We start from the raw sequence: 57,671 nt of genomic DNA, 5'->3' as shown, positions 1-57,671 counted from the left end.
AGTTACTTTTCCGGGACGGAACAAAACATCCGACGGGAGTTTTAGAACAATCTTTCCGTCCTCAAATTTGGCGCTCATTATCCCCTCAACCCCTTTAGTGGTCTGGAGATACTTAACGTCTTCATAAACTTTCCGCTGAGCTTTAATAATCTGCCTGCGAGTAACAACCTGATTGAGAATCGCTCCGGCTTCCTCGCGCGCAACTTTGCTTGTAGCTACTCTATCGAGCTTTCCTTTAATAGCTTTAGTCACAGACTGAAATGTCAGATCAAATTTTTTGGCGTCAATCTCAGACATAGAATAAAGCAGAATGAAAAAGACAAGCAGAAGCATGCATAAATCAGCAAAAGTGGTTATCCACTCATTGGAATCATCTTCATCTTCTTCAATGTCATCCGGCAGAATAGAAGAATTAAATTCTTTACCCATGACTTACTCTCCCGTTCTATCTTTAGGAGCCAGAAAAGAGGACAATTTTTCATAAACAAGTCTAGGATTATTATTTTCAAGGATAGATTTAGCTCCTTCAAAAATAATTTCCAGATGTAATTGTTCCTGAAGAGTTCGGGCTCTAAGTTTGGCACCGATAGGGATAAAGAGTACGGTTGCTAGAGCCGAACCGTAAAAAGTAGTCAAAATAGCAACGGCCATCGCAGGGCCGATAGATTTCGGATCTTCAAGGTTTGAAAGCATCTGCACAAGCCCGATAAGTGTTCCAAGCATACCGAAAGCAGGAGCAAGCCCCGCAAGACGCTTATATACATCGTGTGCAATTTTGTGACGCCTTTTCATGGCGGATATTTCGATTTGAAGAGTCGTGCGGATAAGTTCAGGATCAGCATTATCAGCAATAAGCTGACATGACTTCCTTAAAACCACATTTTCTGTCTGAACATTCTCAAGAGCAATGAGTCCTTCACGTCTGCTGATTTCAGCAACCTTAACCATAATGTTGACGACTTCATTGACCTTAACTTTTCTTGAAGAAAAGGCCTTGAATCCGGCAATTACGGCTTGGATAACTTCCTCGAAAGGAAAAGCAACGCAAATAGAAGCAAGAGTGCCACCGATAACAATCATCATACCGGGAAGATTGATAAAAACATCAACAGCCCCGCCCATGAAAATTGCACCGATAACAAGAGAAAGCCCGACAAGCATCCCGATTAAAGTGGAAAAATCCATAGAATCCCATTCTCTTTTAAGTTAGTAGTGATCAGGCCGACACGATAAACATGCCCTGCATGCGTCCCTGTAAATCAACCCTAAAACTACGAGTTTGAAACTATGACCTCCCCCGACCTAACAACTTCTATTACCAGTCATATACTAGAAAAGATAGATAATTTTCAAGTTGGAACCATCGGAATAATTCTCGGTTCAGGACTTGGCGAAGCAATCACAAAATTAGACGACGCAATTGAAATTCCATATTCGGAAATCCCCGGCCTTCCACAATCAACGGTAAAAGGCCATAGCGGGCGCTTAATATATGGTTTTATGAACAAAAAACCCGTTCTAGTTTTCAGCGGCAGATTTCATCTTTATGAAGGTTACACTGCGGCTGAAGCCTGCCTGAGTATCCGCATAATGGGCACCCTCGGAATTAAAAAAGTATTTTTAACCAATGCCGCCGGAGCTATCAACCCCCAATTTGATGCCGGCGACCTGATGCTTATCACTGACCACATTAACTTTACAGGACAATCTCCGCTCACAGGACATAACTATGAAGAATGGGGCTTAAGATTCCCGGATATGAGCAAAGTTTATTGCGAAGAACTTCGTAACACAGCTCTTGAAGCGGCAAAGGCTGTATCCGTCCGCCTTGAACGGGGTGTATATATTCAGCTTTCAGGACCGAACCTTGAAACTCCGGCAGAAACCCGCATGTTCAAGCTTTTGGGAGGTGACGCTGTCGGCATGTCTACAGCAATTGAAGCCGTCACAGCCGTCCATATGGGAATGAAAGTAATGGGTATAGCCTGCCTGACCAATAAGAATCTACCTGACTGTATGGCTGAAACAACGCACGAAGGTGTGATCGAACAGGCTTCAAAATCCTCTGCGGCCATGTCTGCACTTATCCGTGAAATTATTTCCCGTATTAATTAAATAGGATACCTGCGGAGTCATTAACTCGACCTTTTGATACATTTTTTGCCATCTTTCAGAATAAATATTTATTTAATACTCTGGCATAACGCATCTTTTACTGCGTGGCATTACCGTTGCATCAAATTAAGCGGCAGATTACTCACGCAATATTTATATGTCTGAAAACGGAGAGTTTTTCATGATGGGCAAAAAATTTATCATAATTCTGGCAGCGGTTATACTGATGTCCGCTTCTTCTTGTGCAAAACAGCAGCAGGATACTATGAATTATCTAGGGAAAAGGCCCACGACCGGTCCCTTTTTCGCAGAGGACGGAACTCCTTTAATAGAGATTAACTACCGCGCAGGAGACAAGATAGCCTCCCAGCTTGAAGAAATACTTCCTCCCGGATCACCTATTACTGTCATGGTCTTTCGTCTGCGGGGCAGTACCTTACAGACAGATTTTGCACAGATTTCAACGGAACAGGTGGCATCACGCATTGCTCAGAAAGGATATGCCATTGTTGCCGACAGTTCACGCTTTTCAATGGCAGCAGTAGATGAAGATACAGCGCCTCCTGAAAAATGTATTCTTGCCGGATCTTACACTGTAGGCCCTGAAATTATTTATATGACTGCGGCTATTTCAACCGTTGATGACGGTGAGATTCTCGGCTCGTGGGACTGGACTGTTCCACTCAATGCCAAGACAAGATCGCTTCTTCCTATTAAAGATGACGGATCCATAGCCCCTCTGGTCAACACTTCCGGACCACTGACAAACTCGGCAGGTTCTCAAAATAACTTCCAGCCGAGCTATGCTCCGCAGCAAAGCAACATTCTTCCGGGATTCGAACAAAATATCCTCGAATAGCTTTCAAAACATACAACAAAAGAAAGCCCTTCACTGTTAATCAGCGAAGGGCTTTCTACTTTTTAAAACTATTCAGAAAATATTAGCGAAGATGAACTACGACCTGATCCCGCCCTTTTCTTTTGGCTTGATACAAGGCCTTGTCCGCAGCTTCGAGGAGCTGGTCAAGCTGCTCAACACCTGAGTAACTTGTAACCCCGATGCTGGTTGTTACCTTTTCACCATGAGCAAAAGGCTGACCGGAAACAACTTCCCTGATTTCATTTAGCAACAATCTTGCAGCCTCAATTGATGTTTCAGGCATGACCATAACAAATTCTTCGCCCCCGATCCGGGCAAAAATGTCAGTATTTCTAATCCTGCTACAAACAAGTCTGGAAAAATCCTTCAAAACTTCGTCTCCGACTCCATGTCCGTAGGTATCATTGATAGCTTTGAAATAGTCTAGATCAAAAATTGCGATGGATAACGGATGTTTATAACGCTTACTTAAATGCATAATTTTTTTAATTTCAGCCGAAAATCCGTGCCTGTTGGGAAGGCCGGTAAGCTCATCAGTCACTGCCATTTCTTTCATGAAATTAAAGTTCTCATTGAGCTTTCCGCGCATGTCCTCCAAGGTCTTGCCGAGCATGGACAATTCATCTTTACCACGCCACTCATACTCGACACCCAGTTCACCTTTCGATAAAATATCAGCTTGTCTTGTCAGCCGTCTAAGAGGCTTTAATATTTTATAATATATTGCCGGAACAACAAGCAGTAAGGCACTCAAAAACATAGAAGAGAATAAAAGAATAATATGATTGCGGGCTTCTTCAATCCGGGGAATTATCCAGCCACTATCCACTTCAACCTGAACATAGCCCAAAACTTCACCGTCTTTTACAACGGTTTCCCGCATAGAGAAGGAATCAAATTGATGATCGGGAATTTGTTTGGAAACCCGCAAAAGATAAAGATCGAAAAGTTCCGAAAAGACTTCAATACTGACTATACGCTCATCTTTTAACAGAACACCGACAATATTGCGGACCCCTTCCGGCGAAAAGGATAACATTGCATCCTCAGTGCTCACCACGAGAGTTTTAAGAGTTTCGCGATGAAACTCGCTTAACTCGTCCTCCAACTTTATTCGCTCCTGACCAAGGGTTATAACCATACCCGCAGCTATAGGAAGGAGCAGCCCAAGCAGCAAAACACAGACCAGATACAGGGCTACGCTATGAAGTTTTATAGCTCTATTTATCAACACGGCCGGAACACTTCAAATCCTTAGTATACTCGTGAACAGAAATTGACCCAAGAACAATGTCTTTCTTTATTACCTCAATACGTGCACGCATTTCAGGAGTAACCAAAGATTTATTATTCTCGTCAAACACAATCCCCACTGCGCCCTGCTCAAGACCAAGCCGCTTAAAATTATCCCGCCAGACTCCTCTTTTAGCGAGCATCAAGGCTGCGAAAACTATTTTGTCAGTACGTTTGATCATGGAAGTCAGCACACTGCCGGGATAAAGGCTATTCTGATTTACATCCACGCCAATGCCAAGCTTACCGCGGGCCGCGACCGCCTCCAGTACTGCAGGACCTGCTCCTCCGGCTACCTGATAAATTACATCAGCCCCCTTATCCATCATCCCGTTAGCCAGAGCGGATGTTGCATTCCCGTCAAACCATGACCCTTTATAACTCCCGATAAAACCTTTTAGAACGGTTATCTGAGGATCAATATATTTTGCTCCCTGAACATATCCGCACCAAAAACGGAGCAGAAAAGGAATATCCGCAACTGAAACAAAGCCTATTTTTTTACTCTTTGATGCCATGGCTGCCAAAGCTCCGGCCAAAAAGGAACCTTCGTGCTCCGCCAGAACAAAAGAGAACATATTCGGCTCATCATAGACAGTATCGAGTACAATAAATCTAGTCCCCGGATAATTACGAACAAAATCAACCAAGTTATTAAATTGATTACCATAAGGTAGAAACACCGGGGAGTACCCCCCGTCCACATGCTCCTTGACACTTCTATAATAATCCTCTGCAGCCACTCCGCTAACAACTTCAGTACAATTCAGCCCGGTCTTCTCCGAAAACCTTTTAACACCCTCGTGAATGGATACATTAAATGAATTGTTCTCAATACTCCCCTGATAAATAACCACTGGTTTAAAATTATCAGCATAAGCACAAACTGCCTGCGTAAAACAGACAGCAAATAAAACAAGTAAAATATAAAAATTACGCATCAGCACCATTTCACACTCCTTGATTTATTAATATGCACTACAATCAAAAAGCAATAAACCTTTAAAAACTGAAAAACGCCCTCGAAAATAATTTTCGAGGGCGATGCATAATTACTCATTTAAGCTTTTGGTTATTTTGCTTAAGTAATGCCAGCTAGCAAGTATTAAAAATTCTCCAATTGCTAGAGAATAACCGGCTGAACTAAGTCTCCCTTGAAAACAATCTCACCCGTGCGGGCTACAATAATTTTTTCAGTGGGGATATTGGCACCTGAATTTTTAAGAGCTTTTGCAACAATCTTGCTCATATTCGAACAACAAGGAACTTCCATTTCAAGAAGAGTAATGGACTTCAGACCTGCTGTTGCAAAAATTGCGGTGAGCCTTTCGATGTAAAGTTCGACATCATCAAACTTCGGACAACCCATGAGCACTTTGCGCCCCGGCAGAAATCTTTCGTGATATCCGGGCATGGAGACAGCAACACAATCTGCGGTGAGCAAAAGGTCTGCGCCCTTAAGGAACGGAGCTTCGGGTGGGACAAGTCTAAGCTGAACAGGCCAGTGAGTAAGATGTGACGGCCCTGCTTCACCTTCGATATCAGCCGGAATATTGGCCTTCTGACACGGAGTAAATTCCACAAGCTTTGATCCTCCACAACCGCAACCTGATTTAGGAGCAGCTTCCGCAGCAGGATTATCCAATCTCAAACTTTCAGGAGAAGGCATATGCTCCGGCACCGCCCTTCCCTGCTTTGTAAGAAGTTCCCGAACAGCATCAGGATCAAAATCTTCGGTCTCAACGTCCCGTACGGTAAGAGCTCCGGTAGGACACTCGCCCAGACAGGCTCCGAGACCATCACAATACTTCTCGGCAACCAAACGGGCCTTGCCGTCAATAATTTGCAACGCGCCTTCTTCACAGCCCGGAACACATTCTCCGCAACCGTTACAGAGTTCTTCGTCTATATGGATGAGCTTTCTTGTAACCTTCATAATTTTCTCCTGAAACCTGAAAACCTGATAAAATTTTGTTTATTTTACGGCGGAGGAAGAAACTCTTCCCCCGCCGTTTTAATTAAGTCTGTAATTAATTCTAATCGCTATACAATCTAGCCGAGAATAGCCTTGAGATCTTCATCAGGAGTGCTGATAGGCATAATGTTGAAGTTCTCAACAAGGAAGTTCAGCACGTTCGGAGTGATGAAAGCAGGAAGACTAGGCCCGATGCGAATGTCCTTGATTCCGAGGTGGAGCAAGGTCAAAAGGATGGACACTGCTTTCTGCTCGTACCATGAAAGGATAAAGGATAATGGAAGCTCATTCACGCCGCACTCGAATGCGCCGGCAAGAGCGACCGCAATCTGAACTGCGGAATAAGCATCATTACACTGTCCGATATCAAGCAAGCGAGGAATTCCACCGATATCGCCGAGTTTTTTGTCGAAGAAACGGAATTTACCGCAAGCAAGGGTAAGGATAATAGTATCTTTAGGAGCTTTTTCAACGAACTCAGTGTAGTAGTTACGGCCTGGTTTAGCACCGTCACAACCACCGACGAGGAAGAAGTGGCGGATATCGCCAGCTTTAACAGCGTCGATAACTTTGTCAGCTACGCCGAGAACTGCGTTTCTTGCGAATCCGCAAAGGACAGAGCCTTTATCGGTATCAGCTGGGAAACCGGGAAGTTCTTTTGCCTTAGCAATAACTTCACTGAAGTCACCGTTAAGAACATGAGTAACCCCAGGCCATCCGACAAGACCAGTGGTGTAAATGTCACCAATGTACTTTTCAGAAGGCTTCTGAATGCAGTTAGTTGTCATAAGGATTGAACCCGGGAATTCAGCAAATTCTTTCAACTGATTCTGCCATGCGGTTCCGTAATGACCGTAAAAATGATTGAACTTTTTAAGCTCAGGGTATCCGTGACAAGGAAGCATTTCACCATGGGTGTAAACGTTGATTCCTGTGCCTTCAGTCTGCTCAAGAATAGCGCGAAGATCTTTCAGATCGTGACCTGAAACAAGGATCGCCTTTCCGGCTTTTGCGCCGAGAGGCACTTCAGTAGGAACCGGGTGACCGTAAGTTCCGGTGTTACCAGCATCCAGAAGTTCCATTGCTCTAAGGTTGACTTCACCGCACTTCATGCAGAGAGCGACAAGTTCTTCCATGCCGAGAGGCTTAAGGGAAGCGGCAAGAGCTTCGTGAAGGAATGCGTATACTGCAGGATCTTGTTGACCGAGAATGGCAGCATGATCAACGTATGCGGCTACGCCTTTAAGTCCGTATATAAGAATCTGCTTTAGTGAACGCAGATCGGGATTTTCATCAAATGAATTTACAGAGAAAGCTTCGCCCTGCTTGCTGAGTTCAGCAGCAGTTGCGCCGACTTTAGTAACTCCGCCGCAAGAACATCCGCCCTTGAGCTTTCCTGCCAGTTCGTCTCTTGCTGCTGCAACATTTTTAACGATAGGAATAAACCTTTCGTCATCAAAGTTTACATTAGTAAGAGTTGAAAAAACGGCTTCGGCAGTTAGGAGATTCACAGCTGAAGGAATTTCAATACCTTCTTCGCGAGCTGCAACTGCTACGGTTCCAAGCTCTGCAAGAACATGAATCAAAAGATCCTGAATTGCAGAAGTTTCGTCAGTCTTTCCGCATACACCTTTAACGGTGCACCCTGTGCCTTTGGCTGTCTGTTCACACTGATTGCAAAACATAATTTTTCTCCTTTTCAGGTAAGTTGTTTTCCTATTCGTTGAGTGCAGAATAGGGTGGAACTCGAAGGATGTATTTGATCCAAGTCAAAACTACTTTTTTTTAATCATCTTCCCAAATTATGCAGTTCGCAGGGCACAAATCCATAATCTCTTCAATCTTTTCTTCGTCAACACCCTCTGGGTTGTACACCTGAGGCAGATCCGCGGGCCCCATGGAAAAAACTTCTGGAAACTCTTCCGCACAAGCTTCGCAGCCAATACACGCATCAATATCAATAGCTACGGTACGACTCATAATTCGCTCCTTTTGATCCGTCGGATGAGAACCGACAATCCAACATTACCCATATCACAGACACACAGTAGATAGTACTATTTTTGAACATTTATTTATCCGTTATCTACAAACTGAAACCACACATACTGATCATTATTAATAATAGTTATCATTTACATTCTTGCAACACCAATAAATAAACTATGCAAAGAAATAACTAAAACAAGGAAAATTTTGCGGGATAAATTGGAAGATATGAATGGAAGTTTGTATCCCATGCAACCGCTGGAGCATGAAGAAACGCAGTCTCCGCAAAGTGTGCAGGAAAGCCCCGGATGACCGGATTCAAGATCCTCTTTGCGTAACGCTCCATATCTGCAAACCTTACTGCACCTGCCACACTGATTACAGTCTGATGAAATTTTCATTCGCCAAGGAGACAACCTGCCTAGAAGGTTTGCGATGATTCCCATGGGACAAAAAGCTGTACAATGTATCATCATTCCCATCTTACGAGAAAAAAGAAGCATCACAAAAATTCCAATCAAACCGAAACCTGCCGCCGCTAAAACCGCAATAGAACCGGAAACACCTAAAAGATTAAGCCCCCATGCAATCGCGACCAAAAAAATTAAGAGAATCAAACGCATCCAGATAAGAGCATGAGGGAAATTCGCAGCCGGACGTTTGCCACTGATGCGACTGCTTTGATCATCCCAAGCCCCGATATAACAAAGGTGACTGCACCAAGCCGGACCGACAAGAAAGACTGATACCGTAAAAAGAATCGGCATAAAAAAACCGCTTCCTCGAAATATAGGTCCGGCAACAATGAGAGCCGGAACCGGAAGATGCAAATTGCCCGTCATCAGGAATTGATCGAATCCGGCAAGTCCGAACATCAACTGAAGAAAGAACACAATTGAAAAAAAAGCCCATATCCGTGGACGTATCTTCTTAGCTCCATCCGGCAAAAACATTTTTCCGCCTATCCACGCCGCATAGGCAGATAAAAGGAAAATCTCGGCTCTGCCCCATCCCGGAAAAAATCTGTCCACCAATAACACAGGAAAAGGAGCCTTGCTGCGAACCATTTCCAGCAATAAAGCAGTAATCAAAAAAATAGCGGCCTTATACCACATTTTATCAGGATCGCGATTAAACCATTTTCTACCTGCGGGAGTTGCGGAAAAAGCTGCGGAAAAAAGAGTCACCGCAAAAAGTACTCCCATTATCGCTGCAAGACGTATCCAATCTGCACCAAGGCCGATACGCATATTAATAAGATCAGATCCTTTAACAAGCCATACAAAAGCTCCACCGCCAAGAACAACTGTCGTAAGAAGGCCCGTCCAACGCTCCTTGGTCATAGTGAGTATCAAACACCCCACAAAGAACACCGCAAACCCCATATCGCCGCCACGCACGCTATGAGCTGCAAGTAATAAATATGAGATAGTTATCAGAATAATGCCCAAAATGACTCCTTCTTCAATATACACTTCTAGATACGACTATAAAAAATAAGATCACAATCCTGTTTATACCTTGTACAAACTAATCCTGTAACAGTTTATCATATCCGACCTTATCCATAATCTGCCCGAACCGCTTGCCCGTTTCGTAATTTTCCATCCAGAGTTTGAGACTCCTAAAAATTATAAGAAGCACTTCGGCACTGCTGTAAATTCCCGGCAGTTCCGATCCTAAATGGGGATGCCTACCAAGACGGCCTCCGGCAACAACGCGCCAGCCTTTTCGGGAACATGAAATAACCTCAACCGGACAGGTGCGTGTACAAAAACCACAATCCAGACATTTTTCGCGAGTGATAACAACTTTACCATCGATAAATTGCATTGCATCATCCGGACAATTCGTCACACATTCACCGCAACCGATACATCCTTCGTTATCTATGACCGGAACACATGCGCGAATAAGTCCGATGTCGGAAATATGCGGACGTGAACAGCCATTCGGACAAGCTCCGGCATTAACACTGAAAACTTTATGGCGCGAAATATTATCTCCGAACTGCGATTTAAGGAATTCCGGCCAACCGGACTCTATCACGGTTTTCTCGATTCTATCGGCAAAACTCTCTTCAACGAAAAGAGCAAAGCGGCATTCTCCGCCCTTAATGCCACGGCAAATATTTACGATTGCGGATTTCTCCATAGTCAAACCTCTCCTGCTCATGATATCAGGCTGTTGAATTAATTAATAACGATAAAAAAGATAACATAGTCTGACTTGAGTCAAAAAGTCAGATCCTAAAGCCCAAATAAGGCGACTTGTAATGAAAAAGACACATAATCTTGGTCAAATAAACTTGTTTGCAGGCCTTTCCGAAAGCCAGTTGGAAAAACTCGATAGCATTGCCATCCCTCGAAAACTCATTCGCGGTGAACAAATATTTTTAATGGGACAAGAAGCCAGCGGCTTTTACAGTGTCGAAGACGGTAGAGTTAAAATTTATCGGGAATCACTTTCAGGCAAGGAACAGATCATACATATTTTCGGCGGTGGTGAAATTTTCGGTGAAGTTCCGGTTTTTCAAGGAACAAGCTATCCTGCAAGCGCAGTAACACTTGAAGATTCTACAGTTTTATATTTTTCACGTGAGAGATTTGAAAGGATTATAAAAGAAGATCCCGGCCTTGCAATGAGTATGCTGGCCCTGCTTTCAGGCAGACTGAGACAAATGGTCAATCAAGTCGCCGCGCTTAGTTTGGAAGAAGTTCCCGGCAGACTGGCAAGCTACCTGCTCCTGCTGAAAACCACCCAGAAATCTAACATTCTGGAACTGGATCTACAAAAAGGACAGATAGCCGCATACCTCGGCACAATACAGGAAACCCTGTCACGCATTTTTAAAAAAATGAGTGAGCAGGGATTAATTAAGGTCGACAAAAAAACAGTCGAAATCATAGATGAAGCTTCTTTAGAACTTATTGCGAGCGGTGAGGAGCAGCTGTAAATCAGCGATTAGACTCCATCATGGTATTTGCATCTTCCCATGCCTGTGCAACAAGACTCGCAATCTGAGGCTTAGAATACTGCCTGTCTGCACCGACAGACTCACCCTTATGCAACAATTCCTCTGTGATGAGAGATGAAAATAAAAATACGGTCAAATCTTTTAAAATAGGGTCACCCTTAATTCTGCGTGTCACGGCATGACCATCCATCCCCGGCATTTCAATATCTGAGACAACAAGCTGGAGAAAATCGGTAATAGGTTTACCGGACTGTTCAGCTTTTTCTTTAAATATCAAAAGAGCATCCCACAGATCTTTCCCGTTAACAAAGGCGTCCACGGAGAATCCGCCTTTCTCCAAAGCCTGCGTTACCAGATTTCGCATAGAGCGGGAGTCATCAGCGCACACTGCCTTAAAAAAGACTTCATCAACTTCCGCAACGTCAAGCAAAGCTTCGTCGCTGTTGGCTGGACTTAAATCATCCAAAGCCTGTTCGAGATCGAGAACCTGAAGAATACGATTCGGATCGGTAAGCTTAACTGTTCCGATAATTGTACCTTCAGCATATTTGACCATATTGCCTTGCAGGGATTCAAGCTCTTCCCAGCTTATACGGTGAATTCTGTTAACTCCTGAAACCAGAAAAGCGCTGGTTACGTTATTAAATTCAGTGATAAGCACCATACGATTTTCACCGCGCACTCTATCCATTCTCAGCCAGCCGCTAAGATCGATAAGAGGGATAACAGAACCCATAAATTCAAACATACCCAGAACAAGAATATTACTTGAATCTATTTTACCGGTAGTTGTTTTTTTGATGTCTGCGTCTTTACGGCCAGAAAAATTTTTTAAATCAACTTCTTTAACAATCTTCTTAACTTTAGCGACATTCAACCCAAAGGACCAACGCTTTCGTTTATCGCCACGCCCTTCATCGAGATATAATTCAAGAATTTCTACTTCGTTAGTTCCAGACTTCAATAGGATCTTGCTTGACATTTATTATGACCCCGCTCGTTATAAACTCAGCACAACTTAGCTATAAAAACAATATATGAATGGTAGTTATTACAGCTAGGCTGTTCCGTCTAGTACTGTTTTGCAATGTAAACATTAACACCGCGCTATTCGCTCATTTTAAGAACCAAAGACGCCAGCATTTCCTTAAACACAGGTCCCCAATCACCCGGATTTTCCTGCCTGAATAAAGTCATGGACGGATACCATGGAGAATCAGCGCGTTCACGCATCCATCTCCAGTCCGGATTATAGGGAAGAGCTACCCATACCGGAATTCCAAGAGCTCCCGCCAGATGCGCAACAGACGTATCAACAGTTATGACAAGATCAAGCTGTCCTAAAACCTTAGCTGTATCTCCGAAGTCGTCACAGCCCGACGCAAGCTCACGAACGAGAAAGCCACATGCTGATTTTTCCCTCTGAGCAGCTTCATCCCCTTTTTGCAGAGAATAAAGCATTACACCGGGAATTCTGGAAAAAATAAGAAAATTTTCTATATCAACAGAACGGTTATGGTCATTTTTGTGAGTCGGTTTTCCAGCCCATACAATCCCCACCTTGAACTTAGTTCCCGGCGGCACATGCACAGGAAACCCCGCCCCGGCAGGAGGGACAAGATATGGACACTTCGAAGGAATACTATCCATGTCATGCTTCATAATCCGAGGAAGACTGAGCAGCGGAGCCTGAACATCAAAATCAGGCAACCTGTCACCGGCACTTACTATCTCTTCAAGCCCTTCAAGCCCTTTTAGCAGAGATACAAGTTCTTTCTGGCATTCAAGAATGACCTCGCCTCCGGCCTTGGCAACCTCGGCAACGTATCTGCAAAAATTAAGAGTATCGCCGAATCCCTGCTCACTATATAAAAATATCCTGCGTCCATTAAGCGGTGAACCGTCCCACAACGGCTGCTTAAAATGACGCTCATTTAATTCGTTACGATACCATCGATATTCATAAGCCTCAAAGCCTTGAATAAAATCACCTTTTGAAAGCAAAGCAAGTGCTCTATCCCAATTTATTCTGACATCATCCGGCTTTGATTTTAAACAAAAATCAAATATTTGAATAGCTTCATCAATCTTACCCATATCCTGTAAAACAAGCCCTAAATTGTAGTAAGCATCAATGAATTTTCTATCTAATTTAAACGCCTTACGGTGACAGTATACAGCCTCTTTCAACTGCCCCTGTCTACGCAGAACATTCCCTAGATTTGTCCAGCAACCAGAAGAATCAGGATCTACAGCAAGTGCTCTGCGATAACATTCTTCGGCAGCCCTGATTTTATCCTGACTACGTAAAAGAACTCCCAGATTTGATAAAATAACCGGCTCATCCGGTGAATAGGAAAGGGCCATTGCATAAAAATTCAGAGCATCATCATAAAGCTTAGCCGAGTGCATTTTCACAGCTTCTTCAAAAGCTTTGCGCCCGTTTTCAGGTAAAGAGTCCAGCCAGTCTTCTCTGCTCATCGTTCCCTCATGGCGTAACTCATCGATCCCATGAACGGTTCCAAAATGTATTCCAGAACAGTGCGTGTTCCGATATGAATTCCGGCAACAACCTGAATTCCCGGGAAGAGTCTATAAAAGTTACCGTCGTGCTCGAAACTATCTTTATCAGTTTCAATACGGACCCGGTAATACATCGCCCCTCTTTTAGTTGTATCCGCGTCAGGACTGATATTAATCACCTTTCCATCAAGATTACCGAACCTTGCGGCATCACGGGAAGCAAGCTTAACAACCGCCTTCTGTCCGTCTTTTACATATCCGATATCACTTATAGGAAGGCGGGCTTCAATCACGAGCTTATCTCCGGCGGGTACTATATCCATAATTGTCGACCCTGCCCTGACAACCTCCCCGGCGCTCATAACATATAAGGTTTTAATAACTCCATTTACCGGAGACCTTATCACTGTTCGTTTTAAATTATCCTGAAATTTTCTAATGCGCTGTGAAAACTCTTCAAGTTCACGACGATCTTCCTGCATTTCTTCTCTGACAGAGGCATAGTATGAATTGGTAATTTCATTAATATCCGCCTGCGCCTGAATCAGTGCAGAACGAGCTTTCGCAAGCTTCGCTACATCCTCATCTATTGAGCTTTTTAATGAAGATTCTTCTTTAAGAAACCCTAAATGTTTATAGCGGGAAGTAAGACCTTCATCCAGCAACCCGCTGCTTATAGCTATCTGCTCACGCAAAAGTCTAAGACTGATCACGGCGTTTCGCTGGCGGGAAGCAATCTGCTTTATGTCCTGTTCACGCTGAATAATTTTTTCTTTTTCTGATTGCAGATCATTCTTAATTCTCTCTTTTCTAGTCTGAAAAAGCTTAAGGGAGCGCGCTATAAGTTTCGGGAAATTATCAAAAATATCTTCGGGATAATTCGGTTTATCAAAACCTTTATCTTCCGCTTCAAGCCTTGCAATATTAACCCGCAGAGTTTTAACGCGTACATCAAGTTCTTCCACACTGGAATCACTGGCTGTAGCTTCAAGCTCCATCAACTCCTGTCCTTTTGAAACAGACTGACCTTCACGAGCGCTGATTTTTAATACGATTCCGCCCTCAAGATGCTGAACGAGCTTAAGCCGGGAACTGGGAATAACTTCGCCTTCCGCCTGACTCACAATATCAAGCTGAAACAAGCAGGCCCAGCCGAAAAAGCCCAAGCACATGGCAACACAGATAAAGAGAAAAAAATGACTCGCGGCTTTAACTTCACCGGATATCTGCGGTGCATTGTTATTGATCATTTTGATTCTCCACCGCTCTCGTTACAACACCCCTGACTTTTCTTATCTTTCGCTGGATATAAAATTGTCGGCACAGGCTTACTGCTCAAATCAATCAAAACATCGGAACGTTCAGCAAGGCGTACGTCCTGAGTTACAATAATCAAAGTTTTCTTAGCTTTTACAAGAGATTGAATCACCATATCCATGATCCGAAGACCTTCTGGATCGAATCCTTCGGTCGGCTCATCCAGAATACATATAGCCCCCTGAACAGCCAAAGCTCTGGCCAGAGCAAGTCTGCGCCGTATGCCCACTGCAAGCTCCTGCCCGCCATTTACAACCTGAGCTTCAATACCCTTTGCGCTGGTATCGAGATATCTTTTCAGACCTGAAGCTTCGACAATCCTTAAAACTCGTTCGTCGTCGATATCAGGACAATTCATACAAATATTTTCTTTAATTGTAGCATTTAAAAACCTTGGCTCCTGCGGAAGGTACATCAACTGACTTCTCCACCACGGGGCGGCAAGCTGACGCAAATCAACTCCTCCAGCAAGAATCTGTCCCCTGCCGGGATCAATAAGCCCCAGTAGCAGTCGAACCAGAGTAGTTTTACCGGAACCGTTATGCCCGGTAATTACGACGATATCTCCGCCCTTGATATCTACTAAAAGTCTTTCGAAAAGTGGCCCGGTGGAACCTGGATAAGCGAAACCGAGATCTTTTATTTCAATGCTTCCCTGATATTTTTGCAGAACTGTTCCGGTCGAAGATTCAAGAGGCTGACTCATAAACTCGCGTAAAGAAATCATCATGGTTGAAGCCTGATCAAGCATATTGCGTGACTTCATAAATGAAGCTGAAACAGAAAGAGCTTTTCCCGAAAGAATAGAGGCTCCGATAAGCCCCCCCATACTGAGCGAACCCGCAACAACTTCACGCGCCCCCACGGCATAAACAAAAACACGAAGCAGCATACCTAAAGTTTGCAACACGGCCTGCGCCCTTGTTCCGCTCTGAACCATATCGCGCTTAATCTCTTGAAGTTTATCAACCTGACTGTCCAAGACCTTTGAAAGAAGTCCAATTCCTCCGAAAGCTCTGACCGTATCTGCTCCGGCGATTGCATTAGAAAGATGTCCGCGATGAGACACGGACTCATTACGCATATCATTCATCAACTTCTTTCCGCGACGCATACTTAGCCAGCCGGAAAGGCATGTGCACAAAACAGCCAGTATAGTAATAATTGCAATGGCGGGACTGAGGAAAAAAACGGCGCCCACAAAAAGAATGAAAAACGGCATATCAAGAACAGAACAGATAACAGAGGCGTCATAGCCGGATTGGACAACCTGAATACCATTCATAAGCTCATGAATACGAGCAGGAGGAATGCGGCCCAGAGTATTCATTTTCGCACGGGCAAGACATGTTAAAACAGCATCGGCAAGCGCTCTGTCAGGACCGACATTCACAGCCGAAGCCATGCGAACCCGCACGACAGTAAAGGCATGACTTAAAAATCCGGCAATAAGCATTCCGGAGGTGAGAGTGATAAGAGTTCCGTCAAAGCCATACCCGACATAACGATTAAGAACCTGTATGACAAAAATAGGTGAGGCAAGCGAAAGAATGTTTATAAAAAAAGAGGCGAGAGAAATCTCAAACGCAATAAATGGAACGAGTGACAATCTACGAAGCAATTCTCTCATATTAGACTACTCAAAAACTTCGATGTCTATCATCCCCATCTGGTAAAGCAGTCTGTATGCAAAAATTATGTTATCAATATCAGCGGTTACACTTGCACTTGTAGCTGTACTATAGTCCCGTTCACCGACCAGAATATCAAGAAGCTCCACCTGTTCGCCGGTAGCCCTTTTTTTCTTAATCAGTTCAAGAAACTCTGCGGTAATGTTGGCCTGAGTTCTATAAAGTTCAGCATTCTTACGAAGTGTCATCAGCTCAAGCCATGCGTTTCTGACATTCTCTTCAACCGTGCGTCTCACATCAAGTGTCTGCTTGCGTATTTCACGCAGATTGGCTTTTGCAGACTGAGCACCCTGATATTCACTGATGCCGGAAAAACCGGTATAACTGACCTGAAAAGTAGCTTTATTTTCCATTCTTACGCCGCTTGCACCCTGATCCTGTTCTCTTCTTTTGCCTTCAACGACAAATTCAAATTTCGGGAACAGAGTAGCTTCCTGAATATCAACATCGCTGGAAGAAGCTTCTTTAGTGTATTTAAGTTGAAGAAGCTGAGGATTCTGCTCATAAGCCTGAGCAATAGCATCATCAATAGAGGCAGGCATATAACCTGAAGGCATTGCCACAGGGACCATTTTATCTATTTCATCAGAGGTGATGGGATATCCGAAAACTGACCTAAAACGGTTGCGCGCAATCTGAAGCTGTCTCTCCACTGTAACTCTGTAAGACATAGCTCCTGCGAGCTGAGCTTTAATCTGAAGTTCTTTATATGACAGCCCCGCCCCGCGCTGAACGAGTGTTTCTTCCATTCCGGAAAGACGTTTCATGCTCTCTTCTGACTGGATTGCGTATTTTAGCATTTCTCTTGAACGGATAAGCCCGAGATACGCATCAACACCCTGAATAATCAGCTCCTGCTTCGTCTGGTCAAGCACTGCTTTATATTCATTAAGAACAGCCTCTGCGCGAGTGACTCCTCCGGTTGCTCCGCCAAAATCGTAAAGCAGCTGGGTAGCTTTAATCTTTTCTTCGTTTCTGCCTTTATTCGTGCCGCCGCCGGGCTTATCAATCTCTTCACGTCCGCCTTCAACAGAAGCATCCACTTTCGGAGTCCAGCCGGACCAGCTCTGCGAAACGAGATGTTCCGCCGACTCTACGCGAGCTTCGGCAGCTTTAATCCTGTCATGAGTGGAAAGGAGATCCTTTAAAATTTTGGCAAGATAAGGCTTGCCGTCAACCTGACCGGGGTTCATTGCAGTCATTCCTTCGGACATCGCAGGCTGGGCGAAAACCTCACCAACCGATGCGAATAAAAGAAAAAATACCGCAAACATTACAGGCAAACGAACAAATTTCATAACAACTCCCCGAAAAAAGTAAATATATTAAGGCACTATATACAATCAACTAGATTATTACTTTCTATATACATAAATATGATTGAAAAATCCAGAGAACTAGGTGTATCTATCTTAATATATATTGGACTTTTCAATAAATAAATCAACCTTTTTTAATTTAATATATGCTAAAAACTATCAAAAAAATTTTCGGATCAGATACCATGCTCTTGTTCATAACAGGCATGATTGCTTCACTCATCGTTGCAGCTCTCTATATTTTCAGGCCGCCTATACTCCAATTTGTGGACTATAAAATATATGACGAGTTCATGCGCCAAAGCCCCGTAGGCGAAAAAACCGACATCCCGGCAATTGTCGATATAGACGATGAAAGCCTTGCGGAACTTGGACAATGGCCTTGGCCTCGTTACAGAATGGCATTACTGCTTGCAAAAATTAAACAGGCCGGAGCTCTTTCAACAGGACTGGATATACTCCTTGCCGAACCGGACAGAACATCTCCCCAGACAATCCAGAAAAGCCTCCGCAACGAACTCGGGGTTACTGTTAATTTCAAAGGTCTCCCCGCGGGACTGATGGACAATGATCGAGTTCTTGCCGACGTTCTTTCGCAGGGCAAATATGTGCTTGGTTTTTATTTTGATTTTCAAGACGAAGCAAACGACCAGCCAGTGCCTTCTACTGAATGTTTTATAAAAACTCTTTCCATAGCACAGATAAAAACTGAGGATTCCCCCCCTTTAGATAAGCTTACCCGTGACGCATTAGGCGCCATATGCCCCCTGCCCATACTGACAAAAGCTTCCCCCTTATGCGGATTTTACAATTCCATCACGGACTTTGATGGAGTGGTCAGACGAGTTCCGCTAGTCATATCATGGGAAGGAAAACAATATCCCAGTCTGGCGCTTGCAACACTCATGAAAGCGATGAACAGGAAAAGCGTTATCGCAAAAACTACAAGATATGGTTTTGAATCCATCAGACTTGGAAAAACTGTCATTCCAGTTGACGCAAACGGGCAGATGCTCGTCCGCTATCGTGGCGGCGTAAATGAATTTCCATATTACAGTGCACGTGACATACTAAGCGGGAAAGTCGGAGAAAAAGAGCTTAAAGGTAAAATAGTTCTTATGGGAACCTCCGCAGCAGGACTGCGGGATCTGCGGGTTACACCTTATACATCCAATTACCCCGGAGTTGAGGTTCATGCTACCGTCATCGATAATATCCTTACCAAAGACTTTCTACTGCGACCCGACTGGATTCCCGGACTAGGGCTTGTCATTGTGCTTGCCGCCGGTATTCTAACAACCATACTCCTAACATGGACACGCTCTCTTCTGATGGTTCTGCCTATCGCCGGGATGGGTATTGCTATCGTTGCAGGAGCCCTGTTTGTTTTTAAAACATATCACGCCTTCCTTACTCCCACCTACGCTCTGATTACATTAAGCCTCAATTTTACGATGCTCACCTTAATCAAATTCTGGCGAGAAGAAGGACAGAAAAAATTCTTACAGGCGACATTCTCCTCATATCTTGCACCGGAACTTATTGATGAGATGTTTTCAAGACGCGAAATGCCGGAACTTGGCGGCGAAGCAAAAACAATCACCGCCTACTTTACCGACATTCAAAGTTTCTCCACTTTTTCCGAGAAGCTGACCGCAACACAGCTGGTAGAACTTCTCAACGAATACCTCTCGGTAATGACTGACATCCTTATTGATAACAAAGGAACCCTAGATAAATACGAAGGGGATGCCATTATCGCCTTTTTCGGAGCACCTATAGATGTTCCAGATAATGCCCTGCGAGCCTGCCGCGTTGCTGTTGCCATGCAAAAAGCCAACAACGACCTGAGAGATAAATGGAGCAGAGAAAAACAAATACCCGGTGAACCAAATCGAAACACTAAAGGATTCCCGGACGAACAATGGGCGCCAGATGAAAAATGGCCTAAAGTCGTCCACCATATGCGAACCAGAATCGGCGTTAACACGGGCGAAATAGTAGTAGGAAACATGGGTAGTGCCATGCGCATGAACTACACCATGATGGGTGATGCTGTTAACCTTGCAGCCCGCTTGGAAGAAGGCGCAAAACAGTTCGGAATATTCAACGCAGTCAGTCATTTTACGCTCGAAATGGATGCCGAAGATGAAAACGGCAATCCCTGCAAAGTAATGGATTTGGTCGAAGCAAGAATGGTCGATAATATTCAGGTTGTAGGGAAAAGCGAGCCCGTGAGAATTTACGAATTGGTAGCCATGAAAGGCGGCCTTACCGAAGAAGAAATTATCCTGTTCGACCTGTTCAGCAAGGCGCGTGAACACTACGTCAACACAGAATGGGATAAGGCTATTGAGTTATATAAAGAAGCTGAAAAACACGAAAGGTTCACGGATACAAAAATAACGCCGTCCGAAGTATTCCGCTTAAGAGCGGAAGAATTTAAAATAAATCCGCCTGTACCAGCCGGAGAAAAGTGGGATGGGGTTTATCGGATGACTAAGAAATAGGGGGGAGAATAATGTCACTTTTAATCTAAAGTGACTTAAGCCACTCCCAATTAATGCCATACTGTTTTGGCGCAATTTCTTTTATTACTTTCAAGCCGACTAACTTCTTAATATCTCTTCTAGACGTGGATTCAGCAACGCTTACATAAAGAGGTTTAAATACGGGATCAGCATAAAGTGAACGTAATGAAAATTCTTTTTTAGTTTCAATCAATTGCAAAACTAAATCATGTTGTCGCGAAGTGATATGCTTATTCTTTCTAGCTGATGACATATAATCTTTGAACAGTAGAACATTTAAGACTCCTACAACCTTATCTTGAACTTCCTCAAGAGATTCAATCAATCCTCTATAATAAAACTGTAAAAAAGGAGTCATATCTTTTGCTTTTCTAGATTTCGAAAAAGAAATAAAATATTCATCAATATTTCTGTAATAAAAATTGGACATCATTGGAGCCACAAGACTTGCTCCCCCCACCTTAAGCAATGATGCTTCAACAAATCTAGCTGTTCTACCATTCCCATCTTGAAATGGATGAATCATTGCCAGATGATAATGTGCGAGAGCAGCCTTCAGAGAATGATCAACTTCAAGCATTTCAGGGGAATTAATCCATTCAATAAAAATTCCCATCAAAGTTTTTATATCATCAAGAGTCTTTGGTGGTTTATATACCCCGCCATGATTTTTATCTCCGACTTCAACGACTTCATTTCTATATATACCGGGAGAATTATGATGATAATCAATATTGGTTGTAACTATAGAATGAGTCGTTTTTATAAACTCTTCAAAAAGAAGAGATTGCGGATTAGCAACCTCATGCTTCCCAAGAAGAGAATAAAGGACTTTAAGGTTTCTAATTTCAAACTGTGCTCTACTTCTGAACTCTACTTCTATATTCTTATTATTATCTTCCACCTCATTTTCGTCTTCTTCATTAAGAATATCTCGGACCTCCTCCTCACTTAAAGGATTACCTTCAATAGCGGCAGTTCCAAAAATAGAACTACGAATAAGATCTGTTTCCAACTTAGCAAACAAACTAGGTAAAACTGGTAATTTTTTTATCGATTCATAGAGAGTATTAAACTCAACCATTAGTGGATTAATTACCAACTCATCACATTCACAAGAAAAAATAAAATTACCACTTTTATGAGTAAGGTGTTTTATGACAGGTATATTGAATCCATTTTTGAACATAATAATGAAACCTTAAACATTTTATTTATTTGAATAATTACACAAATTTAAAGTATAGATGCAAATAAATATTACACACATAATGAACCTAAAGCAATTTTTTACTTACTTTTCGCAAAAAAATATTCAAAAAGTAAAATCTTTACTCACTTTTTAAAATTTAACTTAAAACTAAAAATAACTATCTATTATAATTCAAAAAAATCCCCCGAGACAAAAAATCTCAGGGGACATCAAAACCACAAATATAACGACCTCTCCCCAACCAAAAAGTTTTGGGATTCTTAAACACTTTTCCCAAAAGGGTTTAAGCCTCCGGAGGCACAATCTTACCGAACCTTAAAAACCCGCGCCCCGTCTGAACTGTCTTCAACATTAAATCCAGCCTCGAGCAACTTATCGCGCAATGCGTCTGCTGTGGCAAAATCCTTTTTACCGCGTGCAAGCTCTCTGTCTTCCAGAATAATTTTAACGTTTTCAGGTAATTTTAAAAATGGAACAGGCATAGCGTCGTGGTCAAGTATTCCTAGAATCTCATCGACTTCGAGCAGTTGATTCAAACAGAACTGAGCTTCTGCCCCGCAGAGTTTAGCTGATCCTAATAATGAATTAATAGCCTTGGAGAATCCGAAAAGAATGGGCCAGAATCTGTGCAGTTTTAGATTGTCATCAAGGGCCTGCGAAAGACCGCTTTTAAGTGTGAACACTTCCTGATCGATATCTTCGGAAATATTTCCTGAATTATTTGCAAGCATGCTGAGTCCAGCGGCAAGATCCTGCAACTTCTGCTGATTCTTCACCCACATGGAAATGGCCTGCTCGCTGCATACCAGGGGTTTTTTGTATGACGATGAAAGCATCCACATACGCACTGCAATAGGCTGTCCCGCCTGTTCGATTAATTCATCTACGCAAGGCAGTACCGAACCACCGGGTAAGACAGGCTGCGCGACCATCCATACCTGCGGAGAAACGCCTGCACCCGCCCAGATTGCGCGTAAATTTTCCAAATGCGGGAACCTGTGAATCTCACCGGCAAGAAGCAGACTTACGCCCGGCAAACCTTCCAAGGCTATTACTGCCTGCTGTAAAAACCAGCTTGGGCGCACATTACCCCACTCGGTTTCAAGCACATCCCCAAGTTTTAAATCTTGCAGAGTTGCACGTTTAAGCAGTGTGAAATCTCGTGGATTTTCTTTTACGTAATCATCAAGATCAACGGTCTTGCCAAGGCTGACCATATCGATATCCATGTTGGTCATGTGACCATATCCCTTGTCACGGGACACATCGAAATATACTGAGCGAAGTTTTTCATAAGCAAGGCCATGTGCCAGCATAGTCCGGCAGATAGCTACAGTTCTGTCCACACAGGAAGAAGCTCTTCCGAAACGAACGGATTCGCGAACTCCTAAAAGTTTAGCGGCGGCTTCCATGGCCGTGGTTACTTCTTTAGCAAAAACCTCACGGGAAAGACCTCTGTCACGCGAAACAGCAAGGGTCTGATCTTCAAGATCAGCAAGCCCTACAAGTACAGAAACTTTACTTCCTTCGCGTTCAACGTGACGCGACAACACGTCGAGCATCACAATACGGCGGAACGCTTCAGGATCATAGGGATTGTCAAAAGACGGTCCCATTGTAAACATTCCTGTTTCGGCATCAACGCCCGATAAAATTTTATCTTCCCCTGTGGACTGGTCAAATATTTTCGGACCTTTAAAAACCTGCGGACGGAAAAGAGGGGTTGAAAGATAACGCTCACCACCATCCGGGAAAATGGTAACGACCAAACCCCCTTCAAGTTCAGCTGCAACAGCGGCAGCACCCGACATGGCAGCTCCGGAACTCATTCCTACAAAAACGCCCTCTTCTTTCGCAAGTCTACGGCAGGCATCAAAAGCATCACTGTCCTCAACATGAATGATACTGTCCAACTTCTGCTTATCGTATATTCCGGGAGGATAGGATTCCTGCATATTCTTAAGCCCCTGAATCTTGTGACCGGGCTTCGGCTCAACTGCAATAATCTGAATATCCGCATTAAGCTCTTTAAGACGCTTGGTTATCCCCATAATGGTTCCGGAAGTTCCTAGACAGGCAACAATATGGGTCACTTTTCCGTCAGTCTGATCCCATATTTCCTGACCTGTTCCCTCATAATGAGCTAAGATTGAAGCCGTATTATTGTACTGGTCCATCAGAAGATATTTTTCAGGCTCTTCACGATAAAAACGATAAGCCTGCTCAATTGCGCCGTCAGTTGCAAGATGACCCGGAGTAAGTAAAATATCCGCACCGTAAGCACGCATAATCATTTTGCGTTCCTCGGATGCTGTTTCAGGCATAATCAGCATAAGCTTATACCCTCTTACCGCACACGCCATAGCCAGCCCTATTCCGGTGTTACCGGAAGTCGCCTCGATAATAATTTTACCAGGCGTAAGCTCCCCGGATTCTTCGGCCCGCTTGATCATCGCGGTCGCTACGCGGTCTTTTATGGAACCGCCCGGATTCATTGATTCAAGCTTAGCCAGAATCTTGACGTTTTTATTTGGATTAAGGTGACGCATCTCAACAAGAGGAGTTCCGCCGACCAACTCAAGAATATCATTTGCAAACATTTTGTCTAATCCTTTCAGGTATATATAATAAATAAATTCAAAAACATTTTAAGCAAACATCAACCTTTTTCATTCTGGCAGATTTTTTGCAAATAAAAAGCAGAACATCGTCAGTCTGAATACAAATATAAATTCAGACGATCAGTGACAGGTCACAACAAAACTATTTCAACAGACTGCCAAGGACGGAATCAATGTCAGCTTACCCATTCCTCAAAGAAAACATCGAAGCTCTTGAAACATACAACCCGCCCCTTTACGCATGGTTAAGCAGTCAGGATTTTGACGAAGAAAAACTAACCCAATGCCTTTTCAAGAACAGATGGGATATTCTCGACTGGAAAATGGAAAACGGCAACGGCATGTTCGAATCTTTTTTGCCCAACCTCATCTATAAAGATTGGATAGTCCCCGAAAAAGCCGAAACCAGTGCAACTTTCATTATAGGCTGCAACCTCGGATATGGCCTCAATCATGTACTGATGACAACACCCGATACTCACAAAGTAATCGTTTCAGAACCTAATGCTGAAATGCTGCTCGCCTGTCTGGGACAGACCGATTACCGCCCATTCATGGAAAATGGAAAACTCCATTTTTGCCCGGTCGATGAAAACAGACTGATGAGTATCATTAAAGACCTCGACCTTCAATTCGTATACGGCAAGATTTATTTGAGACTTGATATGCCAAGTCAGCAGATCGGCCCCGAATACGCCCGCTGGACCGCAACCATTCGCGACAAAATGGAATCATTCAGTGTTGAAATGACAACTTTGCGTTTAAAGCAGGATGTCATGGTCGGCAACGAATTAGAAAACTTTTCCAGAACAGTCCAAGACGGGACCATATCTACGCTTAAAAATGCAGGCAGAGGTCTCGGCGCAGTAATCCTCGGAGCTGGGCCGTCACTTGCTGAATTCGGACCTGAGCTTGCTAAGAATCCGGGCAATGCAGTTTACGTAACGGCTCTTCAAACTCTACCGGCAGTACAGAAAACAGGGTTGAAGCCTCATTTCTGTATGGGACTCGATTACAATGAATCAATGCTCAGAGTATATGAACAGCTGGATCGCGAATGGGCAAAAGACATCCCGCTGATTTATTCAACCAAGCTTGATCACAAAGTGCTTGAAGCATACCCCGGCCCCACCATTCCCATGTGGACCTTGGGTGGACTTGGAACCTTTGCATTCAATCAACATGAAGAAATTTTTGATGCAGGTAGTAACGTCAGTATTACTCTGAACAGATTTCTCGACTGGTGCGGATTCAACCAGATTCTTCTGGTCGGTCAGGACTTTGCGTGGAAAGGTCAAGTGTCTCACGCCGCCGGTCATCAGAACGCAGGAGCAACCTTTCCGGCAAGCGCTTTAGTCCGCCTCAAGAACGCTGACGGAGAAAATTTAACATCCTCCATTCAGTACATGACTTCCAAGCGGGAAATGGAAGATGATATCACGAAGCTCAAAACTCCGGTCTTCAACCTTTACGGCGGCTGTGCACTTATCAACGGGACAAAAAATGTAGATATGCAAAAAGTAAACATGAATGGACTGCTCGCATCAGCTCCCGGAAGCATGGAATACTTTTTGACAGCTATGAACCTTGCCCGCACCCCCAGACCTGCTCCAAGGTTTGAGTCACGCAGTCAGAAATGGAACGTGTCGATCAGAAATGCGACCAAAAAACTTGAGAAGCTTTTCCGCAAGCTCAACAAAAATCAGTTAGAAATCAACAAAACATTTCACGATATGTATTTCTTCCTGAGACAGGACCCGCTCTATCTTCCTTATCTCTACAACGAAATTTTGGACATGGCAGGACTAGCAAAAGCAAAAACAAGCTACGCTCCTAAAGATCTGCCCCATTTTAAAAAGATCGCCAAAAAAACGATCAAAAAAGTCAGATACATGGACCGCTGCTTAAACCTTGAAGAACGTAAAGAAGCCGCCTGAAAGGCAGACTTAAACAAAAAAAATCAATAATTTCCATATCCATCATATTGAAAAATCCTCTGACTCATCTCCCCGAGTCAGAGGATTTTTCAATTTATCCTGAATTTAAACAACATTAATCTTTCTATAAAAACTCATATCCAAAATTTATAAAATCATCTTTATAACGTTCATTCACAAGCTTTATAAGCTCAGGTGTGTAGTAGTCTGAAATATAGTCACACTTGCTAGGCCTTGACCTGTTTTCATGAACAACTTCTATTTCTTCACCAGCTTTTGCAAGGAAGGCGGCAATTTCAACGGCATAATTTTCAAAACGCAAAAAAGATACATCTTTCATAACCCCTTCAGGAGTAGTTAAAATACTAGTTTGCGATTCAAAGTGAATATTTGAAAATTCATCAGGACAAATGGCAATAAATTTACAAAAATTACTAAATGTATATGGTTTAATTATTTTACTAAATGCAGAATTTAAAAATTCATCACTACCCACACGCATAAGATGTAAATACAAAGAGGCTAGACGTGTGTAAGGGTTTCTAACTATTGTAAACTTGTTATACTCATTAAAAGCAGAAGATGTAACATCAACATTATTTCGCAAATTTTTATATCTAATTTCTGTTTTAACTTGTTTAGAATATATTTTATCAAGAATAGCGATAGTACTTGATGTTCCATTTTTACATATATCAATAAATATTAGTTTTTTACTTTCAACTATAGAAGTAAGTTTTACTCTGAAAGGAATCTTAAACAATTGTACATTTTGTCGACATATAACTGTAATGTACTTTACCAACTCTGCCAAACAATATCCCTTACATCCTGCATCCACAATACAAATTTTTGAAAATTTACTCTTATCATATTTTTTAAAAGCTTTTTCATACATATAATCATATTGGTCTGTATAAGAAAAAGAGTCTTCAAAAAAATTATTCATGTCCAAATCATGAATTACTGCATTACCTTCATGATCTATATTGGTGGCAATAACAAAATATGTAGATTTATCGTTAAGTTGAGGCATTTTTGATAAAATTTGCAGCTTGCTTTTATCTGTTAAATTAAAAGCATCATACAATTCTACAAATCTACAACTCTCTTTATAAACACAAAAGTTATTACATCCTTTTTCCCGTAAAATATCTGCAATTTCTTCATGATACATAGATGCGATAACAATCTTGCATTCACTAAATGTCGCAACCTCCGAAACATTTATCACTGGCTTAGAAAAAAGATCACCTAATTTTTTGTAACTATCAACAAAAGCTTTTACTCTTATATCATTCCGTTTTTTCTTAATTTCTATAAAAAAAAGTTTTGCAGCTTCTCCTGTTCCGTATATTATTATATCCGCCTCTTGTTCTATTCCTTCAAGCCCGCAAATCATATTGCACCCCATTAAAAACTTTTTAATAGCTACCTATCTTAATCAATTAACCTCTACACTTAAAAAGCACATTAAGCACTTTTATTAACTACATCTGTTCGAGAAGTGAAGCAACAGAACAAACTCATTCCGCAGCAGTTAAAAGATTCACTTGAATCCCCAGCCATGCCCGTGTAAACCGTGCCCATGAACGACAACAAACACGATGAACCATATTTTATGGAAGACGGAACACTGGTTATCCCCTTCTCCTGCCCAGACCACAGTTACAAGTATTGGAAAAAAGAAGGCAAACAACTTTCCGAGATTCTCGCTGAAATGAATGTGGATAAGGAAACTTGGAAAAAATTTACAACTGACACCCATCCTGATGATGCCGTAAAAAAAGCTGATTCAGACGAGAACAAGGATTAAGGTTATAAAGAGTGATCCGTTTCATTCATAAATATTCCAGCATTTGCCACTTTATTCTGGCATCATTACCTTTGCTGACAGCTCTTGCAGTGATATTCTGTATCTTCGGCAATGAGGCTGCTGCTACAGCGTGGTTTAAAGCTCACGCTCAGGCAAATCCTGATTATAAATTCATTGCAAAAATAATTACAGACTTCGGAAACATTGTTTTCTATCCAGTCTACTTGTGGTTTCTGATTACAGGGATAAGACAGAGAAAAAAATCAAGACTAAGGTTCGCTCTGGTCTATCTGGCTGTGCAAATTATAGTCAGTGTCATCACTGTCAGATTTCTAAAAATAGCAATCGGCAGACCGCGTCCCGGTGAAGGCACTTTTTTTGAACCTTATTCGACCCGCGGGGCATACAACTCGCTTCCATCAGGGCACACCTGTGAAGTTTACGGGGCCTCCCTGCCTCTTGTTCTCAGATACAAAACACTGTTGCTGACTTTATTTTTGGGATTATTTGCCGCAACAGTGGCTCTCAGCCGCATATACCTCACATGGCACCATCCGAGTGATGTTTTCTGCGGATGGATGCTCGGCTCAGTCGCCGGCTTCGCGATTCACCTTTTTTCAAAAGAGAATTAATATGAATAACAATACCTCCCCGATATGGGATTTCATGGAAAAACATCCGTGGATCAGCGTAATAATGATCATTGCGATGCAGTCGATCTTCACTATGGACTACCGCTCACTCTGGTTTTCCGATGAAGTTCGCTATGCAGAAGTATATCATCAGATGAAAGATGCCGGACACTGGCTGGTAATGTACCTGAACGGAGTTCCATACCCGGATAAACCTCCTGTATATTTCTGGTTTTTATCCATTATCGACGCAGTTACTCCTGCCGATGGCATAAGTGTGTTTTTCCTTGGTTCAGCAGTTTCAGCAGGAATTTTCTTACTCTCAACGGTTGCTCTTGCACGCACTCTCGGATGTGGCCGCAAAACAACTCTTGCAACCGGACTGGTGCTGCTCACAAACATTTTCTTTATAGGAATTGCTCACTATTCCCGCATGGACCTGCTTTTTGCCAGTTTCATAATCTGGGCTAACATATGTCTTTTCAAAGGATTCCATTCAAAGCACGCACCCAACTGGATAATTTCTGCCTTTGTACTGATGGGGATTGCCACACTGACAAAAGGCCCGCTTGGAATTGTTTTTCCGATACTGACTGCTGTCTGCTATCTCATATGGAAAAAGAAACTTCCTTTGTTCCGCAGTAAGGCGGTTCTCAAAGGTTTCGCCATTCTTGCCGTAATACTGCTGGCATGGATAATCGGAGCAATACTAGTAGACGGCACCTCATTCATTCATAATATTTTCTACAAACAGATTTACGAAAGAGCTGTAAGCTCCTTCCACCACGAAGAACCTTTCCAATATTACCTGATTGCCTTCCCGCTGGCATGGCTTCCATGGTCAATGGCAATCTTTGCTCTTCCTCTGAAAAAACTGTTCAACATATCCCACTGGCGGAATGTCACAGCGCTCAGAGAAAGCTCTCTGAACGATGGAAGGGACTGGGCATGGATAATGTTCATAAGCGGATTTGTAATGCTGACCTGCCTCAGTATCAAAGTCCTCATCTATATACTCCCGCTCTTTGCACCGCTTGCAATTCTCACTGCAAAAGGGCTCATGGGAGAAGGTGATAATCCTCCGGCTATTAATTCAAAGAAACTTTGGACAGCAGTGGCCTGTGTATATCTCCTGTTTGCTGTTGCCGCTCCTTTTGCTGAAATATTCTTCCCGTTTGATTTTGCGATTAAAGGACTTTCATTAACAGTCTTGATTCTGGGGTTGGGCGGATTAGCTCTTCTGGCAACCAGATCATCCGGCAAAAAGACTGGACTGCTTATCATGGCGGTAACCATGACGCTCTGGATTCAGCCACTGGCACTTAAAACGCTTCCTTCTCTTGACCCTCTCATGAGTCCGCGCATGACAGGTGAAATCATGAAAGAATACATTGATCAGGGAAGCTACCCGCTGGCGCATAAAATATATTCCGGCATTTTCTCATACTACGCCGGAACCAATATCCACGAAACAAGTGATTTTAAAGAGATAGAAAGGATACTCGAAGAGCAGGATAAGGTTATTCTGGTGATGCAGAGAAAATACTTTGACCGCTGGGAGAATTGCCCTGAAGGCGTGACTATCATTAATGAACAATTTATATCTGACCGCCCTTACGTCCTTCTTCGCAAATAATTAATATAAAGATATTAAATTAAAAGGGTTGCTTTGATTAAATTCAAAGCAACCCTTTTTTATGTTTTGCACTCGCAGTTTCTTTTTAAGTTTTCAAAGGCAGAACAGCATGCTAGATATAACTTGTATGTCTTTTCCAGATTTCAATTTATGCCATTCAATTCAAAAAAAGTAATCAGAGGAAAATATGCCGAAATCTAAAAACAACATCCTCTTCGTAGATGAAGATAAAAACCAGATTGAAGCCTTTAAAAAAATGCTTATGCCCATGTCCGGACAGTGGGAGTTACACTTTGCAAACTCAGCAAAAGAAGCTTTAGAACTGATTGAAATTCAGCCCTTTGATATCGTTGTTACGGATTTTCATACAACAGGACTCCCCGACGGAGAGCTCATAAGTGAAGTTAGAAAACAGCAGCCCGGAGCAATTCGTTTCATTTTATCAAAGGATCAGAACACAAATAAATCTATGCACTCGGCTATGTATGCTCATCAATTCATAAGCAAACCTTGCTCCGCAAAAGAACTGATCGAAACAATTGAAAGATGCCTCAGATTAAAAAATATATTCCTTAATGAACGGGTTTCTAAAGCAATTGCCTCTATAGATGAACTTCCTGTAATGCCGTCTCTGTACATCAAACTAGAGAAAGAACTGCGAAAAGAAGATGTTTCGATCAAAAATATCGGCTTGCTCATAAGTGAAGACTTGGCAATAACCTCGGGAATTCTTAAACTGGTGAATTCCTCTTTTTTCGGCCTGTACTCTAAAGTTACCACCCCGGAAAAAGCCGCTACAATGTTAGGGATCAGTACGATTAAAGGGCTTGTGCTGGGCATGCACATTTTCAACTCAAGCAAGACCGAATATTTGGATTTTTCCATCGAGGATCTTGGAGAGCATTGCCTATATACCGCTCTTCTAGCCCGGGCAGTTATTCAAGCAGAAGGTGCTGATACTGATACAGCTGAAAAAACATTTCTTGCAGGTTTTCTCCACGACATTGGAAAACTGATCCTTTGTGTATCTTATCAGCCGGAATATTCTGAAATTCTAAAAATAGTACAAAATGAAAACATTCCTATGAGTGTCGCTGAAAAAGAAATTTTCGGTTTCACACATGCCGAAGTCGGAGCTTACCTTCTGGCTCTTTGGGGATTTGATGAGACAGTTGTTGAAGCAGTGTACAGCCATCACAATCTAACAGAATCAGGTTCAGACATGCTTAGCCCTGCGGCAGCTGTCCACATTGCCGATACCTTTGAGCACGAACTACGCTTGCGGCATCAAGAGAATGCTCCACATATTCTGAATGCAGAATGGCTGGAAAAAAACGGATTTTCAAGTAAGCTTGTGGGCTGGCTTGAAGTCTGCGCTCAGCAATTGGACAAAGATCTCACAAATATCAACCAGTAAATCGGCAGGCTATAGGCATTCTCCATCCTGTACCGAAAGCTCTGGAAGTTATTTTAAGTCCCGGAGCGGCCTGCTTACGTTTAAATTCTGAAATTTTAATCAGCCTCAGAATGCCCTGTACAATTTCAGGATCAAAACCTGTTTCTTTGAGAATTTCAATCTCAGACATATGATGCTCAACTCTGAGTTCAATAATGCGATCCAGCACTTCATACGGCGGTAATGAGTCTTCATCTTTCTGCCCCGGACGCAATTCCGCGGACGGTGGTTTTTCAATCGTCGCAACCGGTATAACATCCCCCATTCCCTGTTCATTAAGCCAGCGGCATACCCTGAAAACAAGAGTTTTGTAGAGATCTGAAATAACGGCCAGACCTCCGGCCATGTCTCCATAGATGGTACAATAACCTACTGCGAGTTCGCTTTTATTACCGGTGGTTACAAGCAATGCACCCATTTTATTAGAAATGGCCATTACAAGATTTCCCCGTATCCGTGACTGAATATTTTCCTCAGTCACATTCTCGGGCAACCCGGCAAAAGCGGGAGCCAGAGCCTTTTCAAAATTCTGCATGAGTTCCTGAATAGGAATAGTGATTGATTTGATACCCAGATTTTGAACAAGCTCCAAAGAATCATCAATGCTTCCTTTACTGGAATAAGGAGAAGGCATCAGAACTCCGAGAACATTCTCGGGCCCTAAAGCTTCAGCGGCGACTGCGGCTGTCAAAGCAGAATCTATCCCGCCTGAAAGCCCTAGAACAACTTTCTTAAAACCCGTTTTAGCAAGATAATCGTGCAAACCAAGCACCATGGCATTCCATGCTTCGGATTCTTCGCAAAAATCATCTTCCTCTATTTTTCCAGTGCCACTTTTAACATTAACAATAACGACATCTTCTTGAAAACTTTTCCCACGGGCAATCAAAGTACCCTGTGCATCAAAAGCGCAACTTCTTCCGTCGAAAACTAAATCATCATTACCGCCGACCTGATTTGCGTAAACAACGGGCACTTTATACTTGGAAGCAATGGAAGAAAGCATTTTTTCGCGCACAAGCTGCTTTCCAATATTAAACGGAGAGGCCGATAAATTGATCAAAACATCCGGCTTGTTTTCCATTATTGCCGGTAACGGATTGCTTCCATAACGCGTATTTGTGCCATTTTCACGATCATTCCATACGTCTTCACAAATTGTTACGCCTATCCTTACACCGTCAAAAACAAAAAAATTGCATTCTTCGGAAGGTTCAAAATACCTCTGTTCATCAAAAACATCATACGTCGGGAGCAACCATTTATAAAAAACTCTCGGCACCCCGCCCCGTTCAATAAGCCATGCAGCATTCCGCAAGGGATTCCCACAACCTTCATGATTGATATCAACTCCTCCGACAATCAAAGCAATATCATCAGGAATTTTACGAGAAAGCTCAGATACCGCGTTTCTGCACCTTAATACAAAATCAGAATTAAGCAGCAAATCCCGCGGAGGATATCCTGTGAGCGCAAGCTCTGAGGTTACACAAATCTTTGCGCCACGCTCAACGGCTTTATCAACACCGTCCAGAATAAGCTTGATATTACCTTCGAGGTCACCGACCGTCCAATTGAGCTGCAACAGGGCTATTTTCATTATTTACTGACCGTCCTTTTCTTTATGAATACGGACTTTTGTTAACGTTTGCGGAAAGAGTTGTCCATAATTCGATTTCTCTCAACTTGATATGAACTTTCATTCAGTTTATCTTGCACTGAATATGCCCTGAGGATAAAGAAATAAATTACTCCTTACCCATATTATATCTTTCAATCATAAATTAAACAAACAATGGACTGAAATTGTTTAAAATAGACAAAGTACAAACTCGAATCAGCATAATGATCATATTAATATCATTATTGGCCTTCGTTATTTCCGGCGCCTACGATTATTCGGTTATGCGTAAGGACATGCTTAAAGAAATGAATCAGAAAGCGGACGGCCTTGCCGAAAGACTTTCAGAATCATTAATCCCCCCCCTTTGGAATGTGGATCAGTCCGCAATAAACAGAATTATTTTGTCGGAAATGAATGACAAAAGAATTAAAGCCATAATCGTTACTGAAGATAATGATAAAAACGTATTTGCAGGAAAAATAAGAAATAAAAATTGGGATATAATTGACTTTATAGCTTGGCCCAGAGGTGAATTCGTTAAACGAAAAGCTGAAATATCTGTACTGAATCAACCTATAGGAGCGGTTGAAATTTTCTTATCGACCAAATTCATTCAAGATGAGCTATACAATTCACTCTTACAGTCGCTCTTAAGAAACATGTTTCTGGTTGTTCTGCTGATGGTAACAATCTTCGTTACTATGCGAAACGTTCTTATCTCTCCCATCATTAAATTATCCCAAACAGCACGCCGAATTTCTGTTGATAAAAACTATGGAGCCAGAGTCGACTTTAAATGTCAGGGCGAGATGGAAACGCTCGTTAACAACTTTAATCACATGCTCCAGCAAATTGAAGAACAGGACCACAAACTTAAAGAATACAGCGGAAAACTTCAGCAAAAGATTCAGCAAAGTAATAAAAATTTAGCAAACAGCTACAGAGAACTTAAAATAACAAATAAACAACTTGAAATTGCTAAAAATGAAGCAGAAGCCGCTTCGCGCTCCAAAAGTCAATTTATGGCAAATGTCAGCCATGAAATAAGAACGCCCATGAACGCAATTATCGGAATGGCAGATCTGACACTGGCAACAAAATTATCGGCCAAGCAAGCTGATTTTATGAAAATAATCATTAATTCAGGTCAGGTACTGCTAAGACTGATCAATGACATTCTAGATTTTTCAAAAATTGAAGCAGGCAAGCTTGAACTTGAAGAAGTTAACTTTGATCTTCATAAGTTGATTGATGAAATCTCGGACCTTTTTGTTGAACAGATGGTCGCTTCTCAAACGGAACTGGTAATTGAAATTCTCCCGGACGTGCCGAAACGGATAAAAACTGACCCGCTAAGATTAAGACAGGTTCTTGCTAACCTGACCGCAAATGCTTTCAAATTCACCAATAAAGGTGAAATTACAATTACTGTAAAAGCTGAGCATGTCGGCCCGGATAAAATGGATCTTATTTTTGCCGTAAAGGATACGGGGATAGGAATCCCGGAACAAATTCAGCCCGAGCTATTTAAAGCCTTTAAACAGGCTGACGGATCTACCACCCGTAAATATGGTGGTACAGGTTTGGGACTGACCATCTCCAAACGAATAATCAATCTCATGGGCGGAGATATCTGGGTTAAAAGTAAACCCGGAGAAGGTAGTACATTCTTCTTCAAAATATCCCCGAAACTAGTTCCGAACACACTCCCCACTGAATACCTGTTGCCGGAGAATCTTCTGAACCAGCCTGCACTCATAATAGATGACAATATTGCTGTGAGATCCGTTCTTTCCAGATATCTGCAACAATTCGGATTCAAACCTGAAAGCTCCTCTTCTGCGGAAGAAGGGTTGGAAATGATAAAACAAAAAACGGATGTCCCGTACAAATTCATACTCATGGATTTGAATCTTCCGGGAATGAAAGGAGATGAAGCTTCCAAAATAATCAGAGAAACTCATCCGGCCAAAGACCTTCCAATCCTCATGATTACCGCAATGGATTTAAATGAAGCTCTGATAAAAGCCAAAGCAACAGGGATAACCAAAGTCATAACTAAACCTCTGAAACAATCTGCTCTATTTGATGCGATTATGGATACGTTTGATCACAGTGATTATATGCAAAAAGTAATCGAACCTTTACAGGTCGCTGAAAAAATATTTGAAGGTTTTAACGTTCTGCTGGTGGAAGACAATGCCATCAACCGCCAAGTGGCCGAACAAATTCTTATGACTACCGGACTGGAAATAGAAACTGCCATTAACGGACTTGAAGCCGTACAAATGATCGCCCAAAACAACTATGACCTAGTTCTTATGGACATCCAAATGCCGGAAATGGACGGATATGAAGCAACCAGAACCATACGTAGCAAGTTGAAAAAAACCGACCTTCCGATAATAGCAATGACGGCCCACGCTATGAGGGGAGACAAAGAAAAATGTTTGCAAGCAGGCATGAATGACTACATTCCAAAACCCATTGATAAGAATCAAATGATAAGCACCATCAAAGCTTACTTATTAATTAATCACGACGAATTCAGTAAAAGCAACGAACAGGACACATCCTCAACGAACAAAAATTTCCAAAAATATCAACATCTGAACATAGAAGAAGCTTTGGATCGCATCGGTGGTGACTTAGATATTCTGATTAACATTTTGAATAATTTCGATGAATATAACAAAGACTTTACAAAAAAAATAAACTTCATGCTGGCAAAAAATGAACTTAAAGAAGCCGGAGATATGGCGCATACGCTGAAAGGGGCTGCTGCAAATCTTTCTGCAAACCATCTGGCCAAGGCAGCTCAGAAACTGGAAAATGCCTGCAAAGCCAATCAGAAAGAAGATGCTGTCATAGCTTTATATGAAACAAGCAAAAAAATTGAACTTCTCAGAATGGACATTTTAATGCTCACCAAAGATCTTTCCTGACACTCTCTGTTGATATTCACGCCGAATTGAGGCAGAAATCAATTCATCATTAAGATTTAAAAAGGATTCAAATATGGCCCTTATGTTTGGAAGTCCTTCCAAAAAAGGACGTGGCTCTCTGGAAGATGCCAAAAAAGAACAGCGGCTCGACATGGCTCGCAATCTGTATCTTGGCGGCAAAATCAAAATTGTTACAACGGAAGAAATTCCCAACCGAGAGGTTATGGGAACATTCGGGCTTGTAGTATGTCGAAGTTACAACTGCGACAATGCTTTCTATGGATTAATCGCTCAGGCAATAGATGCAAACGCAGATGCAATTCTCGCTTACCGGGAACTGGTTTCGTTTCATCCTGAAGGGGATAGATATTATTCCTGCTTTGGAACAGCTGTCAGGCTCAAAAAAGTAAAATAATTTTAAATTTACAGGGAACATATGCTGTTAACATGTTCCCTGTAAAAATCACTTCATTCTGCGTTGCAGGAGAAGATGATCTGCAATGGTAAGCATTGCCATAGCCTTGAGCACAGGAACAATGCGCGGAATAGCACAAATATCATGTCTGCCGCCGATTTTTATCTCAGTTGAATGACCTTCGCTATCAACAGTCTGCTGCTCTTTGCTGATGGATGGAATCGGCTTAACATAGGCCCTGACCACAATATCCTGCCCACTTGAAATACCACCGAGAATTCCCCCGGCATTGTTGGACAAAAATCCTTTCTCATTAATAAAATCATTATTCTCGCTGCCGGTCGCATCCGCGGAAGAACAGCCAGATCCTATTTCGACACCTTTTACGGCACCGACGGACATCAACGCATAAGCAAGTCTGGCATCCAGTTTATCAAACACCGGTTCACCAAGCCCTGCGGGCACGCCTTTAATGCAGACTTCAACAACTCCGCCCAAAGTATCTCCGGCAGAACGCACTTCCATTATACGCTTTTCCCACTTTTCAAGAACATCTGCGTCAGGACTGAAAAAAAGTCTTTCATAAGCACTGCCAGGATCTTTGACGACAGCGTCAATACCACCGATACGCACGGTATATGTGTTACAGGTTATACCTTCTAGACGTAAAAGTTCCTGTGCAACAGCTCCGGCGGCAACGCGTGAAACCGTTTCCCGGCCGGAAGAACGGCCACCGCCGCGATAGTCCCTGAAACCATATTTCGCATCATAGGACAGATCGGCATGCCCCGGTCTGTAGACGTTCATAATTTTTGAATAATCTCTGGAACGCTGATCCGTATTTTCAATATGAAAACCAATGGATGTTCCGGTGGTTCTACCTTCAAAAACACCGGATAAAATTTTTACCTTATCAGCTTCTTTACGGGCTGTTCCTGCAATACCCGAACCGGGCTTACGTCTGTCCAGCTCCAGTTGAATAATATCCTCGTTCAGCTCAATTCCAGCAGGACATCCATCGATAACTCCGCCAAGGCCGGGACCATGAGACTCTCCATATGTAACAACCTTAAAAAGATTGCCGAATGTGTTTCCACTCATTATTTATCATCTCCATTCTCAATAATTTTAAATGCCCCGACAATTCTTTCACAGATTTCCTGCACACTGCCTGCACCGTCAACAGTCACAGCCGCACATCCTGAATATAATTTTTCACGAGCTTCAAGAATTTCGTTAACTTCTTCCACCAAAGATTTTCCTGTCAAAGATGGTCGTTGTCCATGCTCAGGATTAGCTGACAGACGCTGAACCAGCGTATCAACATCTGTTTTTAAATAAACAGTAAAACTTTTTTTCAAAATTTCAAAATTTTTCTCACGAACAACAATACCGCCACCGCAAGAAACAACTGATCTTTCGGTTTCTGACAAAAATTTTAACACGTCACTTTCGATATCACGAAATGCTTCCCACCCGTTGGCTTCTACAAAAGTTGAAATTTCACAACCTGCTTTCTCAACAATAAGTGCGTCACTGTCGTAAAAATCGAACTGCAACCCCTTTGCAACAGCCCTGCCGACTGTAGTTTTTCCACATGCTCTGGGACCGACAAGAAAAATTTTATTCACACCCACTCCTGTTGCTCTTCTGTAATATATAAAATGTTTGTTTTCTCGTTTACAAACACCTAGACTGTTTCGGGAACCTAGAATTACGTTAAATATAAGTTTTCATCACCTATATTTCAATTCAGTGCATTATTAAGCTGTTCTTTAAAAAAAACAAAAACTAAATGTCGGGATTATTGTATTGAAAAAAGATATCACATATTAAACGAAGAGGGTTCAATCTAAGCGTTGCTTAAGATATACAAACCTGAAACAGTCAGCAGATCAACATTCTTAAACGTAAACATACCGGACTTGTCAAGCACCGGAGACCCTGATGAATATATACATAAAAAATACAATTACTCTTATCATTGCGGCCCTGTTACTTTTAAGCGTGTCTTTTTTCAGTGAAGTACGTGCTGAATCGACAAAACAAACATGGACTTACATGGTCGAAGGCATTGAGCAGGACATAAACGAACAAAATGCAGCTGTTCATAATCTGCAAAAACATCTCCCTGAAATGATCAAAACTTTTGATTATCGCATTAATAAAGCTAAAGACCGACTTGACCAGTTGAAACTTCTCAGAGGATTGGCAAAACGGACCCCCTGGTCATATAGAACGATATTACTGCAACTTGAAGACCTTAAAGATTATGTATTATATGCCAAAAAAGATCTGCTTCTTGAAAAAAACCGTCTTAAAAAAATTAAAAAAGATATAGATATTCTTTCAGAGCTTAATATTCAGGACAGCCTTGAAAGTAATGTTAAAAAAGACCTGCTTAAGCGAACATTAGACAGCTTTACAGAAATACACCATCACTCAAGACTCATAAAAAAAGACCTCGACAAAGCCCTTGCCCGCGCGGACGAAACGGTTGCAGCAATTGCCCGGAACAGTAAACTTACCACAAAACATTATGCTGACTCGATGGAAAGCTTCTACTTCGAAGCAGGGCCATCATTACTCGCTGCTAACAATTGGCAGGATATTACTTATGCTTTTGATGAATGGCAAAAAGGCCATTCTAAATTTTACTATCCACTGTTTGTATGGGTAAGCTGGACTAATTTCATGGCATACATGTCCATCATAGCTCTTGTCTGCTGGGTGCTTCTTCGTCAATCCGTCAAAACCCTGCTCAAACGCCCAAATTTTTCCAAACACTCAATGTCATCATACAACTTCGGGCTGCTCATGCTCTCTTTAGGTGCAGGTATATTTATCGCACGCCACATCACTCTTTTTACATCAAACCAGATAACTGGACTGGTCTGGTCCGAACTAATAACTTTGGGCATCATCATTTGCGCACGCAATTTTTTATGGACAAAGGAAAAAACCAAGCCTGCCCCGCTGATATACACCCCCATGTTTACTCTCTGGTGTCTGATGACAGCAGGAGACATGCTGCATATGCTGACTGTCCCGGTTGACTGTATCGGGATAATATGGATTTGCTTCAGCCTCGCAGCTTTAGCTGTGATCAGTATAAACCGGAAAAAACAATCACTTAAAATTACCAAAACTACATCAAAAATTACGATATACGTTCTAACAATCGGCTCTATTTTGACCTTATTCGGATTAGGCGCAGAGGCGATGATCTCGACTCAACTCTGGTTCCTGTTTCTCGTAACACTCCAGATTTGTAACGCGCTTAAAACTATAATGATCACAAGTGGAACTCCTGCAGCGCAAGTGGAACAACAAGGGGAAGAAATAGAACCCGATACGCAAGCTGAACCTACTGAGAATGTAGAACTCTCGATGGAAACCATACAGCAGAATCAAATGGCTCAGCTGCTGTACCCGCTGTCAGTTTCAATCATTATCTTTTTATTTATCGCATGGGCGACAGCTTATATGGGCGGACTGCCGTTCGCAAAATTTGTATTCAGGCATATGGATGTTAATATCGCCGGCGCAGCCATATCCATAAAAAGTATCTTTTACATCCTTATATTATTTTTCACTTCACGGCTGATTCTCTTCTGGCTTAAAACGCTGGTCTCCACAACGGCTATTGCTGGTCGCAAAATGGAATCCGCCTTAGCCCATACTTTTTCGACCATAGGATCCTATCTGGTATGGGTCGTATTTATCCTTTCATCCCTATACCTGCTGGGAATACCAATGTCGGCCCTTACATGGATTGCCAGTGGTCTTTCCATCGGTATTGGTTTCGGCCTCAAGGATATCGTAAGCAATTTTGTAAGCGGACTTATCATCCTTTTCGGCGGATCTATTAAGAAAGGGGATATTCTGCAGCGCAATAAACTTATAGGCAAGGTTGAAGACGTTTCCATTCGCAACACAACCATGCGCGCCCTTGATAACAGCATGGTAATTATTCCAAACTCCAGCTTCCTGAAAGGTGAAATTATAAACCTTAATTTTCAGGATTCGCGCATAAGGGTTGCAATTCCTATAACCCTTATTCCCGGATCAAAAATTAAAAAAGCAAAAAAAATAATGCTCAAGATCGTTAAAAAGCACCCTAAAGTGTTGAGCGATCCAGAACCGAGCATTCTTTTTAAAAGATTCGGTAACTTCGGCCTTGAGTTTGAAATTTATTTCTGGGTACAAAATTTTGAAGATCAATACCCTACTGAATCTGAAGTGGTTGATGATCTTGATCAAGAGCTTCAAGCTAAAAAAATCTCTGTAGCCTTCCGCGGCATTAAGGTTAAATATAAACCTAAGGGTGATGAGGCCGCAAAACTGGCCGCGCAGCGTGAAGCTTTAAAAGAAAAAAAGAAGGCAACAAATAAGTATTTTAAATCAGCGGCACTTCGAAGACATAGAAACCTGCAGAAACTTGAAAGGGATAAGCCTGCATAAACAAATAATAAAAGTCTTCCTATCGAACAACTTATCGATAGGAAGACTTTTTTAATAAACTCATTGAATCATAAGAACGAATTCTTACGACGCGAAAACAATTAAACCGGAAATTTAATTATCTTAAAAAGAGCTCTCTTTAAAACGACGAAATACCTTCTTCCTTTGTATCAAAAATAGGCAGAAAGGATACAAATCCCGACAGGTCAAAGACTTCACGAATATAATCTTTCAGTGAACAAAGCAAAAGTTTACCATCGCCGCCTTTAAGCTCTCTTGCTGCTTTTAAAAGAACACGAAGTCCGGCACTGGAAATGTACTCAAGGTTTTCAAAATCCAGAATGATCTTATTTTCTCCGCTCTGAATTGAGCTGAGGAGACGTTCTTCAAAATCATTCGAAGTGTTGGAATCAAGCCGTCCTTTAAGCGCAAAAATTATAACACCGTCATTTTTATTTTCACCAACTTCCAAGCCCATCTTATCCTCCGGTTTCTTACCATTATACCCGTCCGACAGCTCTGATAGATAATCGGCAGACGACTTAATTTATTTTTTAATATAAAACTATTGAATAATCTTGGTCAACTTCAATATATTCTTCCCGTTGCCCAACTCATACTCAATACTATCCATCATTTTCCGCATAAAATGAATACCTAATCCACCAATTCTTCTTTCATCACAATCACATTGAATTTCAGGTTCAGGAATATCAAGCGGATTGAACGGTTTTCCGTCATCATTGATCTCGATAAACATAACGCCATCTTTTAAAATAAGCTCTATATCAAAAGAATGAGAATCCGAAAAACACCCATAGCTTACAAGGTTTGTAAAAAGTTCATCCAGAACTAAATTAACCTCAAAAATATTCTTCTCCGGTATTTCATTTTGCTGACCGAAGTTCTCAATTTTTTCGGCAAGAATTTTTAGCTCGCTAAGATCAGCCTTCAGCGTAAATGAAGAAATTTTATCATCGCCGACTTGCGACTGCCGATTATTAACCAAATCTCTATCCTCTATTTTTTTCCAAACTAGATAAAAAACAATTTGACTACAATGAAGTTAGAAAACCCTTGTCCCTGCGTCAACAAAAAGGTAATAAATTTTTGAAAGTCAGTTTATTTATTTACTAAATTTTAATTTAGCAACACGAATAAAAATTTTTTTGACCAAATTTATTCTTTTTGATCTTTTATGTATGAGCATATTTTAAGGAGCTTCCTTTGACGATCACTAAACGGTCCCTTATGTACTGGGTGAAGACCAGCAATTTCAAATTACAAATGATATTGCTGGTTGTAATTTTAGTAACAGTAGCTGCACGCGTAATTCCTCTTGAAATGCAGAAACTGATTATCAACCAAGCCATCAGTATGCGTAAGGTTGATTTGCTTGTCAGATACTGCACCTTCTACATAATAGCCGTAGTCAGTGCCAGCCTGTTAAAGTATGCAATTACGACCTTGCAGACTTACATCGGGCAGGAAGCTCTGGCGAAAATGCGAAAAGGACTGTACGCCCATATTCTCACGCTCCCTTTAGGCTTTTTCAGAAAAGCAAACCCGGGTATGGTTGTTTCATCACTGATAACAGAACTTTCTCCGGCAGGTGAATATGTAGGACAATCAATCGCAGTACCGGTTACCAACGTCCTGACATTGATAACATTTGCAACGTATTTGTTCTACCTGAACCCGACCATGGCCGCCATTTCAATCGCACTGTATCCCTTCGTTATATATCTGGTTCCCAAGCTCCAAAAAAGATCAAACAATGCCAATAAGCAGAGAGTCGATACAACCCGTAATCTCAGTAGTCATATCAACGAAACGATTTCAGGAATACATGAAATTCATGGTAACGGCTCATACCGTATTGAAAACCGTAAATATGGTTCATTCGTAGACCGCCTTTTCAAAATAAGAATCACATGGATTCTTTACAAACAGGGAATCAAGGTTCTCAATAGCTTTTTCCAAAATCTTGGACCATTTTTACTATTTCTTGTCGGTGGTTATCTAGCCATTCAAGGTAAATTCGACCTTGGTGCTCTTGTTGCTTTCCTTTCCGCTTATGAAAAAATTTATGATCCATGGAAAGAACTTATGGACTTCTATCAGGTTCATAATGACGCAACTGTCCGCTATGAACGAGTCATGGAATATTTTGATTACGAGCCTGAATTCAAGCTTGAACCGACAGACAGAGCTCCGATTAAACTTACTGGAGCCATTGATATTCAAAACCTCGGATTCACTGTTTCAGGGGGCATAAAACTGCTCAAGCAAATCAACCTGAAACTGAAACCCGGCGAACAGCTGGCTCTTGTAGGATTTTCGGGCAGTGGTAAAAGTACACTGGCCCAATGTGTCTCACAACTATATAAATATACCGGAGGGTCGGTAAAAATCGACGGCTATGAAGTCGGAGAACTGACCAAAGCCGACATGGTCCACAGTATGGGTATTGTTGCGCAGGAACCGTTTATCTTTTCAGGGTCCATAAAAGACAATTTGCTCTATTCATGTGCAGCTGTACTTGAAGGCGATCCTGAAGCTGAACAGAAAATGCCAAGCCGGGACCATATGATTGAAAGCATCCAGCAAGCAGGCATTTTTGTGGATGTTCTAAGGTTCGGTCTAAACACCCTTGTGGATTCTGAACAAGATAAAGAACTATCCGAACGCTTACTGATGGTTCGCAAAAACTTTCACTCAGACTTCGGTGAAAAGTTTGCGGAACATGTCGAATTCTATGAGGAAGGTAAATACCTCGATTACTCTACGGTTGCAGGTAATATTATCTTCGGTTCTGCTATGGATAAAAGTTTTGCAGGTAAAAACCTTGCCACAAACGAATACTTTATCAATTTCTTAAAAGAAACTCAGCTTGAAACACCTCTTCTCAGCCTTGGCCGTGAAACCGCTAAGCAAGCTGTTGATATTTTGGGTGATCTCCCTCAAGAAGAAATATTCTTCGAACAAAGTCCTATTCCGACAGAAGATTTTGAGGACTATAAACAACTTGCTGCCAGATTGGACCATAACACTTTGCAGGAAATAAAAGGCAAAGATAGAGATATGCTCCTCCAGCTGGCCCTGAACTTCATACCTGGAAAGCATAAAATTGTTGCTTTGCCATCTGTTTTGAAAACGCTCATTCTTGATGGACGCCAGATGTTCTTTAACAAGGTGTCCGTTGAAAAGCCGGATTCTTTCAGCTTCTTCAAAATAGCTGAATACATCCCTTCGCAGACAATTTTGGATAATATTCTTTTCGGAAAACCGAAAACAGATCATCCACAAATTCAGGATGCGATCAACCAAAGTATGATTCAGCTTCTTATTGAAGAAGACTTACTTGAAACAGTTGTCGAGCTTGGAATGGGATTTGAGGTTGGAACCAAGGGCGATAAGCTGTCCGGTGGTCAAAAACAGAAGCTTGCGATTGCAAGAACATTCCTCAAGAATCCGCCTATCATGATTATGGATGAAGCTACTTCTGCCCTTGATAACCGTTCACAGAACAGAATTCAGGGACTTTTAGAAACTAAATGGAAAGGAAAATCGACTCTCATTTCAGTTATTCATAGGCTTGATACTATCAAAAACTATGACAAAGTTGCTGTAATGAAAGCTGGTAAGCTTATGGAAATAGGGCCTTACGATGAATTAATCGCTAAAAAGGGCCTTCTCTACGAACTTATACATGGAGCAAAATAGCTATGAGCGTCGAAACAAGTGAATATCAAGAACATCTCGAAATAATAAGAGAAGTACCTTACTTCTCAGGACTTGAACTGGAAGCTCAAAAACTGCTGGCCTACCTTTGCGTGCGTGAGACTTTCGCCCCCGGTGAAACGGTCTTTAATACAGGGGATGTAGATCAGTCAGCTTACTTCATTTTAAAAGGACAGATGGAAGCTTTTCTGGATGGAGTTGAAACCCCCATCCAGACTTTTAAAGACAACGACTTTGTCGGAGCTTTGACCTTAATAGGCGACTCTAAAAGGCTCTTTACCCTCAAGGCGACCTCTGAATCTGTTTGTGTCCGCCTTACAAAGGACAAATTTGAGAAAGCCCGAGAACAATACCCGGAAATAAGCAACAAATTCTTGAAAGCTGCGGTTAATAAAATCAGCAACAGAGAAGAAAGATTTATTGCTAAATATGATATCGGCTGTGAAGGATGCAAATCCACAATCGGCTTAACCCTTATTTAAGATAGTGTGAGCAAAGTAAATATTGCCACCAGAGGATTAGTTAAAATATGAAAAAAATACTTTTGTTAAGCCTTGCCTTAATAGTGATCATGGCAACCTCGGCTTTTGCCAAGAATGCTCCTGAATCAGTTGCAGGAATTACCATTGGAGAGAATATTTCTACAATTAGATCTATTCTGGATATGGACTCTGCCAGATCACCATGGCAGGAAGAATACATCAAGCGTATTGGAATTAAGAAACTTGAAGGCTACAATGGTGGATATGTTGTCGTTGGAGACTGTAATCGCAAAGATACAATTTTAAGATTAAAATTAAAATATTCTGACAGCAGTTTAACCTTCTTCAATAACATTTACGGCATGCTTGAAAAAAGATTCGGAAAACCTAATGACTGGAGAGGAAATCCTTTCGGAACCTTGAAAGTGTGGAAGTGGTCTCTCAATGATGACTTAGGCAATGTAAGCCTGATTCTTCAGCATTTCAGCGGTAATGACGACAGCATAAACAACGGAAACTCCATCCGTATTTCTCGCCCTTCATGGATCAAAGACGAAAAGAAGTGCTGGGAAGAAGCTAACCCTGAGCCAAAAACTCCGTCTATTCCAGCTAAAATGAAAGGAATGAGCTGGTTCATACCTTACTAAGACAATTCAACTTATTCTATTCAGATTCAAAAGCCTCTCTAAGCAATTAGGGAGGCTTTTCTATGTCACTCTATCCCAATTATATTCCGTGCAGATTACACCCATTGTTCTGACGTCTTACAAGTCAAACAGCTTAGCAGATCAACATATCAACTCTTTACAAACTCAGAGAATGCCTGCCTTAAGATCTGCATTTCATAGTGACTCTCTTTCATAGGCTAAAAGAAAAGGCCCGGTTCATATGAACCGGGCCTTTAAGAAGCAATATAATCTACTTACGATTACTTGTTGCTGTTCAGCTTAACTTCCTGAGGGAAGACAGGCAGATACCTGTAACAAAGGCTGAGAGCAAGCGCACCGTAAGCGACGATCATTCCTGAAGTTGCCCATTCTGCCCAGTTAGGAGTATAAATCTCCCAATTGTCGAAAGGCATAACTGGAATAGCGATGGTCTGAACAGTGAATACGTAACGGTTGATGCTGATACCGATACAATCGAGGATTGCAGCAGTATAAAGCAATGATGGGTTGTTTCTGATAGAAGGAGTGATCAGCATAATCGCAGGGACTACGCCGCAAAGTCCTAATTCAGTCCACATCAGCCATTTACCGTAGACGTTACCGTAGAACATCTCGTCGAAAGTAAAGCCAACAGAAGGCAGGTAACCGGTAGCCCAAGCCCATGTGTCAATGATCTTGAAGAACATGTACAGACAGAGCATGGAGCCTGCGATTTTACCCATGAGAGCTTTAACTTTGTAATCCACAAGCTTTTTGCCTGTCATCTTTTCGATGAGGGTACATACCAGAACTGTGAAAACAGGACCGGAACCTACAGCGGAAAGAACGAAGAGGAAGAAAGTCCAAGGCCAGATGAAGAAACCATCACGGAAAGCATAAGGACGGCCGAACATAACGCCGTACATGCCGCCCAGTGAACCCTGGTGGAATGTGGAAAGGAAAGTTCCGATACCGGCAAACAGAGCCATATTCACGTGAAGGTGATGGGCAAAGTGATGCAGGAAAGGAATTTTATTAAGCTGCTTCTGCTCGAGGATCAACGGAATAAACTCGATGACCAAAACGGTGCAGTAGCAAGTAATACAGAAGATAACTTCTGTCAGCATGGAATGCACGTTAGGGTGCCAGTATCCGAACCATGCACGGATCGGCTGACCGATATCCATGGTGAGGATAAGCATTGCACCTGAGTAGCACAAGAATCCAAGTATAACAGCTAAGTTAACAATATTTTTAAGTTGATCAATCTTGAGGATGTACTTGAGAAATCCGGTGAAAAATGCACCGGCACCAAGTGCGATAACCGCAAGGTCAAAAGTAATCCACAGTCCGAACCCGAAGTAGTTATCCAAACCTGTTACGCCGATACCGTTTGCGAAGATTTTCACAGCGGCATAAACACCCCAGAGAAAGAATATTGATACAAAAGCCATCCATATGGAGAACTTCGGTAGTCCACAGCGAGTTACGCCTTCGGGGAAGAGATTGCTATCCATAATTGCCTCCCTCCTAGTGCTTGTCTTTAGGCAAGTGGTTATCACTCTGCTCACGGACCCAATCATGACGGCTTATGTAATAGACCTGAGGGTCCATGCCGAGACTTTCAAGAAGACGGAAAGCGTTCTTATCCTTAATAAGATCGTGGACCTTATGTTCAGGATTCTTTGAGTCTCCGAAAGAGATTGCACCAGTGGGGCAGGCTTCAAGACAAGCAGGTTTATACCAACCGTCAGGAAGTTTATTAGGATCCATATCTTCAGCACGGGCGCGAGCACGAGCATCAAGCAGTCTGGAATGACAGAAGTTACATTTCTCAACAACACCGCGAGGACGCGTGGAAGTTGAAGGTGAAAGTGCTTTTTCCATTCCTTCAGGCCAAATTGGATCAAACCATCCAAAGTAACGAGCGTGGTAAGGACACGCAGCCATACAGTACCGACAACCGATACAACGAGGATAAATCTGACTGACGATTCCGCCTTCTTCGTCCTTAGTAGTAGCAACTACGGGACAAACGGGAACGCAAGCCGGCTTTCCGCACTGCATGCAAGGTCTTGGAAGGTATGCTGATTCCCGTTCAGGGAAATCCTTTCCATTATTCAATTCATAAACAAGCAACCAAGTAAGGGTTTTCAGTTTGTTAGAACCGTCTTCCATTGGTGCTATATTATTTTCTGCCTGGCAAGATACCATACAAGCACCGCAACCGGTACACTTGTCGACATCAATTACCATGGTCCATTTAGTATCAAATTCAATATGTTGCATAACGTGAATCCCCTGACTTTAATTTAGGCGATGCTCACGAAAGAACTGGTCCAGACGGACATGCCGGTTCCGGGCTCAGTGCCAACAGTGAGAATTTTGGAGATGTTGTCGCCTTTTCCGCGGGAGAACACGTCCCAAGCGGTATGACCGAATCCAAGAGGTGCGGCAATCACATCATTCATTACGCCTTCGTTGATGTGGACTCTGGCAACACACTCTCCGCCTGTTCCAGTAAGTTTAACTTTAGAACCTTCGGAAACGTTAAGTTTCTTAGCGGTCACTCCGTTAATCTGAACGAAGAGGTCTTTGCCTTGCAGCTCGAACTTGCTGATTGTCACACAGTTCAATGGCGGAATCGCCACTGTAGAGGATCCGACGTTGAGCTTAGCATAAGGAGCCAATGCAATTTCGCCACCCTTAGGCATAGCAACTGCCTTAGAGAGAACGGATGCTGCAAACTTAAGCGAACCTGATTCTGTAGAATCAGAAACAAAAGCTGCTCCTCCAACAAGTGAATCCCAATCTGCGCCAGCTTTTTCGGCCTTAGCCTGCAAAACTGCCTCTGCAGATTCATATCCGAGATCAATACCAAGTCCGCTTGCAACGCCGAGAACGACGTCTATTGTGGACTTACCGTTATAGATAGGCTCAGTAACGGGAGCACATGCGCTGAGCATTGCAACACCAACTCCGTAAGGAGTCTGTGCATCATCAAAACGCTCAAAACTGTGCGGATTAGGCATAATCAAGTCAGCTTTAGAAGCTGTTTCATCCATCCATGTGCTAAAACTTACAAGGAACGGCACTTTAGCAATTGCTGCAGCCATGGTGTCGGCCTGAGGCATTGCATATACCGGATTCGCTTCGTAAGCCAAGAGCACTTCAGGAGCTTTAACTTTATCTGAAGCAACTGCTGCAAGATAACCAGCAAAATCTCTGCTGGAAAGTTCTGTACGGCTGACAGCTGAATCAACAGCTAATGGAAGATCAGCGAGGAGCTTCATTCCGCCCTTCTCACCAACTCTGCCGAGGAGCATATTGAGTGCGGTAGCTGCGATGATATCAACAGCACCTGCGCCCTGTCCGAATTCAGAACCGGAAATAACAAGCGGTGCTGAAGCAGACATAAGCTGCTTAGCAAGCCCGGCCATTACGCCTGGAGCTACACCGATTGCTTTTTCAACCTTATCAGGAGTGAATCTGGACATAACCAGAGTCTTGAAGTCAGCAAAATCAGAGGCAGAAGCGGAAGATCCGGAATTAAGCATGTGATATGCAAGACCGAGGCTGAATATAGCGCCTGTTCCAGGTGCTACAGGAATCCACTTATCGCTTGAAGAAGCTGTGCTGTTCAAGAAAGGTCCGGCATAGACATAAACGCTTTTTAAGTCTTCGCCGGTAGGACGCATTTCGGAATATACACGCTGATTTCTTACAACAGAACCCCAAGAGTTCATTGCATCTGCTCCGATGAACAGAACAAAATCAGAATTGTCCAGATCGTAACCGATCTGTCCGCTGCCACCCATATTATCCAAAGCAACTGCTGCGGCCTGCTCATCACCGGGCATCAGGTAGCAATCACTGCTTCCCATACCTGCGGCAAAAGCAGATAAAACTTCGCTAGAAGTTCCGGTAGCGTCGCCACTTACGATGGCGAGTTTTCCGGCCTGCCCTTTAACGGCAGAAAGTTTCTCTGAAAGCATTTTCTCAGCTTCTTCCCAGGAGATAGACTCATACTTACCGTCTGCGACCTTTTTCATAGGTCCATTCACACGGGAAGGACTGTAAAGAAGCTGTGCACCGCCTGCGCTTATTGCGTCGACGCCGCCTTTGCTCATTTCATTTTCGACATTTCCCTTTACAACGTAAGGGCTGCCCCCGACGGATTTAACCGTCAAAGAACAAGGGGAAGGGCCGAATTTGGACAAAGTAGCCTGCTCAGTGATCTGTCCGGACTTAAGCCTTGGAATCCAAGGCCAGTTCTGAGACCAAATAGCGGCATCATCCAAAGATTTCCAAATAACAGGTGTGAAGAGTGAACCTACAACACCACCTGTAACCAATTGAATAAAAGTTCTGCGATCAATACCCATTGCAGTCCCTCACTTACTTATGGCAGACGTAACATGCGTTGCTGGTACCAACTTCCGCATGACAGCGTTCACACTGCCACATCTTCATGGTCTGCTTGCTGTAACCGCTTATCCTGTTTTCGTAATACGTCGGCAGGGTGTCGCTATTGCCAACATCGGGATGGCAATCAGTACACTCGAAGCCTTTGTGCGCCATGTGCGAAAAGTATACGTTATCAGGCTGATACTGATAAACCAGCCATGGAACCTCGACGTCCTTCGCAAGGTACTCATTCACGTAAGTTTCTTCGGCTTTTGATTCACCGAGAAGATCTTCGTGACATTCAGCACACTTCTCATTCGAAGGAAGCCCCGCAAAGGAACCATCTTCCATAAACGTGTGACACGACTCACAGTCCATTCCCTCACCGTCAACGTGGACCTTGTGACTGAAATCAATAGGCTGAGTTTTCTGGCTATAAATAACCTGCGGAAAAACCCACCAACCGATGACCAGGCTCGCAAGGACACCGATGAAGAAAGGGAGAACGCCTCCACACTGCTTCGATGCTCTTTTCTCCTCCATAACCTCGCCCCACTACTCCTTAAGTTTTGTGAAACATAAACAACCAATTAACGCCATATCTTCTAAAATAGAGAATCTTTCTATGTCAAGAGAATATGAAACTTTTCACAAAGTTCTCTGGCACAGAAAAAACCCCTATCCACAACACAGGAATACGGTGGACAATTAATGCCCTTATGATAAAATTTCAGCTAAAATTTAAATGGTGATTCAAACTGAGCTAGTGATGGAAGTTTATTATCTTTCTCAGAAAGAACCGGATTTTCAGCTTTCCACTCAATCGCCAGATCAGAATCATTCCAGCGGATACCTGCCTCGCTCTCAGGAGCGTAACCGGCATCAACTTTATACATAAACTCATTCTCTTCAGTTAATGTTTCATAACCATGAGCGAAGCCTTTAGGAATAAACAGTCTGCGAAAATTTTCAGCCGAAAGTTCAATCTTGAATGACTTCAAATAAGTTGGAGAACCTTTCCGCAAATCCACAACTACATCGCTGACAGCCCCTCTTGTAACCCATACAAGTTTGGCCTGTGCGTGTGGCGGCAGTTGCAAATGCAGCCCCCGTAACACTCCGATACCACTGGAATACGCATGATTATCCTGAACAAAATCTACTGGCAGCCCGTTTTTCGCAAAAAAAGGTCTGTTAAAACTTTCCAGAAAGAATCCCCGCTCATCCCGAAAAACCTTCGGTTCAAGGATAATAAGCCCGGGAAATTCCGTCTCAATCAAATTCATGCACTCCTCCAAATAGAAAACATCTATAAATAATATGTTCCCCAAAATTAAATGAGAATTAACCGAGTTAGCCGAATGACACAACCTCATTTTTAACTTGATTGGAATATTTTTTATTCTTTCTTACTTAATTCACCTTATTCACATTTCCGGCGCGGTCTGATATCCGTATCTGATAATTTACAGGTTAAAGCTGTACGGATACTTTTACCGTCAGTCTGCGAACCAACCTTAAACATCGGAATAGCAATGAATACAGCAGGATTAGCTCTAAATTCGCTAGATATTATTCTTATAGTTATTGCCGCAGGATTAGTTTTCAGAGGACTTCTTCGTGGTATCGTAAGGGAAGCAATTTCTGTGTTTTCGCTTATTTTAGGATTTTATCTGGCTGCAAGATATCATCAGGAACTAATGCCTTATTTCGGAAATTTTTTCGATGGACCGGGAACAGTCAAAGCTTTCAGTTACCTTTCAATAATTGCTGTCACCATTTTGGTCTCAGTACTGCTCGGCATAGTTATTAAAAAGATTCTCACAATAACAATGCTGGGCTGGGCAGATCAGGCTCTAGGCGGACTTTTAGGATTAGTTGAAGCTGTGTTAGTCGGCGGAATACTTATTATTATTCTTAATAGTTTTACCCCTAATTCTGATTTTCTCACCAAATCAAAACTAGCTCCTAAAGTTATATCCGCCGCAAGCCTTTTAATAGGTTTTGCTCCAGATAATATTTTGGAATCATTGGATATTAAATCTATGATCCCTGAACAATCCCAACTAACTAATCAAATCAAAGAAATTATATAAAATGAGTAATTCAAAATCTCTCGAAAAGTTACAGGGAGTTATCTCCGCCCTGCTCGGTCCTGACGGTTGTCCTTGGGACAAAGATCAAACTCCACGTTCACTTTGTGACTATGTTATTGAGGAAGCGTTTGAACTAGTAGAAGCTATAAGAGCAGACGATTCAAAAGAAGCGATGGAAGAACTGGGAGATGTGATGTTTCTTCTTCTGTTCATAGCTGAATTATATGAGAAAAAAGGATCTTTCTCTCTTGCCGATTCACTTGATTCCAGCTCAGCCAAGATGATCAGAAGACACCCACATGTTTTTGCTGAAACAAAAATTGATAATCAGGATGAATTGCTCCGTAACTGGGAAAAGATCAAACGTAGCGAAAAAGACGATTCAAATAAACTTTTTGACTCACTGCCCAAAGGGCTGCCACCGCTTCTTAAATCTTACCGCATCAACTCCAAGGCCGCGCACACAGGCTTTACATTTGAATCCGACGAGCAATGTACACAACAGCTTGAAAGCGAATGGAAAGAATGGAATGAGGCCCTTGAATCGGGTGATAGCGCAAAGTCTGAAGAAGAATTCGGGGACTACCTGTTCGCGCTGGTAGAACTTGGACGTAGAAAAGGCATTAAAGCCAACAGCGCTCTGGATGTAACGAATAATAAATTCTTAGGAAGATTTTCTAAAATGGAAGATCTGGCAAAAGAACAGAATAAAGATGTTTCCGAGATGGAACTTTCTGAACTAAACGAACTTTGGAATCAGGTTAAGTAACGAAAGAACTTCTTTTTTTGACAGAAATCACATTAAATCCTCAGCTCAATTCTTTTGAGTTGAGGATTTTTATATTTCTACCCTAAAGTTATTTACGCTTTTACCGATAAAACAGATAGGCGCAATTAGTACCCTTAATCTTCAGGGGGTGTTTATGGACATATCAGCAATCAATTCAGGACAATTTACTATCTCGGCAGCAACTGAGAAACAAATGTTCGGAGCACAAGTAGTCACTAAGACACTTGATTACATGAACTCCAGTCAATCATCTTCATCAACTAACAGCGATTATGATTTCCAGAAAAGTGTTCTCGGCGCACATTTCGCCGGTAAGGGAGCAATTGCCAACATCAAAGCATAAAAGGGAACTTAATAGCGCCTATTCAGGTTAGAACCCGGAGTTGAAGCCGCGGTTCTAACCTGTATAAAAATTAACCACCTCAAGCTACGCAGTTGAAACTTCTTTCTTCATAGCCTCAAGATAACTCTTTCCATGGTCGAGATAAAACGCCAACGGCCTGCCGAAATTCTTTCCTATCAGCCCGTCAACAAGCAATCGGCTTATCTCTTTATCTGCAAGCAGGACATTTTGCGATGCAAGAAAAATTGACTTTTCCTCGTTAGTCATCTTCTTCAAACGGACTCTAAGAGCTGTCCGTGCGCGAGGTTGAAACATCCAGAATCTCATCAAATCCAGCGCATTGATTATAAAGATTTTTTCAAGATCACTACCTGTGCTTTTCATTTCCGAAATAAATTCTACAGGTTCATACAACATGTCCCTTCCATTACGTTCAGGAAACATCATTTCAAGCTGAGTATAGCAGTCAAAAACACTTTTGATCGTTCTTTGGTAGTCCCATAGCCTCATGCGGATATTATCATGGCGATCAGCCATACCTTCAATAATTCCGGCAACCATATCTGATGCCAGCTTAGATATAACCGCAGCCCATGTCTGAAGCACCATATCTACCGCCACAACACCCGCTATTCCCATTACAAGGCCGATTCCGTCACTAAGAACGACGGCAAGCGGCACAGAGATTATGGACCTCAACAAATTCCAGAATGCAGCACTGCGCGGAAGCCCTCTGAACATGTTATGGCTGAAAATATACAACCCGTTTGCCAATCCCATGACAGCATAAAGCAATACCGGATTGGTATGTGTGTTGACTCCGAATCCTTGATCGAGAAGCAGGCTTTTAACAAAGTAATCAAGCAACGGCACCGAGAATCCGGTAAACAAAAGAGAATCGGATATCCTGCTCCAGCTCACATGATCATTCCAGCGCGAAAGTGGAGACCGTATAAATCCGCCTCCACCAAGCACTGCCTGAGTAATATTACGCCAGCCGGTAATCCCGAACCAGATAAATGCGCCGAAGTAGCGCAGGAGCCACCACTCCTTTGTCAAAGCAAAGGTCAAAAAGGCGGGTATAAAACCGCACAAAATCTTGAGTCCGTTTTTCAGAGAAGAATTCATATACCTGAAAGATCTGGACTTTTTACTTCCGGACTCACTGTCCAATGTAAACTTATGTCCAACATCACTGAGTCCGCCGAGCATTGCTATATTTGTTTTATTTCTTGAACATGCAGTAAAGCGGGTAAGACGCCAGTCCTCTGATTTTTCATATCCAAACCTGTTTATCAGCGGAAGTGTCCGTAAAAACCGCATAGACCTGTTATACAACCTGCTGTCTGAAGATTTCGGAGTCAAAACAACATCAAGACAGACTTCAGCCTTAGCAGGAATCGGACATTCACCTTTCTCAAGACTGGTAAAAACTTTTTTCGCAGCATTATCCGGTAATGTATCGGCAACAACCAACCCCATACCGCGTGCACTGGCAATAATACCGGACGAACCGCTTCCTATACGTGCCTGCAATCTTGTTCCGCCATACATGGCACTGAAAGTTCCCATATGTGAAAGCACATTATGCAGACATTCAAGAACTTCCTGATCGGCTACGGCCCCCATATTTTCAAGTCCGCGAATTGCCCGGGAAATTATATTTTTAAGCTCAAGCAGATTGCGATCATTAAGAGCTTGACGCAACGCATGAACGTCTTCCGCAATTTTAGCTGTGCCTAGTGAAAAACGTTTAAGATTCAGCTCTTCAATATAGCGGACCATGCCGCCGCACTTATATAAAATACATATAATATCTGCGATAGTAAGACCGTCAGGAACTAGAGTTATCCTTTTCTGCGAGGCTATAGTGCGAATTCTTGCTACAAACTGCTCCGGTGAAAGATTCATAAGTTCAGGCGGGTCAGAAGTTTCACATCCAATGAAACGTCCATCAATTGAGCACGCAACATCTGAACAGATGAACCGCCCAATGACAGTCTCGATATCAAATTTATTTATGGATTCAACAAGTGCTTTTATGTCTGTCCGTCCACCCTCGTCCGCAAGTTCATACCGAGCTTTCAGTCCACTTACCCGCTCTTTAAACACAGGCATGAGCATTTCAAGAATATAGCGGCCCAGATGTAAAAACGAAGGCTGCCCGGTTCCGACAAATGCCAGAAACTCAGCTTCACATATTTCAGGACAGGTAACCCCGAAATCTTCTTCAATAACTACACGCTGCTGCTTATTAAAATTATTAACACACCTGACCACCTGCTTCTGCAACCAGCGCGAAACTTCAAGCCCCTCTGACAAAAATTTAACAACTACTTTTGATTGAATAAAACGCTCAAAATCACGCCCGTTATCAAAACCGTCCAATGTCCAGATAAGCGCTGCTGTGCGATTCTGCCAGCGTATTTGATACTCAATACCGACTTTAACTTCGATATCCATAATTCGCGCCGCTTCGTAAAGCTCACGCGATTCAACCACTCCGACATGATTATAATAAACAACCGTCAGGCTTCTGATACCCTTGATCCAAGCATCCATTATTAAATGAGTCGGAGATTTACGCCCTTTGCTGTTTGCATCATGAACGCGATGATCAAAGGCTATATGGTTCCATTCTTCGGGCATTTCCAGCAGATAGTAACTGTCAAGAAATTCGCGGACAATCCGAGGCTTCCCAGTTGCCGCTTCATGAAAATTGTGAGCCAGTTCAAGACATAAATCTTCATCGTCAACAGAGCGAACCAACTTCTTCATTATCTGAATAAGCACGCGCGCAGTATTCATGCGAAGCGCCCCTTTAGGCATTGCCAAAACTTCGTCACGCAAGGAACGCAAAGCGGACAAACGCCTGGAAACTCCCTCAGTTTCGAGCGAACTGAGCAGATGCGCGACCGAATAAGCAATCCTGAGACCACGAGATCCGACAAGTTCCCTGATACCGTGAGGACTTAAATGAGGAGCAAGAAGATAACGGTCTTCGCCGACCGCAACATCACGATTAAGAATATCGCGTACTATCCCGAGGAGCTTATAATCTTGATTATCAAAAAACATTTTCATGATTCACCCTAAGCACATTGAATTTTAACTTAAAATATACCTTTTTGTGACACTACCTAGGGTTTTCACAAGACTCAAGACAATTAAGTTCTTTTTTTCACATAAAAGAAAAACCTTTCACTGAATCGGTGCCGTCAGTTGCGCGACTCTAACAAACAGGTGGAACAGAAAACTTTTTTTTATTATATCTTCATCGGTCACCTGCACACTGTTGCTGAAATCATTTTCAAGCATACTGGCCACTTCACTATTAAAATCTTCATTGGCAATGACCATAGTAATCTCAAAATTGAGCCGGAATGAGCGGTTATCAAAATTAGCCGTACCCACTGTTGCGTACCCTTCATCAACAAGTACAACCTTCTGATGCAGAAACCCTTTGTCATACCAATAAACCTTCGCCCCGATCTGCAACAACTGATCGACATAAGCCCAATGAGTATATGTCACCAAAAAATTATCAGTCTTTCGCGGTATCATTATCCGCACATCCACACCGCGTAAAACAGCCAGATGTAATGCTGTAATAAACTGTTCATCAGGAACAAAATAAGGACTTACTATCCACAGCCGCTCTCTGGCGCTCTGAATACATTCCATAAAAAACAACGTGCACGCCTCGAAAGTATCCTCAGGCCCTGAGGGCAGCGCCAGCGCGCCCACATTTCGTCCACCTTCAGCAGCTACGGGATTCCACTCCAGTTCAAGC

Annotated in this window: 47 protein-coding genes (2 of these 47 only partly in view); 18 read left to right on the top strand and 29 right to left on the bottom strand. The window is 42.4% G+C overall.

Features of this window, described 5'->3' with window-relative positions:
* On the bottom strand, positions 1–429 hold the 5' portion of the coding sequence (locus BLT41_RS14325) for an OmpA/MotB family protein (RefSeq protein ID WP_092162349.1). The gene continues 321 nt to the left of window position 1, outside the view; 429 of the gene's 750 nt are visible here — the first part of the coding sequence; it begins with the start codon at positions 427–429; its stop codon lies off the left edge, out of view.
* Between the two features lie 3 nt (positions 430–432).
* Positions 433–1,185 (bottom strand): motility protein A, encoded by a 753-nt coding sequence (locus BLT41_RS14320; protein WP_092162348.1) that lies wholly within the window; start codon positions 1,183–1,185, stop codon positions 433–435.
* A gap of 102 nt (positions 1,186–1,287) precedes the next feature.
* Here BLT41_RS14320 and BLT41_RS14315 point away from each other — a divergent pair, with 102 nt between their 5' ends.
* The gene (locus BLT41_RS14315) at positions 1,288–2,115 is read left to right on the top strand and encodes a purine-nucleoside phosphorylase (RefSeq protein WP_092162346.1); all 828 of its coding nucleotides are present in this window, start codon (positions 1,288–1,290) and stop codon (positions 2,113–2,115) included.
* Positions 2,116–2,296: 181 nt separating this feature from the next.
* Positions 2,297–2,974 carry a hypothetical protein gene (locus BLT41_RS14310; protein WP_092162344.1) on the top strand — a complete coding sequence of 226 codons (678 nt, stop codon included), beginning with the start codon at positions 2,297–2,299 and terminating at the stop codon, positions 2,972–2,974.
* An 82-nt stretch (positions 2,975–3,056) separates the two neighbouring features.
* Here BLT41_RS14310 and BLT41_RS14305 read toward each other — a convergent pair whose 3' ends face one another.
* From BLT41_RS14305 to BLT41_RS14275, 7 genes are all read right to left on the bottom strand, one after another.
* Positions 3,057–4,229 carry a GGDEF domain-containing protein gene (locus BLT41_RS14305; RefSeq protein ID WP_092162342.1) on the bottom strand — a complete coding sequence of 391 codons (1,173 nt, stop codon included), beginning with the start codon at positions 4,227–4,229 and terminating at the stop codon, positions 3,057–3,059.
* Positions 4,216–5,238 carry a BMP family lipoprotein gene (locus BLT41_RS14300; RefSeq protein WP_244512292.1) on the bottom strand — a complete coding sequence of 341 codons (1,023 nt, stop codon included), beginning with the start codon at positions 5,236–5,238 and terminating at the stop codon, positions 4,216–4,218. The genes BLT41_RS14305 and BLT41_RS14300 overlap by 14 nt, the downstream gene beginning before the upstream one ends.
* A gap of 173 nt (positions 5,239–5,411) precedes the next feature.
* Entirely contained in the window at positions 5,412–6,224 is an 813-nt protein-coding gene (locus tag BLT41_RS14295) for an ATP-binding protein (RefSeq protein WP_092162340.1), read from the bottom strand.
* A gap of 116 nt (positions 6,225–6,340) precedes the next feature.
* Positions 6,341–7,948 carry a hydroxylamine reductase gene (gene hcp, locus BLT41_RS14290; RefSeq protein WP_092162338.1) on the bottom strand — a complete coding sequence of 536 codons (1,608 nt, stop codon included), beginning with the start codon at positions 7,946–7,948 and terminating at the stop codon, positions 6,341–6,343.
* 100 nt (positions 7,949–8,048) lie between these two features.
* Positions 8,049–8,243 (bottom strand): ferredoxin, encoded by a 195-nt coding sequence (locus BLT41_RS14285; RefSeq protein ID WP_092162336.1) that lies wholly within the window; start codon positions 8,241–8,243, stop codon positions 8,049–8,051.
* A gap of 155 nt (positions 8,244–8,398) precedes the next feature.
* A complete protein-coding gene (locus BLT41_RS14280) occupies positions 8,399–9,703 on the bottom strand; it encodes a 4Fe-4S binding protein (protein WP_092162334.1) in 1,305 nt (434 codons plus the stop codon).
* 79 nt (positions 9,704–9,782) lie between these two features.
* Positions 9,783–10,406 (bottom strand): 4Fe-4S binding protein, encoded by a 624-nt coding sequence (locus BLT41_RS14275; RefSeq protein ID WP_092162332.1) that lies wholly within the window; start codon positions 10,404–10,406, stop codon positions 9,783–9,785.
* A gap of 121 nt (positions 10,407–10,527) precedes the next feature.
* On the opposite strand from BLT41_RS14275, the gene BLT41_RS14270 reads away from it, so the two are divergent.
* Entirely contained in the window at positions 10,528–11,208 is a 681-nt protein-coding gene (locus BLT41_RS14270) for a Crp/Fnr family transcriptional regulator (protein ID WP_092162330.1), read from the top strand.
* Between the two features lies 1 nt (position 11,209).
* On the opposite strand, the gene BLT41_RS14265 is transcribed toward BLT41_RS14270, so the two are convergent.
* The 5 genes from BLT41_RS14265 to BLT41_RS14245 all read right to left on the bottom strand — a co-directional run bounded on the left by BLT41_RS14265 (position 11,210) and on the right by BLT41_RS14245 (position 18,058).
* Positions 11,210–12,211 carry a chemotaxis protein gene (locus BLT41_RS14265; protein ID WP_092162328.1) on the bottom strand — a complete coding sequence of 334 codons (1,002 nt, stop codon included), beginning with the start codon at positions 12,209–12,211 and terminating at the stop codon, positions 11,210–11,212.
* A 125-nt stretch (positions 12,212–12,336) separates the two neighbouring features.
* The gene (locus BLT41_RS14260) at positions 12,337–13,710 is read right to left on the bottom strand and encodes a tetratricopeptide repeat protein (RefSeq protein ID WP_092162327.1); all 1,374 of its coding nucleotides are present in this window, start codon (positions 13,708–13,710) and stop codon (positions 12,337–12,339) included.
* Entirely contained in the window at positions 13,707–15,002 is a 1,296-nt protein-coding gene (locus tag BLT41_RS14255) for an HlyD family type I secretion periplasmic adaptor subunit (protein WP_092162326.1), read from the bottom strand. The genes BLT41_RS14260 and BLT41_RS14255 overlap by 4 nt, the downstream gene beginning before the upstream one ends.
* Positions 14,999–16,699, bottom strand: coding sequence for an ATP-binding cassette domain-containing protein (locus BLT41_RS14250; RefSeq protein ID WP_092162325.1), 1,701 nt, complete (start codon positions 16,697–16,699; stop codon positions 14,999–15,001). The genes BLT41_RS14255 and BLT41_RS14250 overlap by 4 nt, the downstream gene beginning before the upstream one ends.
* Before the next feature lie 6 nt (positions 16,700–16,705).
* Complete coding sequence (locus tag BLT41_RS14245; protein WP_092162324.1) at positions 16,706–18,058, bottom strand: TolC family protein; 1,353 nt, start codon at positions 18,056–18,058, stop codon at positions 16,706–16,708.
* A gap of 206 nt (positions 18,059–18,264) precedes the next feature.
* Here BLT41_RS14245 and BLT41_RS14240 point away from each other — a divergent pair, with 206 nt between their 5' ends.
* A complete protein-coding gene (locus tag BLT41_RS14240) occupies positions 18,265–20,589 on the top strand; it encodes a CHASE2 domain-containing protein (RefSeq protein ID WP_244512291.1) in 2,325 nt (774 codons plus the stop codon).
* 25 nt (positions 20,590–20,614) lie between these two features.
* Here the strand turns inward: BLT41_RS14240 and BLT41_RS14235 are convergent, their stop codons facing one another.
* On the bottom strand, positions 20,615–21,799 hold the full coding sequence (locus tag BLT41_RS14235; protein ID WP_092162322.1) for a Fic family protein: 1,185 nt from the start codon (positions 21,797–21,799) through the stop codon (positions 20,615–20,617).
* 329 nt (positions 21,800–22,128) lie between these two features.
* Positions 22,129–24,423 (bottom strand): cysteine synthase, encoded by a 2,295-nt coding sequence (locus BLT41_RS14230; RefSeq protein WP_092162321.1) that lies wholly within the window; start codon positions 24,421–24,423, stop codon positions 22,129–22,131.
* Between the two features lie 194 nt (positions 24,424–24,617).
* On the opposite strand from BLT41_RS14230, the gene BLT41_RS14225 reads away from it, so the two are divergent.
* Positions 24,618–26,381, top strand: coding sequence for a motility associated factor glycosyltransferase family protein (locus BLT41_RS14225; RefSeq protein WP_092162319.1), 1,764 nt, complete (start codon positions 24,618–24,620; stop codon positions 26,379–26,381).
* 124 nt (positions 26,382–26,505) lie between these two features.
* Here BLT41_RS14225 and BLT41_RS14220 read toward each other — a convergent pair whose 3' ends face one another.
* The gene (locus BLT41_RS14220; protein ID WP_092162317.1) at positions 26,506–27,783 is read right to left on the bottom strand and encodes a sulfotransferase family 2 domain-containing protein; all 1,278 of its coding nucleotides are present in this window, start codon (positions 27,781–27,783) and stop codon (positions 26,506–26,508) included.
* Between the two features lie 186 nt (positions 27,784–27,969).
* On the opposite strand from BLT41_RS14220, the gene BLT41_RS14215 reads away from it, so the two are divergent.
* From BLT41_RS14215 to BLT41_RS14200, 4 genes are all read left to right on the top strand, one after another.
* The gene (locus tag BLT41_RS14215; protein ID WP_092162315.1) at positions 27,970–28,197 is read left to right on the top strand and encodes a hypothetical protein; all 228 of its coding nucleotides are present in this window, start codon (positions 27,970–27,972) and stop codon (positions 28,195–28,197) included.
* Positions 28,198–28,208: 11 nt separating this feature from the next.
* The gene (locus BLT41_RS14210) at positions 28,209–28,829 is read left to right on the top strand and encodes a phosphatase PAP2 family protein (protein WP_092162313.1); all 621 of its coding nucleotides are present in this window, start codon (positions 28,209–28,211) and stop codon (positions 28,827–28,829) included.
* A gap of 1 nt (position 28,830) precedes the next feature.
* Positions 28,831–30,465, top strand: coding sequence for an ArnT family glycosyltransferase (locus tag BLT41_RS14205; RefSeq protein ID WP_092162311.1), 1,635 nt, complete (start codon positions 28,831–28,833; stop codon positions 30,463–30,465).
* A gap of 187 nt (positions 30,466–30,652) precedes the next feature.
* Entirely contained in the window at positions 30,653–31,882 is a 1,230-nt protein-coding gene (locus BLT41_RS14200; RefSeq protein WP_092162309.1) for a response regulator, read from the top strand.
* Here BLT41_RS14200 and BLT41_RS14195 read toward each other — a convergent pair.
* On the bottom strand, positions 31,872–33,521 hold the full coding sequence (locus BLT41_RS14195; RefSeq protein ID WP_092162308.1) for an NAD+ synthase: 1,650 nt from the start codon (positions 33,519–33,521) through the stop codon (positions 31,872–31,874). The genes BLT41_RS14200 and BLT41_RS14195 overlap by 11 nt on opposite strands.
* Before the next feature lie 245 nt (positions 33,522–33,766).
* Between BLT41_RS14195 and BLT41_RS14190 the strand changes: the two genes are divergently transcribed.
* Together BLT41_RS14190 and BLT41_RS14185 are read left to right on the top strand one after the other, a co-directional pair.
* On the top strand, positions 33,767–36,490 hold the full coding sequence (locus BLT41_RS14190; protein ID WP_244512290.1) for a response regulator: 2,724 nt from the start codon (positions 33,767–33,769) through the stop codon (positions 36,488–36,490).
* A 73-nt stretch (positions 36,491–36,563) separates the two neighbouring features.
* Entirely contained in the window at positions 36,564–36,905 is a 342-nt protein-coding gene (locus BLT41_RS14185; protein WP_092162306.1) for a hypothetical protein, read from the top strand.
* A 48-nt stretch (positions 36,906–36,953) separates the two neighbouring features.
* Here the strand turns inward: BLT41_RS14185 and aroC are convergent, their stop codons facing one another.
* A complete protein-coding gene (aroC, locus tag BLT41_RS14180; RefSeq protein WP_092162305.1) occupies positions 36,954–38,006 on the bottom strand; it encodes a chorismate synthase in 1,053 nt (350 codons plus the stop codon).
* A complete protein-coding gene (gene aroL / locus BLT41_RS14175; RefSeq protein WP_092162304.1) occupies positions 38,006–38,536 on the bottom strand; it encodes a shikimate kinase AroL in 531 nt (176 codons plus the stop codon). The genes aroC and aroL overlap by 1 nt, the downstream gene beginning before the upstream one ends.
* A 316-nt stretch (positions 38,537–38,852) precedes the next feature.
* Here aroL and BLT41_RS14170 point away from each other — a divergent pair, with 316 nt between their 5' ends.
* Positions 38,853–41,369: a mechanosensitive ion channel family protein gene (locus BLT41_RS14170; RefSeq protein WP_092162303.1), complete on the top strand. Its 2,517-nt coding sequence runs from the start codon at positions 38,853–38,855 to the stop codon at positions 41,367–41,369.
* 139 nt (positions 41,370–41,508) lie between these two features.
* Here BLT41_RS14170 and BLT41_RS14165 read toward each other — a convergent pair whose 3' ends face one another.
* On the bottom strand, positions 41,509–41,847 hold the full coding sequence (locus tag BLT41_RS14165) for an STAS domain-containing protein (RefSeq protein WP_092162289.1): 339 nt from the start codon (positions 41,845–41,847) through the stop codon (positions 41,509–41,511).
* Positions 41,848–41,934: 87 nt separating this feature from the next.
* Complete coding sequence (locus BLT41_RS14160; protein WP_092162288.1) at positions 41,935–42,378, bottom strand: ATP-binding protein; 444 nt, start codon at positions 42,376–42,378, stop codon at positions 41,935–41,937.
* Positions 42,379–42,596: 218 nt separating this feature from the next.
* On the opposite strand from BLT41_RS14160, the gene BLT41_RS14155 reads away from it, so the two are divergent.
* Genes BLT41_RS14155 through BLT41_RS14145 form a run of 3 tightly spaced genes read left to right on the top strand, consistent with a single transcriptional unit; the run spans position 42,597 to position 46,242 of the window.
* Entirely contained in the window at positions 42,597–45,095 is a 2,499-nt protein-coding gene (locus tag BLT41_RS14155) for an ABC transporter ATP-binding protein/permease (protein ID WP_342025865.1), read from the top strand.
* Positions 45,096–45,097: 2 nt separating this feature from the next.
* Positions 45,098–45,595, top strand: coding sequence for a Crp/Fnr family transcriptional regulator (locus BLT41_RS14150; RefSeq protein ID WP_092162285.1), 498 nt, complete (start codon positions 45,098–45,100; stop codon positions 45,593–45,595).
* A gap of 47 nt (positions 45,596–45,642) precedes the next feature.
* Complete coding sequence (locus BLT41_RS14145) at positions 45,643–46,242, top strand: hypothetical protein (protein ID WP_092162284.1); 600 nt, start codon at positions 45,643–45,645, stop codon at positions 46,240–46,242.
* A 281-nt stretch (positions 46,243–46,523) separates the two neighbouring features.
* Here the strand turns inward: BLT41_RS14145 and qrcD are convergent, their stop codons facing one another.
* The 5 genes from qrcD to rfbC all read right to left on the bottom strand — a co-directional run bounded on the left by qrcD (position 46,524) and on the right by rfbC (position 51,935).
* Positions 46,524–47,759 (bottom strand): menaquinone reductase integral membrane subunit QrcD, encoded by a 1,236-nt coding sequence (gene qrcD, locus BLT41_RS14140; RefSeq protein WP_092162283.1) that lies wholly within the window; start codon positions 47,757–47,759, stop codon positions 46,524–46,526.
* A gap of 13 nt (positions 47,760–47,772) precedes the next feature.
* Positions 47,773–48,531 carry a menaquinone reductase iron-sulfur cluster-binding subunit QrcC gene (gene qrcC, locus BLT41_RS14135; RefSeq protein ID WP_092162282.1) on the bottom strand — a complete coding sequence of 253 codons (759 nt, stop codon included), beginning with the start codon at positions 48,529–48,531 and terminating at the stop codon, positions 47,773–47,775.
* Positions 48,532–48,554: 23 nt separating this feature from the next.
* Positions 48,555–50,627, bottom strand: a complete 2,073-nt coding sequence (gene qrcB / locus BLT41_RS14130) for a menaquinone reductase molybdopterin-binding-like subunit QrcB (protein ID WP_092162281.1) — start codon at positions 50,625–50,627, stop codon at positions 48,555–48,557.
* A 13-nt stretch (positions 50,628–50,640) separates the two neighbouring features.
* The gene (qrcA, locus tag BLT41_RS14125) at positions 50,641–51,192 is read right to left on the bottom strand and encodes a menaquinone reductase multiheme cytochrome c subunit QrcA (RefSeq protein WP_092162280.1); all 552 of its coding nucleotides are present in this window, start codon (positions 51,190–51,192) and stop codon (positions 50,641–50,643) included.
* A gap of 191 nt (positions 51,193–51,383) precedes the next feature.
* Positions 51,384–51,935, bottom strand: coding sequence for a dTDP-4-dehydrorhamnose 3,5-epimerase (gene rfbC / locus BLT41_RS14120; protein ID WP_092162279.1), 552 nt, complete (start codon positions 51,933–51,935; stop codon positions 51,384–51,386).
* 249 nt (positions 51,936–52,184) lie between these two features.
* Here rfbC and BLT41_RS14115 point away from each other — a divergent pair, with 249 nt between their 5' ends.
* The 3 genes from BLT41_RS14115 to BLT41_RS14105 all read left to right on the top strand — a co-directional run bounded on the left by BLT41_RS14115 (position 52,185) and on the right by BLT41_RS14105 (position 53,878).
* Complete coding sequence (locus BLT41_RS14115; RefSeq protein ID WP_092162278.1) at positions 52,185–52,745, top strand: CvpA family protein; 561 nt, start codon at positions 52,185–52,187, stop codon at positions 52,743–52,745.
* A 1-nt stretch (position 52,746) separates the two neighbouring features.
* Positions 52,747–53,514, top strand: a complete 768-nt coding sequence (mazG, locus tag BLT41_RS14110) for a nucleoside triphosphate pyrophosphohydrolase (protein ID WP_092162277.1) — start codon at positions 52,747–52,749, stop codon at positions 53,512–53,514.
* Positions 53,515–53,668: 154 nt separating this feature from the next.
* Positions 53,669–53,878 (top strand): hypothetical protein, encoded by a 210-nt coding sequence (locus tag BLT41_RS14105; protein WP_092162276.1) that lies wholly within the window; start codon positions 53,669–53,671, stop codon positions 53,876–53,878.
* Between the two features lie 84 nt (positions 53,879–53,962).
* Here BLT41_RS14105 and BLT41_RS14100 read toward each other — a convergent pair whose 3' ends face one another.
* A complete protein-coding gene (locus BLT41_RS14100) occupies positions 53,963–56,962 on the bottom strand; it encodes a hypothetical protein (RefSeq protein ID WP_092162275.1) in 3,000 nt (999 codons plus the stop codon).
* Between the two features lie 117 nt (positions 56,963–57,079).
* On the bottom strand, positions 57,080–57,671 hold the final stretch of the coding sequence (gene cls / locus BLT41_RS14095) for a cardiolipin synthase (RefSeq protein WP_092162265.1). It continues 836 nt past the right edge of the window; only the last 592 of its 1,428 coding nucleotides appear in the window; its start codon lies beyond the right edge, outside the window — the gene reads right to left on this strand; its stop codon occupies positions 57,080–57,082.

The organism is Maridesulfovibrio ferrireducens, assembly GCF_900101105.1.
GTDB lineage: Bacteria > Desulfobacterota > Desulfovibrionia > Desulfovibrionales > Desulfovibrionaceae > Maridesulfovibrio > Maridesulfovibrio ferrireducens.
Note: the sequence above shows the minus strand (reverse complement) of the source record. Positions and strands in the feature narration are given on the sequence as shown.

What these genes read in the sequence shown, in the direction of transcription:
- BLT41_RS14265 (WP_092162328.1), bottom strand. Translation starts at nt 12,211, where the DNA reads ATGTCAAGCAAGATCCTATTGAAGTCTGGAACTAACGAAGTAGAAATT.
- hcp (WP_092162338.1), bottom strand. Translation starts at nt 7,948, where the DNA reads ATGTTTTGCAATCAGTGTGAACAGACAGCCAAAGGCACAGGGTGCACC.
- qrcD (WP_092162283.1), bottom strand. Translation starts at nt 47,759, where the DNA reads ATGGATAGCAATCTCTTCCCCGAAGGCGTAACTCGCTGTGGACTACCG.
- BLT41_RS14200 (WP_092162309.1), top strand. Translation starts at nt 30,653, where the DNA reads ATGCCGAAATCTAAAAACAACATCCTCTTCGTAGATGAAGATAAAAAC.
- BLT41_RS14165 (WP_092162289.1), bottom strand. Translation starts at nt 41,847, where the DNA reads ATGGGCTTGGAAGTTGGTGAAAATAAAAATGACGGTGTTATAATTTTT.
- BLT41_RS14170 (WP_092162303.1), top strand. Translation starts at nt 38,853, where the DNA reads ATGAATATATACATAAAAAATACAATTACTCTTATCATTGCGGCCCTG.
- mazG (WP_092162277.1), top strand. Translation starts at nt 52,747, where the DNA reads ATGAGTAATTCAAAATCTCTCGAAAAGTTACAGGGAGTTATCTCCGCC.
- BLT41_RS14145 (WP_092162284.1), top strand. Translation starts at nt 45,643, where the DNA reads ATGAAAAAAATACTTTTGTTAAGCCTTGCCTTAATAGTGATCATGGCA.
- BLT41_RS14240 (WP_244512291.1), top strand. Translation starts at nt 18,265, where the DNA reads ATGCTCTTGTTCATAACAGGCATGATTGCTTCACTCATCGTTGCAGCT.
- BLT41_RS14270 (WP_092162330.1), top strand. Translation starts at nt 10,528, where the DNA reads ATGAAAAAGACACATAATCTTGGTCAAATAAACTTGTTTGCAGGCCTT.
- aroC (WP_092162305.1), bottom strand. Translation starts at nt 38,006, where the DNA reads ATGAGTGGAAACACATTCGGCAATCTTTTTAAGGTTGTTACATATGGA.
- BLT41_RS14190 (WP_244512290.1), top strand. Translation starts at nt 33,767, where the DNA reads ATGATCATATTAATATCATTATTGGCCTTCGTTATTTCCGGCGCCTAC.
- qrcB (WP_092162281.1), bottom strand. Translation starts at nt 50,627, where the DNA reads ATGGGTATTGATCGCAGAACTTTTATTCAATTGGTTACAGGTGGTGTT.
- BLT41_RS14215 (WP_092162315.1), top strand. Translation starts at nt 27,970, where the DNA reads ATGAACGACAACAAACACGATGAACCATATTTTATGGAAGACGGAACA.
- BLT41_RS14220 (WP_092162317.1), bottom strand. Translation starts at nt 27,783, where the DNA reads ATGATTTGCGGGCTTGAAGGAATAGAACAAGAGGCGGATATAATAATA.
- BLT41_RS14230 (WP_092162321.1), bottom strand. Translation starts at nt 24,423, where the DNA reads ATGTTTGCAAATGATATTCTTGAGTTGGTCGGCGGAACTCCTCTTGTT.
- BLT41_RS14185 (WP_092162306.1), top strand. Translation starts at nt 36,564, where the DNA reads ATGGCCCTTATGTTTGGAAGTCCTTCCAAAAAAGGACGTGGCTCTCTG.
- BLT41_RS14310 (WP_092162344.1), top strand. Translation starts at nt 2,297, where the DNA reads ATGATGGGCAAAAAATTTATCATAATTCTGGCAGCGGTTATACTGATG.
- BLT41_RS14150 (WP_092162285.1), top strand. Translation starts at nt 45,098, where the DNA reads ATGAGCGTCGAAACAAGTGAATATCAAGAACATCTCGAAATAATAAGA.
- BLT41_RS14235 (WP_092162322.1), bottom strand. Translation starts at nt 21,799, where the DNA reads ATGTTCAAAAATGGATTCAATATACCTGTCATAAAACACCTTACTCAT.
- BLT41_RS14295 (WP_092162340.1), bottom strand. Translation starts at nt 6,224, where the DNA reads ATGAAGGTTACAAGAAAGCTCATCCATATAGACGAAGAACTCTGTAAC.
- rfbC (WP_092162279.1), bottom strand. Translation starts at nt 51,935, where the DNA reads ATGAATTTGATTGAGACGGAATTTCCCGGGCTTATTATCCTTGAACCG.
- BLT41_RS14100 (WP_092162275.1), bottom strand. Translation starts at nt 56,962, where the DNA reads ATGAAAATGTTTTTTGATAATCAAGATTATAAGCTCCTCGGGATAGTA.
- BLT41_RS14285 (WP_092162336.1), bottom strand. Translation starts at nt 8,243, where the DNA reads ATGAGTCGTACCGTAGCTATTGATATTGATGCGTGTATTGGCTGCGAA.
- qrcA (WP_092162280.1), bottom strand. Translation starts at nt 51,192, where the DNA reads ATGGAGGAGAAAAGAGCATCGAAGCAGTGTGGAGGCGTTCTCCCTTTC.
- BLT41_RS14255 (WP_092162326.1), bottom strand. Translation starts at nt 15,002, where the DNA reads ATGATCAATAACAATGCACCGCAGATATCCGGTGAAGTTAAAGCCGCG.
- BLT41_RS14300 (WP_244512292.1), bottom strand. Translation starts at nt 5,238, where the DNA reads ATGGTGCTGATGCGTAATTTTTATATTTTACTTGTTTTATTTGCTGTC.
- BLT41_RS14205 (WP_092162311.1), top strand. Translation starts at nt 28,831, where the DNA reads ATGAATAACAATACCTCCCCGATATGGGATTTCATGGAAAAACATCCG.
- BLT41_RS14250 (WP_092162325.1), bottom strand. Translation starts at nt 16,699, where the DNA reads ATGAGAGAATTGCTTCGTAGATTGTCACTCGTTCCATTTATTGCGTTT.
- BLT41_RS14195 (WP_092162308.1), bottom strand. Translation starts at nt 33,521, where the DNA reads ATGAAAATAGCCCTGTTGCAGCTCAATTGGACGGTCGGTGACCTCGAA.
- BLT41_RS14275 (WP_092162332.1), bottom strand. Translation starts at nt 10,406, where the DNA reads ATGGAGAAATCCGCAATCGTAAATATTTGCCGTGGCATTAAGGGCGGA.
- BLT41_RS14225 (WP_092162319.1), top strand. Translation starts at nt 24,618, where the DNA reads ATGTCAGCTTACCCATTCCTCAAAGAAAACATCGAAGCTCTTGAAACA.
- BLT41_RS14105 (WP_092162276.1), top strand. Translation starts at nt 53,669, where the DNA reads ATGGACATATCAGCAATCAATTCAGGACAATTTACTATCTCGGCAGCA.
- BLT41_RS14320 (WP_092162348.1), bottom strand. Translation starts at nt 1,185, where the DNA reads ATGGATTTTTCCACTTTAATCGGGATGCTTGTCGGGCTTTCTCTTGTT.
- BLT41_RS14115 (WP_092162278.1), top strand. Translation starts at nt 52,185, where the DNA reads ATGAATACAGCAGGATTAGCTCTAAATTCGCTAGATATTATTCTTATA.
- qrcC (WP_092162282.1), bottom strand. Translation starts at nt 48,531, where the DNA reads ATGCAACATATTGAATTTGATACTAAATGGACCATGGTAATTGATGTC.
- BLT41_RS14245 (WP_092162324.1), bottom strand. Translation starts at nt 18,058, where the DNA reads ATGAAATTTGTTCGTTTGCCTGTAATGTTTGCGGTATTTTTTCTTTTA.
- BLT41_RS14260 (WP_092162327.1), bottom strand. Translation starts at nt 13,710, where the DNA reads ATGAGCAGAGAAGACTGGCTGGACTCTTTACCTGAAAACGGGCGCAAA.
- BLT41_RS14315 (WP_092162346.1), top strand. Translation starts at nt 1,288, where the DNA reads ATGACCTCCCCCGACCTAACAACTTCTATTACCAGTCATATACTAGAA.